Origin of the sequence: Halalkalibacterium halodurans (assembly GCF_004376175.1) — a bacterium.
GTDB lineage: Bacteria > Bacillota > Bacilli > Bacillales > Bacillaceae_D > Halalkalibacterium > Halalkalibacterium halodurans.
Window position 1 is genome coordinate 1 of record NZ_SNUY01000005.1, and the last position, 57,671, is coordinate 57,671.

A 57,671-nucleotide genomic window follows, 5' to 3' on the forward strand; every position below is an offset into this window, starting at 1 on the left:
GTATCAATTTGTGGTGTCATCGATTGATGGATACGAAGCGTTCTACCAGTTTTCGCGCCATTACAGCATTGAATATGCTGTTCATTCGAACAGGAAAGTCCTTCTTGCTTGTATTTTGGATCAAAGACTGGGCAAGTCCAAACATAGTGTTCTTTTGCTTCATCCAACCCTTTCAATTGTAACTTATGGCCACTAATACAATGAGGAACACCATACCTATCCAGCTTGGTCATGCCACAAGATTCAAGTGCTTTATCTTGAATTTTACGTGGATTTATGGGAGCCAATAGCTTTGCTTTAAGAATGGATTTTGTGTGTTGTTGATTGTCCGCTGATTGATAAATCCCATCTGCGCTCACGTATTGCACTGTTTTTAGGAACTCTTCAGGAAGATCTTCCGTTACCTTTTCCAAAGTGGGTTCTAGTGTTTTTGCATCATGTTCGTCTCCTTTAAACACACTTCTGGACAAAGGAAGTTCAGACTCTACACCACAGACCAAGGAGATTTTATGTGCAATGTACGTGACGGTATTGCTTTTTCTCATCACGCCTACGTTATCATCCGTAGGAATCTTTGGGCAATGACATGGCTCAGAATGGCTACATTTCTTCATTTTATGGACAGTGGCTTCCGCATCTACATGGGTGGTATCTACAGCGAGTTGTTCTTCTTTTCCTACGATACCGTGAAAAAGATTGTAGCTCACCATAAGTTGCCGAGCTTTCTCCCAAAGTCCGTTTTCAATCATGATCTGATCAAAACGTTCAAATGTTTTCAAGGATGGTCGTGTATCAAAACCACAGACCATCCGGAAGTCAGAGTTCCCAATAACTTGAAGGTGTACACTGGAAACCATTACTTCCACATAGAGGAGTGGAGCCAAGAGGAAAGCTTTTAATAAAGCATAAAAGTTCACTCCTTTTCGTCCTTTGGCAGATCTCGTAGGCAATGTGCTCAAGTCCTGTGGAATATCTGGAAATAATTCTGTTGAAGATGGGGCTGCATCCGTTGAAGTTCGTTTTTTAAAATGATATTCAAACCGTGCTTGGAGAAATTCTTGTTCAATGGGAGAGAACACCTCCTCCCAAGGAAACTCCAACCCTAATTTAACATAAGGAAGGTGACGTAAAGAAGAAAATGAATCTTCTGTAAATGAAAAAGAAGGTTGAAGATAGATTACATTTGAATAAGATTTTGGTATGATAGAGGTAGTCATAATGAACTCCTTTCGTGATAGTTGCTAGATACTTCTATTCTACCAAAGGAGCACCATTATGGCTTTTCTTTTTGCCTGAATGATCAAAGTTTCCGTTTTCCATAAAAATCCTGTAAATAACTAGAATGACGATATGGTGAAATGGCTGATTATGGCCAAAAATCGCTAAAATTGAGGTTTGACAAAACATAAAGAACTTGATCACGTAAAAAGGTATGGGAACACATCTATAGTAGCAAATTGAATGGAATCAGTAATATCAAGGGTTACAGAAATTTGTCCTGTGGCTCTTTGTTTTTTTCATTATTTTTTCTCTCCACTCCATTTTCTTGTTCAAAGATAAAAACTAGTCTACCACCGTTTTAAGGTGAAAGCCATCGTTTTCCCTTATACTAGAATTTAAAGGGTAAAAAAAGAAGCCCCCAAACGAAGGGCCTCTCTTAGTCTCCTCGTGCCATCAGTTGTTGTTCATAAGGTCCTACAGACTCGATTTCAACCCCTTGATAGTAATGGCTAATAATTTCTTGATACGTACTACCATTTAGAGCCATCCCATTGGCTCCGTATTGGCTCATCCCCACACCATGGCCCCAGCCTTTTGTTTCAATGACAATGTTGTCTCCTTGCCTTTTCCATTGAAAATCAGCCGAGTTGAGTTCAAGCTCTTCACGGACAACCCGCCCCGATATTTCTGTTCCGTTAATGTTCACTTTTGCTACCCGACCGCCTTCCGTTCTGGCCACGATCGACCCAATCGAGCCATCATCAGGCAATGTAACACCTAGACGCTCTTGAAATTCTTCGACAGATAGAACTTTTTCGCCAATGAAGCGCGGAGAATGTTGTTGATCCCAAGGGCTTTCCACACTTCGCAAATACGGGATCTCACTTTTCCAATAGTCCTCCGAGTTTTCCGTATATCCGTTACTTGTTGAAAAAAAAGCAGCTGTAATCGGGGTCCCGTCATACGTAAGAACTTGTCCCGCTGTTTCCGATACCGCTTGCTTAATGCGAGCAATTTTCCAATGGTAATCCTTTCCCCACCGCTCTTTTAACTCCGCTTCGCTTTGATAGACTTGATGCATTTCCGTATCTGTGATCATTGCACCTTCCGGAAGTTCGATATCATTCGGTTCAAGCAGCTGTTTCAGGAGGAATGTGCGGGCGGTTAGAGATTGGGCTTTTAATGCTTCTAGTTCAAATTCTGCTGGCATTTCGGATGCGACGACACCTACAACGTATTCTTCCAGTGGCACGGCTTCAACGGATTCAGTCTGACTGCGAAACACGTGTACGGCAAGTTCACTCTCAGGCAAATCTACCGCCTCAATCGGAGCCATTTGCGTCTCCTCAGTGACCATTTGGGGCTGACTCGGAAACATGACGAGGAGCGCAGGTAAAAGAAGAATGACGCTGCAAAGTACAATTCCTATGACTATGAGTCGTTTCAATCTCAAACCTCCCATCTAACAATGTTGGCATTCGTCTCTTCTCTACATTGTATGAAGGCTTGGGCTTGTCTAGAACCTTAATTTATTGAAATTAGTCACATTTAAAGAGCCAAATAAAAAAGCCCTCAGCAGAGGGGCTTCTTAGACTAAATTTGTGTTTAGCTTTAATGGTGCTGGAGCATCGAGATTTTCCAATTCACGCTCAGTCTCCACCACACGTTCAATATCAGCACCTAGACGCGCAAGCTTACCGGCTAGATCAACATATCCGCGGTCTACATGTTTTAATTCAACTACTCGCGTATGACCATCTGCGACAAGGCCAGCGAGTACGAGAGCAGCACCTGCTCGTAGATCGGTCGCGGTTACTTCAGCACCTTGAAGTTGGCACGGCCCAGAGATTATGGCTGAGCGTCCTTCGATTTTAATATTGCCGTTCATTCGACGGAACTCTTCAACGTGCATAAAGCGATTCTCAAACACCGTTTCTGTGATGACACTCGTTCCGTTCGCCCGAAGAAGCAATGCCATCATTTGCGATTGCATATCTGTTGGAAACCCTGGGTGCGGCATGGTTTTAATGTCTACTGGTTTTAATTCATCTGGGCCAATGACGCGAATGCCGTTATCCTCTTCAATCGTTTTTACTCCCATTTCATGCATTTTTGCAATTAATGGACGCAGATGTTCTGCAACGGCACCTTCGATGAAAACATCGCCGCCGGTAATGGCAGCAGCTACCATAAATGTACCAGCTTCAATACGATCCGAGATCACCGTGTGCTCCGCTCCTACTAGTTCATCAACACCTTCAATGCGGATAACACCTGTTCCTGCACCGCGTACTTTTGCTCCCATGGCATTTAAATAGTTAGCCAAACAAACGATCTCTGGCTCTTCAGCAGCGTTTTCAAGGATCGTCATTCCTTCTGCCATGGCTGCTGCCATCATAATGTTTTCAGTAGCCCCTACGCTTGGGAAGTCAAGATAAATCTTCGTTCCCTGGAGTCGACCTTCGACCTTCGCTTCAATAAAACCATTTCCAATCTCCACTGTCGCTCCCATGGCTTCAAACCCTTTTAAATGCTGGTCAATTGGACGCGAGCCGATCGCACACCCTCCTGGAAGTGCAATCCGTGCATGACCAACGCGGGCAAGAAGGGGACCCATGACTAAGAAAGAGGCGCGCATTTTTCGTACATATTCGAAAGGCGCTTCTGTCTTTAAGGGGTTTGTTGCATTCACAACGAACTCGCCATTTTCATATTCAACGTTTATATTAAGATTGCGTAAAACTTCTTTCATCGTGTATACATCGGCTAATTTTGGCACATCATATATTTTGCTCGTGCCGCGGCTAGCTAGAATTGATGCTGCGATAACAGGCAAGACGGCATTCTTTGCCCCTTCTACCTTAACAGATCCGCTAAGCTGCCTGCCACCTCGGACAATTATTTTTTCCAACGTATTCCCCTCCGCGTCTCGTTATTAGGTCTTTTCTATATCATTAATATTCAGTCGTAATTATAGGCGTGCCAAACGTAACGGTTGTTTGTTCGCCCAAACTCTTCTGTCTTAAGGCAATTTGCAGGTTCATGTCTTGGGTTCCTAGTTCAATGGATGGTTGCCACTTTGAATGAAAAGCGGAAATGGACAAAAAAGAATCTTCAACAAGAGCTTCCACCTTTTTTGCACCGAACGACTCGAGCATCTCCACTGCAAGCGTTTCTAATGGGCGATCGAGTGATGGGACAGTTCCACGCATGGAAATGAAGGTAGCCGCTTCCCCTAAGCCAATATCCTGTTGTCGTTCAGACACCATATCCATTTTCGAATTCAAATCATCCAGTGACTGGCTTTGAACGTGGTACATCATATGTACCTGATCACGATCCCCTTCTCCAGAGTATCGAAGGATGGTGATGGTTTCGGTTAGAGGCCATTGAGGGTCATTGCGTGAGGCTGTTATCTTCTGATGAGGATCGCCTTGCATTGCTTCCGTCACGTACCAACTTTCCCCTAATGAAGCAATAAAAGATTGGGCAAACTGTTGATACGCTGACTCTGTATCGACATCAGCAATTGTGTCTCGCGCTAAAAATGTCCACTCTTCTACCCCAACATCAAAGCCGTCCATCTGTTCTGCAAACGTTACGAGAAGATCTAGGTTTGACTTGTTTGTTTCCCCAAACGCCTGAAAATGTACCATCAAGAGTGCAAAAAGAATGAGCCCTCCAAACACCTTCTGCTTGTTCATTGTGATTTCCCCTCTCCGAATCAATGTGATTACTCACATTTTTTCCAAGAGGCAAAGTCGCATACATGGAAGTTGTAGTCAACCTTCGACATCTTCAGGTTGGTTATTGCCAAATGTAACGTAGCATAAGTGATGATTCTAAATACTGTAGAAAAAAACTGCTGACAAGATAAGCAAGAGCAATGGTGACAAAGATCATGAGTAACATCGCTTGGGGACTTTTCGGATTTTTGACAAATAAGTCAAACTTGAATGACTGCAAAGCCCACCACACGGCAGCGAGAAACATAACATGCACAACAATATGTATGAGTGCCTGTTGTCCAAAGTCTTGCATCATGTCCTCATTTCTCCTTCATAGCCTGTTCAATTACTTATCAACAAAGCTTTACCAACGTATGAAGATCATTGTTACCTTCGACTCTTACTCGTAAAGAGAAAAAGCCGACTTTTTTAATATAAGCTAGACTGTTTTCAAAAAAAAGGGTCTAAATCCCCATATCATTTAAAACAATCCATTCTACATAATACAAGAGATTACGTCATAAATCTACACCTTTTTTTAAAAAATTGTGAAGATGTACGAACATCGGGAAAAACGGACTCATTTCGCCAATACAACCTCCAATTACTCATACGTAAGCTACATGTTATCTTCCCTGTTTTCGTTTCATTAAACGTTGTCGACCAATGTAAAAATGTCTCTTATGATGAAAAAGTGAACGATCATGATGAAAAAAGTACGATTTTTTTGAAAAAATGGTTTCGTTTAATGGGGCGGAACAACTAAATGTTCCGATATTGGATAGGAAGGTATGTCTTTGCCCTAATCTGAACTTGTTTTTTCGCCAAGTGTTAGGGCATAGGAATGTTGTACATTCTTCAACTGCAAAAAAGAACCTCCCCATCGGAGAGATCCTTTTCTTTGTTTATCCCGTGAAGTTTCACGTTATCGCCCTGCAACATCCAGACGGTTGGTCGCACGACGAAGAGATAGCTCTGCTCGCTTAAAATCAATGTTCTCTTGCTTCGCTTGTTGCAATCGCTTTTCCGCCCGTTCTTTAGCAGAACGAGCACGCTCAACGTCGATATCTGAAGGCAGTTCCGCGGCTTCAGCCAATATCGTCACTTGATCGGGGCGTACTTCCACAAAGCCCCCACTTACTGCAACGAGATCAACAGTGGACCCCTTTTTTAAACGCACCGCACCAACTGTGAGCGGCGCGACGAGAGGGATGTGACGCGGAAGGATTCCAAGTTCCCCTTCCACTGTTTTCACACTCACCATATCCACATCGCCTTCGTATACTTTGCCATCAGGAGTGACAACGTTGACATGTAATGTTGGCATTGTACTCCCTCCTTGTCTAGCTCCAGGTCTTTCCTACTGTTAGTTACAATAGGTAAATCACTCATGCCCTTCCTCTGCGACCCGCTTCGGACAGCATTTGTATGAAACGACACCTGGGCTGTCATATTCCGCATTCCTAGTTCTTGCGAAAACGTAGGTCTTGTTCATTAAGAGAGGGCGAAGCGAGAGAGCTCCGCATTTCTCTAAACGCACTTAGACCATTTGTTTCGCTCTCTCAACAACCTCTTCAATCCGGCCAACGAGACGGAATGCATCCTCTGGAAGGTCATCATATTTACCTTCAAGGATCTCTTTAAATCCTTTAATGGTTTCTTTTACAGGTACATACGAACCTGGTTGTCCTGTAAACTGTTCAGCCACGTGGAAGTTTTGTGACAAGAAGAACTGAATCCGGCGTGCACGCGCGACAATTAACTTGTCTTCCTCAGAAAGCTCATCCATACCAAGGATGGCAATAATATCTTGTAATTCTTTATATTTTTGCAATGTTTGCTGCACTTGACGAGCGACATTGTAATGCTCTTCTCCAACAATCTCCGGCGAGAGGGCACGAGATGTAGACGCTAGTGGGTCTACGGCAGGGTAAATCCCCATCTCTGAAAGCTTACGCTCAAGGTTGGTCGTCGCATCTAAGTGGGCAAACGTAGTTGCTGGTGCTGGGTCAGTGTAGTCATCCGCTGGTACGTAAATCGCTTGGATAGAAGTAACCGAACCGACCTTCGTTGATGTGATCCGCTCTTGAAGCTGTCCCATCTCCGTTGCAAGTGTTGGCTGGTAACCTACCGCTGATGGCATGCGCCCAAGCAATGCGGATACCTCAGAACCTGCTTGTGTAAAGCGGAAAATATTATCGATAAACAGAAGAACGTCTTGTCCTTGTTTGTCACGGAAATATTCCGCCATTGTCAAACCAGAAAGGGCTACACGCATACGGGCACCAGGCGGCTCGTTCATTTGTCCAAACACCATCGCGGTCTTTTTGATAACGCCCGAGTCGGACATTTCGTGGTAGAGGTCATTTCCTTCACGTGTACGCTCACCTACTCCGGCAAATACAGAAATACCGCCGTGCTCTTGCGCGATGTTGTTAATTAATTCTTGAATTAAAACGGTTTTCCCTACGCCGGCACCACCGAAGAGACCGATTTTTCCACCTTTGATGTAAGGGGCAAGCAAGTCAACAACTTTAATTCCTGTCTCGAGAATTTCCGTTTTTGTTGAGAGCTCTTCAAACTTTGGTGCTTCACGGTGAATCGGCGAACGCTCAGCATCAGCTGGAATCGGCTCGTCAAGGTCAATGGATTCACCGAGTACGTTGAACACACGACCGAGCGTAACTTCCCCTACAGGGACAGAAATAGCTGCACCTGTGTCAACAACCTCAGTTCCGCGAACGAGACCATCCGTTGAGCCCATCGCGATTGTGCGTACCGTATCATCTCCTAAGTGCAAAGCCACTTCTAAGGTTACGTTCACATCAACCGCATTTTGATCCGCCCCTTTTTGTTCGACACGTAATGCGTTGTTTAGCTCGGGTAGTTGGCCGCTTTGAAAACGAACGTCAACAACTGGACCCATAACCTGAGTAATGTGACCTGTATTCATTGTATTTCCCTCCTAATGGCCTTTCTGCCACAGTTTTGTCTATCAAATCACCGCCACACTACTTATGGCGCTATGTGCATAGAAGAGAGACCATCCAAAATAGATGGCTCTCCATATTATTCTAAGGCTGCCGCTCCACCGACAATTTCGGTGATTTCCTGAGTGATGGCCGCTTGTCGTGCCCGGTTGTACGATAGCGTCAACTCATCAATTAGATTTGTGGCGTTATCAGTCGCTGCACTCATCGCTGTCATCCGCGCGGCAAACTCACTGGCTTTCGCATCGAGCAACGCCCCATAAACTAGGCTTTCCGCATATTGCGGTAAAAGCGCTTCTAAGATGACTTGCTCATTTGGCTCATACTCATACGTTGTCGACACTTTCGTATCCGACAAGTCCGTAAGAGGGAGCACCTTTTTTTCTGTTACATCTTGTTTGATCGGGCTTACAAAGTGGTTATACCAAATGTAAAGCTCATCGAACACCTCATCGGCAAACATGTCGACGGTTTGCTTGGCAATATTTTTAATATCATTAAAGGTTGGTTGATCAGACAACCCCGTCATTTCTGAGATGATCGGCAACTGGCGCTTTTTCAGTAAATCCCGGCCTGTTCGACCAATGGCAAAAATTCCATACTCGTCTTTCGACTTGTGTCGCTTATTAATTGTATAGAGCAACCCACGAATCAAATTACTGTTGTACGCTCCAGCCAGACCACGATCGGATGTAATGACAATATATCCTGTCTTTTTCACTGGGCGCTCTTCCAGCATGGGATGGGAAACGTCCGTATCGCTTGCAGCAATGCTTGCTACCACTTCCCGGATTTTATCAGTATATGGCAAGAACGATTGCGCCTTCTCCTGAGATCGGTTGAGCTTTGCTGCCGAAACCATCTCCATTGCCTTTGTGATTTGTTTCGTTTTTTTCGTTGAGTTAATTCGCTGCTTTATGTCCCGTAATGAAGCCATCCTATTCACCACCTTTTTCGCCAAAACTCATTCAGATAAGACTTATTTTGTCGTTACGAAACCTTGCTTAAACTCAGTAATTGCAGCTTTAAACTCGCTATCATCAGGCAGGTTTCCTGTTGTGCGAATATGATCAAGCAATTCTTTTTTGTTATGGTCAAGGAATGTGAATAGTTCTGACTCAAAACGGCGGACATCTCCAACTGGAATGTCATCAAGGAAGCCGTTAATAAGAGCGTAAATAATTGCCACTTGCTTCTCAACTGGAAGCGGCTCATGAAGTCCTTGCTTCAACACTTCAACCGTACGTTGACCACGATTTAGCTTCGCTTGTGTTGCTTTATCTAGATCTGAACCGAACTGGGCAAATGCTTCAAGCTCACGGTAAGCTGCTAAGTCAAGACGCAACGTACCAGATACCTTTTTCATCGCTTTGATTTGCGCTGAACCTCCGACGCGGGATACAGAGAGTCCGGCGTTTACCGCAGGGCGCACACCTGAGTAGAAAAGATCTGATTGCAAGAAGATTTGTCCATCCGTAATTGAGATTACGTTTGTTGGGATATAGGCAGACACGTCACCAGCTTGTGTTTCAATGAACGGTAAAGCCGTGATTGAACCGCCGCCTTTTGCATCACTAAGCTTCGCTGCGCGCTCTAGCAAGCGTGAATGCAAGTAGAAAACATCCCCAGGATACGCTTCACGGCCTGGAGGACGACGAAGCAAAAGTGATAATTCACGATAAGCTGCCGCTTGTTTCGTTAAATCATCGTAAACGACAAGAACGTGCTTCCCGTTATACATGAACTCTTCTCCCATTGATACCCCTGCATATGGCGCAAGGAACAAGAGAGGAGCTGGCTCAGACGCACTTGCTGAAACGACGATCGTGTAATCAAGGGCACCGTGTTGACGAAGCGTTTCCACAACGCCAGCTACCGTTGATTCTTTCTGACCGATCGCAACATAGATACAAATCATATCTTGGTCTTTTTGGTTAATGATTGTGTCAATGGCGATCGACGTTTTCCCTGTTTGACGGTCACCGATAATCAATTCACGCTGCCCTCGACCGACTGGAATCATCGAGTCAATCGACTTGATCCCTGTTTGAAGTGGCTCATGTACAGATTTACGATCCATAACCCCAGGAGCTGGGCTCTCGATTGGACGCGTTTTTGACGTTTCAATTGGACCTCTACCATCAATTGGTTGGCCTAGTGGGTTTACGACACGACCTAAAAGTTCCTCTCCTACAGGAACTTCCATGATCCGGCCTGTCCGCTTCACTTCGTCGCCTTCACGAATCTCGCTATATGGACCTAAAATAATAATCCCGACGTTGTTCTCTTCGAGGTTTTGAGCCATACCCATAACCCCGTTTGAGAATTCAAGTAGCTCACCGGCCATGACACTTTCAAGGCCATGAGCAAGGGCGATCCCGTCCCCGACACGGATAACGGTCCCTACATCTTGAACTTGAACATCAGACTGAAAATTTTCAATCTGCTGTTTAATGAGAGAGCTAATTTCCTCTGGTTTGATGCTCATATTTTTCACCCCTATCTTCTAATCTGTTCAGCTAATTTCCCGAGCTAAGCTGAACATCGTTCAATTCATTTATGAACGCGGACCGCTTACAAGCTCCCGATGAAGCACATCAAGCTGCCCTTTAATGCTACCATCATAGATCCGATCGCCAATGCGGATTTTCAAGCCGCCAATGACTGATGGATCCACAATATTTTCAATCAAAAGCTTGGCCTTTCCTACCTTTTTCGCAAAAAGTACAGACAGTTGATCCTTTTCTGCCTCCGATAGTGGTTTAGCAGAATAAACGAACGCCTCTGCGATCTTTTGCGCGTCATACGAAAGGGATTTAAATTTTTGAACGACTGGAATGATAATGTCGATCCGTTTACGCTCAACAAGTACGACTAACGTGTTGAAAATGGTATCGTTCACTTTTCCTTTAAACGTCTTTTCCAATAGTTCACGCTTCTGCGTTAGCTCTGTCTTCGGATGAGTCAAAAATTGCATGAGCTCAGGTGTATCTTGAAATACAGCCTTAATCAACTCTAACTCTGAAACAAACGATTCATGCAGTCCTTTTTCTTGAGCCAACTCAAAAAGAGCAACAGCATAACGATTCGCTACCGCATGGTTGCTCATAGCTCTTCGCCTACCTCTTTGAGATATTCTGCAATCAACTTCTCCTGCTCTTTTTCATCTAGCTCTTTCTCAATCACTTTTGTTGCGATTAGAACAGAAAGGGACGCAACTTGTTCACGAAGAGACGCAACAGCTTGCTCTTTTTCTCGTTGGATTTCGGCAAGAGCCGCTTCTTTCAAGCGCTCTCCTTCTGCACGTGCTGCTTCAACGATTTCCTGCCCTTGTTGCTCACTGAGCTTTTTCGCTTTTTGAACAATTTCCTGTGCTTCTTCCCTCGCTTTTTCAACAGCAAGGCGTTGTTGCTCTAAATATTCTTGTGCGTCTTTACGGTCTTTATCCGCCTGATCAATTTGGTCGTTGATCATTCGCTCCCGTTTCTCCATGACCCCCATTAATGGTTTAAGGGCGAACTTGCTTAAAAGGACAAGAAGCACGATGAAGGCAAATAATTGATAGGCAATCGAACCCCAGTTTATATCAAACACGAGCGCGCAACTCCTTTCTTTGACGATACATAAGGAATGGCGAAGGTTCCCCCAAAGGAACATCATCGCCATTTCCACTTACTAAAAGAAGACTGGTTGAAAAAGACGAAGTTAGACGTCTTTTCCAAACCTGAGGCTTGCTAAAGTGTGCAGTCCCCTGTAATGAACAGGCTTAGACAAAGCCCTTCTAGAGTTGTTCTATTAAGTAAATAAAAGGATGAATGATACGACAATCGCCATGATCGGAACCGCCTCGGCAAGGGGTACCCCGATGAACATAAGCGTTTGTAATGATCCGCGAAGTTCTGGTTGACGTGTGACTCCCTCAAGAGTTGCTTTTACGATAATGGCAACGGCGATCGCACCACCGATCGCTGCTAGACCTGCTGCAATACCAGCTGCTAATAAAGACATAATGTAGTCCTCCTTGTTTTTACTAAAGTTTTATTAAATATAGTTAAACGCTCAAATACGAGCATTCATTAATGATGACTTTCCACCTTATGAGCCATGTAAACCATTGCAAGCATGGCAAAGATGTACGCCTGAAGCGTCCCGATAAAAATTCCAAACGCTTGCCAGACCATCGTTGGTACGAAGGCAAAAACGCCCCATAAGACACCAGATGTCCCCAATCCAACAAGCAATACCATTAAAATTTCTTTCGCAAAGACGTTCCCGAATAAACGCATGCCTAGCGTTAATGTATTGGCAAATTCCTCAATAATTTTAAATGGGAATAACACCGGCACCGGACGGAAATAGTCCCTTGCATATTCGCCAAAACCTTTAATCCTTATACCATAAATGTGTGTAAGAATAATCACAAAGGCTGCCAATGAAAGCGTAAGCGCCGGATCAGATGTTGGCGACTTCCACCAAACCTCATAGGTTTCCTTATGATAGATTTCAAATGGAATCCCTAGCATGTTGGCAACGAATACGAAAAAGAGTAGGGTGAAGGCTAGTGCCGTAAAACGACCACCTGTCTTCCAGTCCATATTCGATTTAATGATGCCGCGAACGAAGTCAACGACCCATTCGAGGAAGTTTTGCAAACCGGATGGCCTCATCGATAGACGTCGTGTTCCGATAAAGCAAATGAGGAACACGATCACACATGTAACCGTCGTCATCAAGACTGTGGACATGTTGAACGTTAAGCCCCCGATTGTCCATATCGGCATATCGTGCATAGTCTCACCTCTTTCGCACAGTTTGTAAGATCAAATCGAGTAGAATAATGACATATATCAGGGAAAACCCTGCAATTACTGAGAACAGATGAATCGCTTTTGGAAAATGCAATGCCAAAGCGACAGCCGCTAAAGCAAACGCGATTCGAATGGCCATGCTAACCCCTGCGAGGGTATACGAAAGGAAGGATCGTTTCGTCGAAGTAGCGGGACGGATTTTCCCAATCACTAACGCTTTTTGATAGGTTGTCCAAAGATTTAGAAAACCGAAAAACAATCCGACGAAAAGACCAAGGAAATAAGATGGGTAGGGTGTTGCAAAGTAGCCGAGGAGAGACATAGTCGCCATGGATGCAGTAACCAGGCTATAGCCTTTCATTTTTTCATGCACCGTCATGAGTCATCGTCTCCTAAATACGGTTGAACCACCTTAAAAACACCGTAAAAGCCTGAGCCAAGCCCTAACAAAAGGAATGCAATCAAGAGTATTGGTTCGGTCCCTAGCATGTTGTCAAGAAATCTACCAATTAACATACCAGTAACAACTCCACCAACTATGTAAGAGGAAATGACCGAAACTAGTCCAATCGCTCGCCAAGGACTTTTGCTTCTTGGTGGCATCTGTCGCCACTCCTTCTTTAACTGGCTTTAAAGCGGTTTACTTAAGATGTTCAAAAAGTCGGAATTCAAAGCTAAACTTGTACCCATCTACACCTCGTACGATGACATAAGCATAAATGACTTCGCTTTGAATATCCTTGAAGGTTTCTTCATATTTAACGTGTAAACCCTCTCATTATACCCTTTGTAATCGTACAATAGGGTTATGTTCATGTCAATGTATTTTCCAAACAAAAATTGCCCAGCAACGTTTAATGTTCGTCTGTTCACAATTTAGACAAAAACTTTCCTTTAAGGATTTGGAAAGGTAAGGGGTACTTTCTAACCACCATTTGTAACCCCTTACCTTTAATTTTTTCGCTGTCATTTTTGGATATTATTTACTTTCTTCATCTTCTTGCGCTTTTGGTGGCAACAATTCTTCACCGATCATGATAAACGTTTCGATCGTATCTTGATGCCCATCTTGTATTGCGGTCACAAGAACGCGATAAATGCCATCTTTCAAGTCTAGCTCTTCAAACTCATTTTGTAGCATCCCGCGAGGCACCTCTGCTTTTTTATCGAGAGTCGCCACAAATTCGAACGTATCAGGATCGTAAAAATCAATCGATAGCTCTTCAGCACCACCTGGTAAGTATAGCTCGTAACGATAGGAATTAGGTTTATCACCGTGTTCAAAATGGAACGCCATCACACGTGGATAGTCCGGTTCCTCAATAAAGAACACGTAAGGTACAACGATGTCTTCTTTTCCTCCTTGGACAACGATTTCACCTTGATGGATTCCTGCTGCTAACACTGATGGCATCAAATCCATTTCAACCGTTACCTCTTTTGCCTCACCCGGTTTTAACGTAATTGCGAAGGGCACTCCCCATTCAACTCCATCAGGCACATCAAAAGGAGGGGAGATATGGTATGTTCGCTTAACCGTGTCATGATTTTCAATGGTCAGTGTAACCGGCCGTTTTTCTCGCAAATCTTCTTTCGACCATTTTCCGAACGATAGAGCGCCAGGATAAACAAGACTCGTTGCAGCAACAGCCTTATCCACTTGTATTCTTCCAGCTCCTTGTTCATGTATCTCATGGGGGACTCCCTCTTGATCAACGAGCTTTTTTGCCGTATTCATAAGCGCAGCTTTCACTTGTTCAGGTGTCCACTCTGGATGGGCTTGCTTTATTAGGGCCGCTGCCCCCGCAACATGTGGTGCTGCCATACTCGTTCCATTTAATCCTAAGTATCCATTGTTCGGAATGGTGCTATCGATGGATACACCTGGTGCAACCACATCAGGCTTCACATCCCACGTATGAGTGACAGGACCTCTTGAGCTAAAAAGAGCCACGAAGTCCTCTTCTTTTCGGTAGATCGTTCGAAGGGTGAGCTCTTTATTTTTTTGGAGTTCGAGCTGTTCCAGTAAAAACTCACCGTCCTCGCGTGTAATACTGACAACAGGGATGTTAACCCCTCCCTCAATCATACCGGTGAAAGGACCGGGGGTATTATTGTAAATAATCACGCCTCTTGCTTTGGCGGCTACGGCATGCATGACCTTTTCGGTAAATGGCACCATGCCTCGTTTAATGAGAACAACCTTGCCCTCCGCATCGACACCTTCCCACTCTTTTTCTGTACCGTATCCAACGTCAATCATCGGTAAATCTCGTTTAAACGCCCACGGAAGCCCGCCACTGAACGGGTATAAGCTAATTTCATTCTCTTCCCCAAAGGCCGTTAAATAAGGAGTATTTAATGGAGGCGCAGAAGCCCCAACAGATATCGCCTTTTTCGAAGTCCCTGGGGAACCTACAGTCCACATGTTTGGGCCACTATTGCCATTTGATGTTACCGCGACAACTCCTTCTTCTACTGCCGCATCTAACGCAAGGCTTGTCGGCCAATCTGGACCATTCACCGTATTCCCAAGCGACAAGTTAATCACATCGACGCCATCTTCCACGGCTTTCTCAATGGCCGCAATCACCTGTTCTGTCGTTCCTTGTCCACCAGGACCTAGAGCACGGTAAGCATATATTTCCGCTTCTGGCGCTACTCCTTTCACTTGTCCATTTGCGGCAATGATTCCGGATACATGGGTACCATGGAGGGTAGGAGGTCCTTGAGAGGCAATCGTCTCCATCGGATCATCATCGTAATCAACGAAATCGTAGCCTCCTTTGTAGCTGCTCTGTAAATCAGGGTGAGTGTAGTCGATGCCAGTATCAATAACCGCTACTTTCACCCCTTTACCTGTCAAATGAACACCTTCTTCATCAAGCATTCCGCGAACCTGTTCTGCACCAATAAAAGGAGCACTCTCGTTAATCGTTGCTTCATACGTCATGACATGGTCAACGCGTTCTACTCCACTTACTGTTGTTAACTTTTCCACTTCTTCTTCTGGCAGTTGAAAAGAAAAACCGTTAAGCAATCGAAACGTCATCCGTAATTCTCCCGACGGTATTGATCGCTCCACATCTTTGATCGTTGTTTCTAAATCACGATTTGTCAGTACAATAACAACTGTTTCATCTTCCGCTAGCTGCCTCGGCTTTTCCACTGCAAGCGCATATGGGTTCGGTAAGCATACGACAAACAAAACTAGGGTCATCCCTAAAAGAAAGGCAGTTCGTAAGCTATTCATGAAGGACACCCTTTCACAGAAAAAAAGTCTGTTTTTAGTATGGAGAAATTCCCTCATGATCATGTATGTAACTTGTAGATGATTACTTCCCTTACAGCGGATTTCATTAGAAAAGCTTCGATTGAGGAGGGCTTTAAAGGTCGAATGATGTCCACTTGCTTAAACGTCAACTTTCTGGATGTGAAAAAAGACAGCTCATAGTCCAGAGCCGCCTTTTACTTTCTTATTTATTTTGTTCCAAATAGTCGATCTCCTGCATCGCCTAAGCCAGGAACAATATACCCTTTTTCGTTTAGTTTCTCGTCGAGAGCTGCCAAATAAATGTCCACATCCGGATGAGCTTCTTTGACCACTTCCACCCCTTCTGGTGCGGCAATTAAGCACATGAGCTTAATGCTCGTAGCGCCTCGTTTCTTCAGGCAGTTGATCGCCTCCACTGCAGAACCACCTGTTGCAAGCATCGGGTCGATCACAATCAATTCACGTTCTTCCACATCGGTTGGGAGCTTCACATAATATTCGACCGGCTGCAATGTCTCTGGGTCGCGGTAAAGCCCCACATGCCCTACTTTGGCTGCTGGAATCATGCGCAAAATTCCATCGACCATGCCAAGCCCTGCTCGTAAAATCGGAACAAGTCCAAGTTTTTTTCCTGCAATCTTTTTCGAGGTTGCTGGCCCTACTGGAGTTTCAACCGTTACTTCTTGTAATGGGAGATCGCGGGTAATTTCAAACGCCATTAGCGCTGCTACTTCATCGACAAGCTCGCGAAACTCTTTTGTTCCAGTAGATTTATCACGTATGTACGTAAGCTTATGCTGAATTAAGGGATGATCGAACACATAAACTTTGCTCATCTTCCTTACTTCCTTTCCGTTAATATCGAGGGTGCGATCCTTCAAAGAATCATCTGACAAACATTGACCCTTTGAACGATTCTACTTGAAAATCAGATGAGGTTCAAGGTGAATCATGCAAAAGTTTTTACTAAAATAGCAATTCTCCCCCGCTTATACAGGCAGGAATTTAGATATAAAGATTAACGACGAGTGGAAATCGCTTACGCGGACACTTTCCACGGGCAACGTTTCAGCCTTTCCAAGCTTACACAGTACCTTTTCAGGTCTTCGGCTGTGCTTTTCCCGCAAGATTGATCGCCTGCCCACACACAATCAGATCTTAATTGAAAAAAGGGGTTTTTCCGTCATCACAAAGTGCACGAAAGAAGACAAACAACACACAAATCGGGTGAACCACCTTAACGGTTCACCCGATTATCTGCTTTAAAGATTTGGATACATTGGGAACTTCGCAGTTAAAGCGTCCACTCGCTCTCTCGCTTCATTCATCTTCTCTTCGTTATCAACATTTTTCAAGGTTAATGCGATAATCGCGCCAATTTCATCCATTGCTTCTTCATCAAGGCCACGAGATGTCACAGCAGCTGTTCCGATTCGAATCCCACTTGTCACAAATGGACTTTCAGGGTCGAATGGAATCGTGTTCTTGTTCGTTGTGATCCCCACATCGTCAAGAGCTTTCTCCGCTACTTTACCTGTTAGCCCAAGGCTGCGCAAGTCAAGGAGAAGAAGATGATTGTCTGTTCCACCAGACACAAGGTCAATACCTTCCGATGTCAGCTTTTCACCTAGGCGTTTGGCATTGCGAATGATCGCCTCACCGTAGCTTTTGAACTCAGGCTGAAGCGCCTCACCGAAGGCTACCGCCTTAGCTGCAATCACGTGCATGAGCGGTCCACCTTGAATACCAGGGAAAATCGATTTATCGATTTGCTTAGCAAATTCTTCGTTGCAAATAATCATACCACCACGTGGGCCACGTAAGGTTTTGTGTGTCGTTGTCGTCACGAAATGACTATGAGGCACTGGATTTTGATGAAGACCAGCTGCTACAAGGCCAGCGATGTGGGCCATGTCCACCATGAGGTAAGCGCCAACTTCATCGGCAATTTCACGAAACTTCGCAAAATCGATTTCGCGCGGATACGCACTGGCACCTGCTACGATCATTTTTGGTTGATGCTCCTTCGCCAAACGACGCACTTCTTCGTAATCGATACGTTGGGACTCCTTGTCCACACCGTACTCCACAAAGTTGTATTGAATACCACTGAAATTTACAGGGCTTCCATGGGTCAAATGACCACCATGGGACAAGTTCATACCAAGAACAGTATCACCATGCTCTAAAATGGTAAAATAGACAGCCATGTTCGCCTGTGCACCTGAGTGAGGCTGGACATTGACATGCTCGCCACCAAATATCTCTTTTGCTCGATCCCGTGCCAAATCTTCGACAATATCCACATATTCACAACCACCATAATAACGTCGACCCGGATAGCCTTCCGCATATTTGTTCGTTAAGACAGAGCCTTGTGCTTCCATAACGGCTTCGCTGACAAAGTTCTCGGATGCGATTAACTCAATTTTGTCGCGTTGGCGACCTAGCTCCTGCTGCACAGCTTCAAATACTTTTGGATCTTTAGACTGTAACGTACTCATCTCGTTCTCCTCTCCTCTGTATGAAATATTCGGCTTTTCACTCTCTCCCACCGATTCAACCACATCATAACATGAAAAAGTAGTTCATTTCCGCATAATTTTGAAATTAACAGCGAAAACTTTCATGTTCTTCTGTTCGTTCATAATTGGCGCGCACACCGCCAATCAGTTTCGGTCGAGAGTAAGCCATGGTTACATGGGCGTCTCCAATGGCTGAAATGGAGCTACGAACCGGAACGACAACCCGTTTTAAGTGCATGCCGATAAATGTATCACCAATATCAATGCCTGCATCCGCCCTGATTTGTTCCACAATGACAGGGTCACGGAATTGTGTGAAAGCATAAGTCGCCATCGCTCCCCCTGCTTTTCGAACAGGAATCACAGCCACTTCTTCATATCCGCGGGCCTCTGCTTCGTCACGCTCCATCACTAGCGCCCGGTTTAAATGCTCGCAACACTGAAACGCTAGGGCTACACCTGTTTTTTGTTGATATGAAAAGAGGGCTGCATACAGCGCTGCAGCCACATCTTTTGAGCTATTCGTTCCAATCTGCTTACCGGCTACTTCACTTGTACTCACACCGATGACAAGCAAATGTTTGCTAGACAATGGCTTCGCTTTCTGAAGGTCACCAAGCACGGTTTCAAGTTGTTGCTGGATCGTCATCAAGCTACCGCTCATATGCTGCGCCTCCTTTTAGCCTTCGTACTCTGCAATTTTTCCGATGCGCCGAGCATGCCGGCCACCTTCAAATTCCGTCGTTAGCCACGTTTGCGCAATTTCACGAGCAAGTCCAGGCCCAATGACTCGCTCCCCCATCGCAAGCACGTTGCTGTCATTATGTTCGCGAGTCGCCTTTGCACTGAACACATCATGACATAGGGCGCAGCGTATGCCTTTTACTTTGTTGGCAGCAATGGACATACCAATCCCTGTGCCACAAATTAAGATCCCCCGGTCGAATTCACCGGCTGCCACTTTCTCTGCAACAGGGATCGCATAATCCGAATAATCAACAGAAGTTGTGCAATCACAACCGAAATCCTCATATTGCATGCCGAGCTCTTCCATCAATTGAATGATTTCGTTTTTAATGTTGACGCCCCCATGATCGGAGCCAATCGCTACTTTCATCCACATTCCCTCACTTTCGTCTTTCCTGTTCCATCGCCATTTAACTGGCGCTAAGACTCCCTTTCAAGGCTTGAGAGATACAAGAAGTTACGCGCCAGTAACAATCCGGTTGGTCTCACTAACGTTCAGTGGAGATAACCCCCTGATTGAAGTTCCACTTTATCATACCATAGCTTGTCGTCCTGAAAAATCTGCTATTCCCTATTCGATAATAAATTTTTCGATTGTTTGCTTTAGCTTCTTTGCTTGTTTGGAAAGGATGTTGGCGGTAGTTGACATTTCTTGTACGGCGTTCGTTTGCTGGTCAGTCACTGCTGCAACTTGCTGTGCTCCAGCTGACGTTTCTTCTGCAATCGCGGCCACTTCTTGGGTCTGCTTTGCCGTTTCACGAATCGCCTTCGTTTGTGTTTTCATCATTTCTGATATTTCTTCAATCACATTCGCCACTTCACGTACAGACGTCTCCACTTCTTGAATCGCACGGTTAGTCGCGGTACCTTTTTCTGACTCGGTTTTAGCTTTTTCAACCTGGGTGCCGATTTGAGTGACGACATGCTTTACTTCCTCTTGAATGTTGCGAACTAAATTAGAAATGCCTTGAACCGCTTTGCCGCTTTCATCTGCTAGCTTCCGCACTTCATCGGCAACAACGGCAAAACCTTTACCGTGTTCTCCTGCTCGGGCCGCTTCAATCGATGCATTAAGCGCAAGTAGATTTGTTTGTTCAGCTATATCGCCGACAAGGGAAATGATCTCATCCACTTCCTTTGCCTGCTCTTCCAAACGCCCAACAGAATCTAACGACTTTTCATTATCTTCAGCTAACTGCTTAATCCCGAGGACAAGAGAGTCGATCACTTTTCGACTATCCGCCAATGTTTTCACCATTTCATTGGAGGATTGACGGGATTTTTCCATCCGTTCCTGCACTTGCTCCGCAATTTGGTTCACTTGATCCATCGCTTCGGCTGTCTGTTGAACCGATTCTGCTGAATTCTCTGCCCCTTTGGAAATTTCGCTCATCGTCATCGCAATTTGCTCTGCTCGATCGGAGGATTGCTGGGCAGCTATATTTATCTCCATCACTTTCGCATCCGTTTCAACAAAGTTGGCATTGATTTCATTTACCATGCTGCGAAGACTTGCAAGCATTTCATTGTAAGCAAGTCCAAGTGAGCGAATCTCATCATCCGATTTTGAAACAGCTACGTCGTTATGTATATCACCTTCAGCCGCCTTACGTGCAGATCGTTCTAATGCGGAAAGAGGTTTCGCAATAAAAAACGAGGAGGCGACATATCCTAGAATTCCGTTCCAGATGACTCCTAAAATAAGTACAATTGCAATATAAGCGCCTCCACTTACGCCCGTTAAATCTCCAAAAAATTCGTCAAACAGTAAAATGAGCAGTGCACTTATTCCAAACGTGATCATCGAAACCGATACTGTGCTAAGGGCAATCTTTTTTCCTATACTCATTCTGTACTTTTTAGTTGCCGTCATCCGCTTCATCTCCTCTTTGTTCTTCCCTTGTCTTTTCTAGCAATGCCTCCACACACATCTCTACTTCATGGGCCATTTGCCGATATTCCTCTAAAGAACCACCAAATGGGTCGATAATATCAAGGCTATCGGAATCTCCTAACGCAAATTCTTTCAAGGTAAACACCTTTTCTCCATTCGCTTCATCATCAAGAGCGATCACTTGTTGCTTATGGTTTTCTGTCATCGTTAGTACGAGATCAGCCCACTGAACCAGTTCTTTCGTCAGAGGCGTTGATGTATGCTCAAAGGAAATTCCCCGTTCCCTTAAGACGGCAGTCGTTCCTTCTGATGCTTTGCCTCCAGAAAAAGCAAACAGACCAGCCGATTTTACCTCAACGCTTCCCTTTGATTTTTGCCGAAAAAGGGCTTCAGCCATCGGGCTTCGGCACGTATTCCCAGTGCAAACGAACAGTACCTTATTCCATTCCATGAGTGAGTCTCCACCTCCTTCAGTCAACAAGGTCAAAAGTCTTAAAAAAATTCAAACAAAAAAGGGACGATCATCCCTATCCTTTTCTAACTATTTGTATTATAACGCACAAGTAAACCGGTATTCTATATTTGCGTGTGTAAAATGGAGATTTTTTTAGTAGGGGAGCAGCAATTTTACGCCAAATCCGCATAAAATGAAACCGCCAAGAAGCTCACTGTAAGGGCCCACATAACGTTGGAAGCGCATGCCGATAAAGAGGCCAAGCCATGAAAGTACAGTGCTCATAACTCCCATCGCCACAACTGCTAAAGCCATTTTCGCCCCTACCATGCCGAGGCTTAAGCCTGCTGATAAGCTATCAAGACTTACGCTTAACGCAAACACAAATAAGCCAATACCCGACGGATCGACAAAGGTTCGTTCCTTCTCTTGAAAAGGTGAGACAATCATCACGAGGCCGAGCCATAGTAATAGACCTGCCCCTAACCAGTTTGCAAATAACCCTAAATGGGCAGATAGTAGCTTCCCTGCCACCATACCCATGAGGGGCATAATCACATGAAACACACCAATCGTGAGCCCCACCTTAAACATTTGACTGAACCGGAGACCAAGCGTCCCCATACCTAGAGCAATGGAAAAGGCGTCCATCCCGAGGGCACTAGCCATGATCAATAACGCAATTAGCTCTTCAACCATTTCATCACTCCTCGTTCATGGCACTCGCACCTTCATGATTGAACGCATGGAGGCACTACTTTACCATATGCATGTCCGAGGAGAATTACGACAGCTTGTATGAAACGATTTTACCTTTGAATAATCCTTCCACCGGCAGCTTTTTCTAGCCGATTCATGATCGCCACCCCTATGCCTTCTCGAGGAAACGTTTCGCCTATTATGACATCCACCTTTTGTTCATCAAATTGGCGGAGCACGTGATATAAATTGTGCGCCACCTCTGCTAGATCGTTCCTACTACCGACCGAGAGGATGACATCGGCATCGTAATCTTGTTTGTGTTCATCCGTTGCCATAATCCCCACTTTGAATTGCTTTTCTCGCCACTTATCCACAAACGTTTGAATCGCCGCTTGATTTTCAACAAGGGTCAATTCCCCTTCTGGTGCATAATGGGTATATTTCATGCCTGGAGATTTTGGTTGCTCGTCCTTCCCTAAAAGGGCTGGATCGATTCGAATCGGCCCGAGTACCGCTTCTAGCTGCTCCCTAGTCACCCCGCCTGGGCGATACAATATCGGCGGTGTCGTCGTACAATCAATCACAGTCGATTCCACCCCTTCTGCTGTCGGTCCTCCATCGACAACACCCGCGATTTTGCCTCGTAAATCAGCAAGAACATGAGTGGCTGACGTCGGACTCGGCTTACCTGATCGGTTTGCACTCGGCGCAGCGATTGGTACATTTGCGGCTTCAATAAGCGCTTGTGCAACAGGATGACTCGGCATTCGAACTGCAACCGTGTCGAGTCCAGCTGTAACAACGGTTGATACTTCCTCTCCTTTCGGGAATATGATCGTCAGCGGACCCGGCCAAAAAGCATTAATCAACAGATTGGCCGAATCGGGGATATGCGAAACTAAACGTAGCAACTGTTCTTTCCTTGAAATGTGGACAATAAGTGGATTATCGCTCGGACGCCCTTTCGCTATGAAGATTTTCTGTACCGCTTCATCAGACAAAGCATTCGCCCCTAGTCCATAAACGGTCTCTGTTGGTAAAGCCACAAGCTCACCTTTTTTTATCCACAACGCTGCTTCCTTGATTTCGTTACTGTTTTTATTGATATGTTGATTATTATCCACAATCCAGTGGTTCGTCTGTTTATAACTCATCTTTTTTTCACTCCTATCCTTCCATTTTGCGTTTTCCCCTGCCCATTGTCAATGAAGAGAATTTCTGCAGCGATCACCTTGTTTTCATTCTATTTTTTTCACAACAAAAAGATAGTTATCCACCCTATGTGAACAAACTGTGGATAACTACCTCGATTTTACTTTCGTCTATTAGTTATAATTGGCATGAGAAGACAGCAATCTCTTTTGCAGCTGTTTGGCGGAAATGGCTTGAGGTTTTAATCGATTCAGGCAATTGATCTTGGTCCATTTGCTTAAATCCTAGGATCGCAAAGAGCTCACTTGCTTGCTTCGCGCAAAGATATACAGTCTCTACACCTTTTTCCTTCGCATGGGCAAGAGCAACTTGGAGAAATTCCAGACTCCTATAGCTTGTCCAATTGGGAGCGTCAATGACGAGCGATCGAAGCAGCCCTTCCTTTCCGAAACACTCCACCCCTACCGTGCCAATTACTTGGTGATTCTCGTTCTCTACGACGAGAAAATCCTTGAGATGATCTTCCATCGCCCCTTCTTGCAATCCTGCTTTTGCGAGCAGACGCTGAATCGGTAGCAAGTCTTTTTCCGATGCTTTGCGAATCACAAAACTCACCGGCAACACCCTTTCTCTAGCCTATTGCTACCATTCTATGTGATAAAGGGATAATTATGACGCTGTCCCAAAGATTCGTTCAATGATAGAAGAAAAGAGTTCAACGATAAAGAGCGAGACAACGACATCATCTTGTTCCTCTTCCACCTCTTCCTCTACTGTCTCTTCTTCATCAGATGCATCCACCGCGTCTCCGCTAGCCATATCAAGAAAACATAACGGCGGAAATAGTACACACCACCAGTTTTCACCGTTTCCTTCCCCTAACGTAATCAAAACAGTATCGTAAATACCTGCTTGATAAACAATATTACCATATAGTTTTGTCGGAAACTGCGCTTGCGTAAAGGATACTGTGTAATCTTGTTCTAGCCCGAGGGCCGCTAATTCAGACTCTACCATTCGATCAATTTTCGGTAGATTTTCTCGGATCATTTGTTTTGCGTCATCCAAATCATCTAGCCCTGTCACCCATTCTGTGATTTGCCCGTTCACAACATCACGGATATTTCGCTTTACCATTTGGTCTTTAATCGCATCGCTGTTGGCAAGAATCCGTAAGCGTATTGCTTCTTCTTCCCCTACTTCTTGATGGTGGGCCAAAGCGGCATGGTAGCTTTGCGACTCGTATGATAACACTAACACAAAAAGAGAGAATAATAGATAGATAACAACCTTTTGATTCATCTGAAAAACCACCTTTCGTCTTGTTCACAAGTCTCGACGAAGGTGGCTCTTTTTAAACGTGAATTGTTTCGACAAATTCGACTAGTATGATGTCTCGTTCCAATAGGCGAGGACGATTCGATCTTTGCCGTTTAGATCGTACAGAACGTCTACTGCCGCTTTCGGATAGGCTGTTTGCATAAGCTTTTTTACATCCATCCCTTGCCCAGTCCCAATTTCTAAAGCGACCATTCCTTTTTCCTCTTTCGTTAGGGCCGGAAGTTGACTCATGAGCCGCCTGTAAACATCAAGACCATCCACCCCACCAAACAAGGCTAAGGCTGGTTCGTGGTCTCGGACATGGACCGCTAGCGTGTCCTTCTCCACCGTTGGGATATAAGGTGGATTTGAAACGATGACATCAAAGCGCTCCCCTGTCTTTAGAAATGGCTCTCCTAAATCGCCATGAATCAATTGGACGTTGGCTCCGAGCCTGCGCGCGTTATCAGCGGCCACTTGCAATGCATCGCGAGAAATATCAACTGCTGTCACATTGGTCCGTTCTTCTTCCAATGCTAATGTTACCGCGATCGCACCGCTTCCTGTACCAATATCTAAAATAGTGATCTCTTCCTCTTTCTTGAACTGACGACGAATCTCCTTCAACACTGCAAGCACTAACTCTTCTGTTTCCGGCCGAGGAATGAGTACGTGCTGATCCACTTGAAACTGCCGCCCGTAAAAAGATTCCACCCCTATAAGATGCTGGACTGGAACGCCTGAGGCATGAGCAGCTAAGTCCTCTTCTAGACGGTGGAAAAGCTCACCGTCAAGCTCTTCATGGAAGCTCGCCAAAAAGCGGGCGCGATCCATTTGTAAATAGTGTCGAAGCAACATCTCAGCGACTGGTTCTTCTAATTGACGCTCCCGCAAAAAAGAAAAAGCCCAGTGGAGGGCTTCATGGACTCGCATCGCCTTAATCTTCCTGCTGTTTCATGAGCTCTGCTTGCTCATGAACGATAAGCGATTCAATGATTTCATCGAGCTTTCCTTGGAGGATTTGCTCTAGCTTTTGCAGCGTCAAACCGATGCGGTGGTCGGTTACGCGGCTTTGCGGGAAGTTATAAGTCCGAATCCGTTCTGAACGATCTCCGGTCCCAACGGCCGATTTTCGCGTTTGGTCGTATTCCGCTTGCGCCTCCTGTTGAAACTTATCGTAAATACGAGCGCGAAGAACTTTCATCGCTTTTTCTTTATTTTTGATTTGTGACTTCTCGTCTTGACATGAAACCACGATCCCTGTCGGTAAGTGGGTCAAGCGGACGGCAGACATTGTCGTATTAACACTTTGGCCTCCTGGACCACTGGAAGCGAATGTGTCCACACGAATGTCTTTTTCATGGATGTCTACTTCCACTTCCTCTGCCTCAGGTAACACGGCCACCGTCGCAGTCGATGTATGAATCCGGCCACCCGACTCCGTCTGTGGTACACGCTGAACGCGATGGGCTCCATTTTCATATTTTAATTTTGAATAAGCCCCTTTCCCATTGACAGAGAAGATAATCTCTTTGTAGCCACCGAGCTCAGTTGAAGAAGCTTCGATCACTTCGATTTTCCATCCTTGGGCTTCGGCATAGCGAGCGTACATTTTGTACAGGTCTGCCGCGAACAACTGGGCTTCATCGCCACCTGCTGCCCCGCGAATTTCGACGATTACGTTTTTATCATCGTTCGGATCTTTCGGAAGCAAGAGGACTTTTAATTTGGCTTCTAGGTCCTCTTTCCGTGTTGCAAGCTCATCAATTTCTTCTTTCACCATCGCGTACATCTCATCATCAAGCTTATCTTCGAGCATCTCTTTCGCATCTTGATATTGATCCATGACCGTTTTATACTCACGGTACACTTGGACCGTTTCTTCCATATCTGCTTGCTCTTTCGAATACTCACGTAGCTTATTCGAATCGCTAATGACCTCTGGGTCACTTAACAATTCATTTAATCGTTCATAACGCTCATCTAATGATTGCAAACGTTCAAACACGCCAATTCACCTCATTTTCATAACATTGTCATTATAGTATACGGGAAGTTCCCGGTCAATCAGGCGTTCCCCTCGTTTCTTCTCGGCTTCATTAGGGTATAGTACAAGTAATGTTCTGTAAACAAGAGGTGAAAGCGATGAAGTATGTTATCATTGGCGGCGATGCGGCAGGGATGAGTGCCGCGATGGAAATCGTTCGTAACGAGGAAGCAGCAAACATTACAACCTTGGAAATGGGCTCCATTTATTCATATGCCCAGTGCGGGTTACCTTATGTCGTTGGAGGGGTCATCCCTCAGACAGAAAAACTAATTGCCCGCACGATTGAAACATTTCGTAACAAATATGGAATCGATGCCAGAACCAATCATGAAGTGACAAAGATTGATCCTGATTCAAAGCATGTGTACGGAGCTAACTTCGAGATTCCTTATGATAAGCTGCTGATCGCCACAGGTGCCCGCCCCCTTGTTCCCAACTGGCCTGGTAGGACACTTGCCGGAATCCATACGATTAAAACGATCCCTGATACAGAAGTTTTACTCGCTGATTTAAAGGGAGAAATAAAAAATGTCGTCATCGTGGGCGGCGGGTATATCGGATTAGAAATGGCAGAGAATCTAGCCCTTACCGGTAAAAACGTAACCATAGTAGAAGCAAACGCTCAATTGGCGGCGATTTTTGACCAGGAAATGGGGGAAATCATCCATCAGGAAGCTGAAAGAAAAGGAGTAACGCTCCGCCTTAAGGAAGAGGTAAAAGGGTTTGAAGGGACAGATCGTGTACAAGCCGTTGTTACAAGTAGCGCAACCGTTCCAGCAGAGCTCGTCATCATTGCTATTGGCGTCGTACCCAATACAACGTTCCTTGAGGGCCAACCTTTCCATCGCCACGAAAACAGCGCCCTGAAAGTAAATGCCTACATGGAGACTAACCTCCCAGACATTTATGCAGCGGGAGACTGTGCGACCCAGTATCATCGCATTAAAAAGATGGATGACTACATACCATTAGGTACGCATGCGAATAAACAAGGACGGCTTGCTGGTTTAAATATGGTTGGGAAAAGGCGAGCCTTTGCCGGTGTAGTCGGAACCTCGATCATTAAATTTTTCGATTTATCCCTAGGGCGTACGGGACTTTCAGAGAAGGAGACGAGAGATGCTCGGCTTCCAGCATCGTCGATTACCTTTGACGGGCGTGACATCGCCGGATACTACCCAGGAGCCGAACCTTTAAAAATCAAGCTCGTTTACCATTCAGAAACGAACCAACTTCTAGGAGGCCAAGTGATTGGTACGAACGGTGTGGCCAAACGGGTCGATGTCCTCGCGACAGCCCTTTATCAACAGCTAACCTTAGAGGAGTTGCTCGACCTTGATCTTTCCTATGCCCCTCCTTTTAACGGCGTATGGGACCCGATCCAACAAGCAGCCCGTCGAGCGTAAAGAGAGCTTTTCTTCCTTAAACTAAGCAAAGGCGCCGACTCTTAAGAGTAAGCGGTCAATGAACACGAACATAGGCTACCATTCAGTGGGAGATGGGAGACAACACCTTACCGAATGGAGTTTCACTTTATTTGCAGGTCAAAAGAAGGATTTTCTCCTATCCATCGCGAACCTATGAACAGCTTACATAGAGGAGGACTACAAGTGTCAAAAGCATTGATTGTCATTGATTACACTAATGATTTTATTGCTGATGATGGAGCGCTCACGTGTGGTGAACCTGGTCAGGCAATCGAACCTTATATCGCTCAACTCATCCACACATTCGTTGCTGAACAGCATTATGTTGTATATGCCACTGACATCCATCATGCCGATGATGTCCACCACCCAGAAATGAAGCTGTTTCCGCCCCACAATTTGGAGGGCAGCGAAGGTCGCCACTTATACGGATCGTTACAAGAACAATTCGAGAGCATCCGAGAGCTACCATTTGTGAACTGGATCGATAAGACTCGGTACTCTGCGTTTGCCGGCACCGATCTAGAACTTCGTTTACGGGAACGAGGCATCCGTGAACTCCACCTCGTCGGTGTTTGTACCGACATTTGTGTCCTCCATACAGCTGTCGACGCATATAACAAAGGGTTTTCTCTTGTGATCCATGAAAGAGGGGTCGCTAGCTTTAACGAAGTAGGTCACAAGTGGGCTCTCGGTCACTTTAAGAGCTCGCTAGGTGCAGACGTTCGCTCATGAGGAACAAAGGGGATAACACCTGAACACATCTCTTCTAAAGAAGACTTCGTGAGAGTCCCGTTCCTTTTATACTCGATCGCTATAAAACCTTGACTTATCCGAAGTCTTCATGGCATCAATAAACAGTAACTCCCTAAACTTAAAAAGAGGATGACGCAAAAAAAGCGTCACCCACCTTTTTGAGATAAATGGACTTGGTACCGAGGAATCTGACGCTGCATGTCTTCGCGCAGGTCGTTCATGATTTTATTTCTTTGCTCTTTCTTCATGTTACGTGGAAATTCCACATTCACCCACGCGTGGCTCCCTGCTGTCATAACCATGCTCGAGCGCAAGCCGTGCTCGTCTTGGATAATGCTGCGAATCGTTTCAATATCCGTTGCAATCGTCGGCCTCGTTTCGTATGCCGTTCGGAAACTCGGACCCGAATTTTGCTCACGCGCATCTGGGGCAATGGACCGCTTATAAATGTTGTCGTAGTTAGCAGGCCCCGGCCCTAATAAGCCATACGTTACTTGACCGGCTGGGGGCTCGTTTAGCCCTTGCGCTTGTGGGCGTTCCATTTCTCTACAGCCTACAAGGCATGTAAGGGCCACCATGCAAGCAATCCATCCTTTTCTCATAAAAAGGGCACCTCCATTATGCAGAATGTAAAGCTCTGCATGCTTAGGGTACCCGTTGACAGCTATGATTGTGTTCGTTACTATTCGCCAGAAGAAGCGGTTTCTGGTAATTTGCTCGGCTTATTCGTTACTTGATGACAATGACGACAGCGCGGCTCATAGGCTTCTGCTGCTCCGACTAAAATGATTGGATCATGATAAGAAGCCGGCTTACCATCAATGAGCCGTTGTGTTCGGCTTGCTGGCGAGCCACATACTGGGCAAATGGCTTGAAGCTTGGTTACATACTCAGCCATAGCCATTAATGTACGCGTCGGCTCAAAAGGCTCTCCGCGAAAGTCCTGATCCAATCCAGCACAAATGACACGAACCCCGTGATCTGCTAAATAATCGACAACACCGATGACGTCTTCATCAAAAAACTGTACTTCATCAATGGCAACAATATCTGTATCTTCACTCCACTGCTCAAGAATGGACATCGCCCGTTCAACTGGTATGGCACACACTTTGTTTCCATTATGCGAAACGACTTCCTGTTCACTATACCGATTGTCAATCGCTGGCTTAAACACTTGCACTTTTAGTCGGCCGTAAGTCGCACGACGAACCCGACGGATAAGCTCTTCCGATTTCCCAGAAAACATGCTTCCACAGATGACCTCGATCCAGCCTTCTTTATGTATCATTTGCATCGTTGTCCCCACCTTACCGAAACAATTTTTTCTATTTGTGAAGGAAAAACGAGTGCATCGCCTCTCCCTATTCCTTATGTCATCATCAACCGATCCGTTCCTTTTTCCTTTCATGAAGAAAAAAACAGGCACCGAATTGCGCGTGCCTGTTGGTTGTACGGTTTACTTAAGGTTGTATTTTTTCTTAAAGCGGTCAACACGGCCACCAGCGTCAGCAAGTTTTTGCTTGCCAGTGTAGAATGGGTGAGAGTCAGAGCTAATCTCGACTTTGATTAATGGATAAGTGTTTCCATCTTCCCACTCAATGGTTTCGTTTGACGTTTTCGTCGAACCGCTTAGAAATTTAAAACCTGTGCTCGTATCCATAAATACAACTTTCTTGTAATCTGGATGGATTCCTGGTTTCATCCTTTTCAACTCCTTTATGCCCTGATTCTTTCGAAACAGAGTTTTCTCAATCACACATGACGAAATTATATCAAGCCTGCGAAGGGATTGCAACCGAATTTTTTAGGTAGCCTACTTTTTTCGAGTGCCATTCGTCATATCTTTTTCCATCGCTTCGAAAAATTCGTCGTTCGTTTTTGTTTCTTTCACACGGCGAATAAAATGATCGACAAATTCCGGTGAATCGTTCATTGTCTTTCTCACCGCCCAAAGCTTTTCTAAATGTTCTTTTGGCATGAGGAGTTCCTCTTTCCGCGTGCTTGAACGGCGAATATCGATTGCAGGGAAAATCCGACGCTCCGATAGCTTCCGATCTAAGTGAAGCTCCATATTCCCTGTACCTTTAAATTCTTCATAAATGACGTCATCCATCCGTGACCCTGTTTCCACAAGCGCGGTCGCCAAAATCGTTAAGCTTCCGCCTTCTTCAATGTTCCGCGCCGCTCCGAAAAATCGCTTCGGACGGTGGAATGCCGCTGGATCAATTCCTCCAGACAACGTTCGTCCACTCGGTGGAATGACTAAGTTGTAGGCACGGGCGAGTCGGGTAATGCTATCCATTAGGATGATGACATCCTTTTTGTGCTCTACAAGACGCATCGCTCGCTCTAACACGAGCTCGGCCACTTTAATATGATTCTCTGGTACCTCATCGAATGTCGAGCTGACCACGTCGGCATCTACGGAGCGCTCAATGTCTGTAACTTCTTCCGGACGCTCATCAATGAGGAGGACGATTAGTTCTACATCCGGGTGGTTGTGGACAATGCTGTTAGCAATCTCTTTCAACAAGGATGTCTTCCCTGCCTTTGGCGGCGCTACAATTAAGCCACGCTGACCAAATCCAACGGGTGAGATCATATCGATAATCCGCGAAGAAATTCGTCCAGGCGTTGTTTCTAAATTAAGCTTTCTCTCAGGGTATAATGGCGTAAGAGCTGGAAAGTGCGGCCGCTCTTTGGACGTATCGGGATCTTCTCCGTTAACCGCTTCCACATGCAAAAGGCCATGATAACGCTCATTTTCTTTAGGTGGCCTTACTTTACCTGATACCTTGTCTCCATTTCGCAAATCAAAACGGCGAATTTGTGAGGCAGAAATGTAAATGTCTTCAGAGCTTGGCATGTAATTAATTGGTCTTAAGAAACCAAACCCTTCCGACTGGATAATTTCGAGGACCCCTTCCATGAACATAAGTCCGTCTTCCTCTGCTTGTCCTTTTAAAATCGCAAAAATAAGTTCTTTTTTTGTCAGTTTACTATAGTAGGAAATTTTATATTTCCGTGCGAGTTCATAGAGTTCTCGCAATTTCATATTTTCCAGTTCAGATAAATGAACTCCCATGTTGACACCACTTTTCGTTTAAAATATGTATACGATTTAGCAGACAATGGTTCTTAAAAGTTATGAATGTATGATAGCTAACCTGTACAATTATGGTCAATTGCACACCTATGATAATCAAAAAAATGAATCACAGATACTTTTTCGGAATAAATGAGTGGGAAGCAATCAAAATAACGGAAGAAGTGGAGATGGTTGAAGAACATTTTTGTCTATCTTTACGTACACCCTCTATTTTAACCATAATTCATGGGATTATTCAATATGTCGTAAACTTCAATTTTTTCGAAGGAGCTTTATCTGAAAGAGTCTTAGGGGAAATTGGTAACCATAAAGTACAGGCGTCCGTTCTTGAAGAACAGGCGCCTGATCGTCTTTACTTAATGACAAGGTCCGGTTTTTTCTTCATGCTATGCTTTCCGTCAACAAAGCGCACCGTACCTGATTTTGCGCGCATGACAAGGGATTGAGTCGTTGCGGTTGAACCTTTATAATGAACGCCTTTCAACAATTCACCGTCGGTTACACCTGTTGCTGCAAAGATGCAGTCATCTCCTTTTACGAGCTCGTCGAGGGAGAAGACTTTGTTGACATCTTCAATTCCCATTGCCTTACAACGAGCCAATTCTTCATCTGTCTGTGGAAGGAGCTTTCCTTGAAGCTCACCACCTAGACACTTTAACCCGACTGCTGCGAGAACGCCTTCAGGAGCGCCACCTGACCCTAACAAAAGATCCACACCTGTATCGTCAAAAGCTGTGTTGATCGCCGCCGCCACGTCACCATCAGGAATTAACTTGATTCTAGCTCCCGCTTGGCGAATCTCATCAATTAATTTATCATGGCGCTTCCGATTTAACGTTACGACAACTAGATCTTCTACATCCTTATTTTTTGCTTTCGCTACGGCGCGTAAATTATCGATCACAGGAGCGTCGATGTCCACGGTCCCAACCGCTTCTGGACCGACAGCAATTTTCTCCATGTACATATCCGGTGCATGAAGGAGGTTACCATGGTCTGCAACCGCAATGACGGCTAACGCATTCCATAAGCCAGAGGCTACGATGTTCGTCCCTTCTAATGGATCAACAGCCACATCCACTCGTGGACCATACCCGTTTCCTAGCTTTTCGCCAATGTAAAGCATCGGCGCTTCATCCATTTCACCTTCGCCGATTACTACGGTTCCTTTCATCGGAATCGTATCAAATACATCACGCATGGCTTCCGTGGCCGCTCGATCGGCCTCTTCCTTGTTTCCGCGCCCCATCCAACGAGCAGCGGCAAGTGCTGCAGCTTCCGTCACACGTACAAGTTCCATGGAAAGGCTTCGTTCCATTGTCTCTCTCCTCCGTGTTTATTTAATTTCCAGTGCCGTCTCGTTATGAGCTTTTCACTTGCTCTTCTTCTTGATCCGACATTTGCTCTCGCCAAATTTTTGCACCAAGCCCGATCAGCTTTTGCTCTAAGTCTTCATAGCCACGATCAATGTGTTCGACACCTGAAAGCTCTGTAATTCCTTCTGCTGTCAAGCCAGCAATGACAAGGGAGGCTCCTGCTCGTAGGTCACTTGCACGTACCTTCGCGCCCTGTAGTTTTGTTTTTCCGTTAATGATGGCAGAACGTCCTTCTACCTTTATATCGGCCCCCATGCGTCGCAATTCATCGATATGCTTGAAACGAGCATTGTAAATCGTATCGGTAACAATGCTTGTTCCATGAGCCTGTGTTAAAAGAGTCGTAGCTGGCTGTTGGAGATCCGTAGGAAAACCGGGATAGACAAGCGTCTTAATATCAACGCCTTTCTTCTCCTGATGGTTACGTATACGAACTTGATCATCCAATACTTCAACATCGACGCCCATCTCCCGCAACTTAGCAATGAGAGACTCCACATGCAATGGAATAATGTTATCAATGAGCACATTTTGTCCGATCGCAGCAGCCAAAATCATATATGTACCGGCTTCAATCCGATCAGGAATAATCGAATGGCGACATCCGTGCAACGACTCCACACCGTCAATGCGAATGACATTTGTACCAGCACCTTTGATTCGAGCCCCCATGCTTGTTAACAATGTGGCCACATCAATAATTTCTGGCTCCTTCGCCGCATTTTCAATGATTGTGCGCCCTTTCGCAAGAACAGCTGCAAGCATAATGTTAATGGTCGCTCCTACGCTCACAACGTCTAAGTAAATCCGCGCACCTTTTAGTTCGTCTGCTCGAAGGTAAATCGCCCCTTGTTCGTTCGTCACCTTTGCCCCTAGTGCTTCAAAGCCTTTGATGTGCTGATCAATAGGACGCGGGCCAAGGTTGCACCCACCTGGTAAACCGATCACTGCTTTTTTGAATTTACCGAGCATGGCCCCCATTAAATAATAGGAAGCCCGCAATTTTTTGACATGTCCATTTGGCAGTGGCATCGCAAACATCTTGGACGGGTCAATCACCATTTTCTGATCTGCTAGCTCTACTTCACCGCCAATTTCTTTTAACAACTCTCCGAGGAGACGGACATCTGAAATATCAGGTAAGTTATCGATTGTGACCGTCGAATCTGCAAGAATGGCCGCAGGGATTAAAGCAACTGCACTGTTTTTCGCTCCACTGATTTGAACTGTCCCTTCAAGGGGAGTTCCACCTTCAATCATCAACTTTTCCATAATCTCTTCCCTTCCATCGATGCATTCGTGCATTCCGCTACCGTAGTTCCTTCCTATCCATTATAACCAAATTGAAGAGAATATAAAAAGGAGAAAAGCGGCACTTACAATTCGAACAAGCTAGAAAACAAGAGAAAAACGGTGAATGGTACCTTGTTGTTAGCGATTGTTCCAATCCTTTAGAAATTGCTCAATCCCTTTATCCGTCAGGGGATGTTTTGAGAGTTGACTAATCACTTTAAATGGGATGGTCGCAATGTGTGCTCCTCGTAATGCCGCTTCTGTAACATGTTGTGGATGACGAATCGAAGCCGCAATGATTTGTGTATCCAAGTCATGTACATGAAAAATTTCCGCGATTTGTGAGATCAAATCTAGTCCGTCATGACCAATATCATCCAGTCTCCCAAGGAATGGGGAAACGTAAGTAGCGCCGGCCCGTGCCGCAAGTAGTGCTTGAACAGCTGAAAAAACAAGCGTTACATTCGTCGTAATCCCTTCTTGATGGAAGGCATGAACAGCTTTAAGACCTTCGGTAGTCATCGGAACCTTTACTGTAATATTAGGCGCAATCGCTGCTAATTCCTTCCCTTCCTTAATCATTCCTTCCGCATCAAGGGCAACGACCTCAGCGCTTACTGAGCCTTTTACAAGCGAAGTGATTTCGCGAAGACGTTCGTGAAAATCGACACCCTCTTTTGCCACAAGTGATGGGTTCGTCGTGACACCAGCAAGAATCCCGAGATCATTAGCTTCACGAATTTCATTAATATTAGCTGTATCAATAAAAAATTTCATTCTCACTCACCTCATATGATTATTTATCCCGTTCCCTGACGCTAAGACGTCTACGCCAAGGCATTGGGATACTAGAAAAACTAGCTAAACGTTGAATGACCCTAAACTAAGAACGTCAGTCCTGTGACATCGCCGGCGTAACTCCAAGTCACGTAGGCATAGGCTAACATTCAAGGGTCATGAAAGAAACCTCCATTGAAATAAAATTTCTCTTTATTTGTGTTATAAGGAGTGCAGTTCGCCTAAAAATCACCCGAACGATAAAGCGGTTACTTGACAGAGTTGTCTGAAAAAAAACGAAAAAAAGAGAAGAGTTAAAGACGAATTGAGAACAATTCCAACCTCTAACTCTTTTTTTGATCAGTCAATCACTCGTCTTATGACTTACGCTTTATTTGAAGAGCCAAACTCACGCATTTTACCTTTTACTGTATCTTTAATGGCTTCACGTGCAGGGCCTAAATATTTTCGCGGATCATAAAGCTCAGGCTTTTCCTCTAACACTTGGCGCACTGCCTTAGCAGAAGAAATTTGGCTTTCTGTATTCACGTTAATCTTCGCATGTCCTAAAGAGATGGCTTTTTGAATATCCTTTGTCGGGATTCCAGTTCCACCATGAAGAACTAGTGGAATACCTACAAGCTCATTGATTTCCTTCATGCGGTCAAAACCGAGGTTTGGTTCACCTTTGTAAGGGCCATGAACAGATCCTAGAGCCGGCGCAAAGCAGTCAACACCTGTCGCTTCGACTAACTCTTTACACTCAGACGGAATCGCGTAAGCTGCTTCTGCTTCGTCAACGACCAAATCGTCTTCTTGTCCACCAATGCGACCTAGCTCTGCTTCAACAGAAACCCCAAGTGCGTGAGCAACATCAACGACACGTTTTGTCAAAGCAATGTTTTCCTCTAATGGATGGTGAGAGCCGTCAATCATAACCGATGTAAAACCAGCATGAATGGCCTCGACACATTTCTCAAAGCTAGAACCATGATCAAGGTGAATCGCAACTGGAACCGTCACATTGTACTCTTGCATGAGGTTTTTAACCATACCTACCACTGTTTTAAAGCCGCCCATGTAGCGAGCCGCCCCTTCAGAAACACCACAAATCACTGGGGACTTTTCCTCTTCCGCTGCTTGTAAAATCGCTTGCGTGAACTCTAGGTTATTCAAGTTGAACTGTCCAACTGCGTAACCTTCAGCCTTCGCTTTGTTCAACATCTCTGTCATAGAAACTAAAGGCATCCTGCTTCCTCCTTCTGTTAGCCAATCTAAAATTTTGAGCGCCTTTTGCATCAGAGCATTCTACTATTAGTTCAACATTCCCGAAATTCGCAATGAATATGTAGACTCGAGATATGGTCATAAAAAAATGCTCATAACAAAAACAATCCGCCCCAATCGTTTGAACGAATCTATTATAGCATACTCCAATTAGATTTCACCCTAGATTGGTGAGATCTTTTCAACATTTCAAGATGGAAGCGATAACATTTATGATCATATCCCTATCGGTCATGAGGACTTCATGTTTTCGGCAATGACTGCTCGAACGTCATCAATATCGAATGGTTTCGCGAAGTGAGTAACTGCGCCAAGCTGCATCGCCTCATTAATCATGTTTAACTCGCCATAGGCGGTCATCATAATTACTTCAATATTCGGGTTCATGTCCTTGATGCGACGTAAAATTTCCAACCCATCCATTCCTGGAATTTTCATATCGAGCAACACTAAATCAGGTGTTTCCTCTTCAACGATGGCAAGCGCTTGAATGCCGTTAGCTGCCTGAAACATTTGATAGCCATCCTTTTGTAAAATTTCATTTAACAATACACGTATTCCGTATTGATCATCTACTACGAGAATTTTATTCACCCTTTTCACTCCTTTTACGAACAAGCCATTGTCCTATGCTAGATTTTCTTTTGCTGCTTCCTTTGATCGCAACTTGCGGTAGGTGTTGCTGCGAATGTTTTTCCCGAATATCAAAAAACGATATAAACCCCTCCTCTAAAAGAGTTTCGAGAAGAAGCAAAAAATTCCTTCTTTTTCTGTCGAATCCATGGAAAAATGTTTTCACAGCTCGCCAAGTTGCCCATTTTCATAAAAAGAGGATATACTTCTGAGTACATAGATTAGACGTGTTGGAGGATAACGAGCTCATGATCCAAATTTTCACTACACAATTGACAGGCTTACTAAAGCAATTGAAAGAAAAGGAAGAGAGCTTCGAGGATGGGGGACGACTCCTAGCCCAAGCACTTATTGGTGAAGGGACGATTTACATTCATGGGTTTCATGAAATGACCGCCGTTCAATCAGAAGCGCTTCTTGGTGTAGAAACATTTTCTTCCGTTGCTCCCCTCGTTCTTTCTAACGGTAAGATAGCAGAGGTCACAGCAGCAGACCGTGTCATGTTGTTCACTCGATATAGTGACGACGCAGAGGCCGTAACGGTGGCGAAAACCCTCGCTGACCAAGGGGTAGAGATGGTCGGCATTTCAACCGTAAAAGAATGTGAAGGAACTTCTCTCACTTCCGTTGTTGATGTCCATATTGATTTAGGAGCTACGCTCAGCCTTGTACCAGGAGAAGATGGCAACCGCTACGGATATCCCGGAACCCTTCTCGCTTTATTTGCCTATCAATGCCTCTATTTATCCACACTCGATATTTTAACAGAGTACGATCTTTAGTAGAAGAAAGAGCGGGCCCCTCATTCTTTTATTGAGGAGCCCGTTCAGCGTTCTTCCGATCCATTCCCCTCTGCAAACCACTACATGTTTCGATTTCGATATAACAAGTAAATAAAGTACGGTGCGCCGATCGCGGCAGTAAATACACCGGCAGGGATATCGAAAGGTAAAAATGCAGTCCTCGCCACAATATCAGCCATGACGACAATGATTCCACCAATGAACGATGAAACAATTACTAAGCTGGTATACGAGCGACCAACGAGCATCCGACTAATATGGGGGGCAATGAGCCCGACAAATTGAATACCTCCTGCAAAGGCAACCGCAGACCCAGCGAGGGCAACGCTCGTAAATAATAGAGCGAACCTGTACATTTGTACTTTAACACCAAGTCCTTGGGCAATGTCATCTCCTAATTCTTTCACCCCTAAGGTTTGCGCCATGAGCATCGTGAGCGGAATGGATATCGCCACCCATGGGAGCATTGCATATACATCTTGCCAGTGCGCGCCATACAGACTCCCAGTTAACCACAAATACGCTTTCGTCGTCACCGCCATATCGCTAAGAACGAGCATCATCGTCACAAAAGCCTTCATGGCCGCCGTTACGCCTATTCCAATTAAGATAAGGCGAATCGGGGTGACTCCTTTATTCCAAGCTAACAAATAGATCACAATGGATACGAGACCTGCGCCTATTATGGCAGCAAAGGGAAGCCATGTAATGCTAACGACACCCATAAAGCAGACTATAAAGATCATCGCTCCGACCGAGCCACCGCTCGTAATCCCGATAATATCAGGGGCGGCTAACGGATTACGTACAATCCCTTGAAGAATGAGACCTGCCACCCCAAGGGCTGCCCCGACCATAAAGGCAAGTAACACACGGGGGAGCCTTAGCGTATTAATCGTAAAGTCATACTCTCCTGTCCCGTAACCGAATAATTGTTTGATCACATCGTGTGGAGGGATAAAGGTGCTCCCTACCGATAAGCTTCCGATAAAAAGAAGCAATGAAACGAGGAGAAGTAACCCGAAGACAACGACCGTCCTTCTTTCCACTTGAAAGGAGATTGACCCTGATTTAGTGCGTACGGTAAGTAGTTTACTCATTTTTTCGCCAACCCCCTACGCGCAATATAGATAAAGAATGGAACGCCCATAAAAGCTGTCATGACACCGATTGGCATATCTTGTGGCATAATGATGAACCGTGCACCAATGTCGGCAACGATCATGAGGGTAGCGCCAAGCAATGCACTGTAAGGAATGACCCAACGATAATCTGAGCCAACAAGCCCTCGGGCCATATGAGGGACAATTAACCCAATGAATCCAATAGAGCCAGTGACGGCTACTGAACCTCCTGCTAAAAAGACGACCATGATCCCCATTAGCACCTTGATGACGACCGTTTTCTGACCTAGTCCTTTCGCTACATCATCCCCGAGGAGAAGAATATTGATCCCCTTTCCTAAAAAGAGCGTTAGAACGATCGCCCCTGCGATAAACGGCAATACTGAAAGGAGCATGTCCATGTTTCGCCCGGCTACAGAGCCAGCCAACCAGAACAATACGGTTTGAATTTTTTGTTCATCAATGACGAGCAGCCCTTGTGCAAACGAAATAAAGAGTGCACTAATCGCCGCACCGGCGAGGACAATCTTAACTGGCGACAAGCCATCCTTTCCGAGAGACCCGAGAAAATAGACAAGCATTGCTGCCACCCCTGCACCTACAAAGGCGATCCACATATAACCGACCATGGAATTTACATTAAAAAAGGTGACAGCTACAACGATAAAAAATAACGCCCCAGCATTAATCCCAAAAATATCAGGAGCGGCGAGCGGATTTCGCGTTAACGCTTGCATCAGAGCTCCAGCAAGCGCAAGACTACAGCCAATAACCGCAGCAATGACCGTTCGAGTGAGTCGTGATGTTCTCACAATAACGTGCTCTGTCATAGACTCATCAAAATGGAAAAATGCATCATAGGTTGTTTGTAGCGATATCGCCGTTTTTCCGAGGGCAATGCTTGCAATAAAAAAACCGACGAAGAGAAGCATACTAAAAATAAGCCCGATTAGTTTCAACGACGTTCGTGAAAGCAAATATCTCATACAAATCCTCCAATAGAGAAGCTTGACTTACCGCCTTATCCCTTTTTACTGACACTAAGACTTAGACTGAGAGCATCATCTTTTGAACCATGTCTCGTGACCAGCAGCGCATGAATGTAAGCTATCATTTAGCGGCCAATAGAAAAAAAACGATTGAATGAAAAATAAGAGAGGGACCCAGTCCCCCTCCAATCCACTCATTGTAAGACTTATTTTTCTAACTCAAAACGATCGTAAATATCATCAAGCATTAAGTTGGCTGCGTTAATACCGCCACCCATGTTCCAAGCGATCTCATCAACCATGTACACTTGATCAGCTTTTACCGCATCGAGATTCTCCCACAACGGATGGGATGTCCACTCTTCATACGTTTTTTGTACCGTCTCGTCATCGCTCATGAACATATAAAACACATCTGCGTTCATTTCCGGAATGCTCTCCATATCGGTTAGCATGAAAATTTCATCGGAATTTTTCTGGTTCTCTGGAAACTCAAAGCCGAGATCCTCTAAAATAATCGCAGAAAAGCCTGTGGCATAAATACGAGCATGGTCTTCTCTAAAGTTCAAAACAGAAACTTCAACAGGCCATTCGTCACCCATTTTTTCGACGACCTTTGTTTTAAAGTCTTCCACGCGCTCGTCCCAAGCAGCAAGAATGTCAGCCGCTTTTTCTTCTTCATCCATCGCTTCACCCATTAGTTCAACGGTCTCTTTAAACTCAAATACCGTTTCATGGACTACCGTTGGAGCAATTTCTGATAACTGGTCATAGACCTCTTCATGACGCAGCTGTGAAGCAATGATTAGATCCGGCTGTAGCTTTGCAATCTCTTCTAAGTTCGGCTGCGTTTCTTGACCAACAAACTCAACGCCCTCTAAATCGTCTCGTAAATATTCATACATTGGTGGCTCTAACCAAGACTCCACGACTCCAACTGGTGTCATTCCGAAAGCAACTGCTGCATCTGTCGCCCCTTGATACAATGTCACGATTCGTTCAGGCTTTCCTTCAATTGTCGTTACACCCATTGCATGAGACACTTCACGAACGCCGCTCTCTTCAGTTGTTTCTGTAGCTTCGGGCTGCTCTTCTCCCTCACCTTCAGTTGCTTCACTTCCGCAAGCGGCTAAAAGGGCTAGTAGTAACGCTGAAAGTAACAGAACCGCCTTCGAGTTCACTCGCTGTCGCAAATATGTAGTAAATGCCATTGTTATTCCCCCTACTTGAAAATGATAATTATTATCAATACAAAAGAATTATATAGGAAAGTTTAACAAAAAAGCAATACAATTTTTGAAAATATTCAAGGACATTTTGTTATTTTATAAAAAAATGCTGCAAAAGCTTCTCGAATGCAAAAAGAAAGAGGCTAGGACACAACTAGCCAAAAGTAAAAAAAGTTCTGGGCACCAAAATAAATTGATCAGTATGCATGGAATCGTCTTGTTGTTTGATTGGCGTTTATGGCTCTTTATGATCGGTATTGTACTGAGTAGGGTGTGCGCTTTCTATTCTCAGTACGTCCTAGTCTTTTCCTCATTGTCATGCCATATCCAGCACTTGCGACAATGTCGTCTGGAAGTTCAAAGAATTGATGTTTAATCTTATCAAGGAATAGGCGCAACGTATCCTTTTTGTGTTTACGCATAACTAGACGGACGTTTTCAAGTTGATTGTCAAAATCACGAGACGCCTGCGGGAAAAGCAAGAGCTGAAGATCCATGGGGCGCTTTCCCCCGATTAGCTGAAGCCTTTCCCGCGGCAAGCGAATGGTTTTTGAAACAATCAACTCCCTATAAAATAAGAGTGGCACTCACCGGAGGTGAAAGTGCCACTCTTATTAACTGTGTTTTGTCCAGCCTCATTTTCGTAAGGAAGCTTGGATAAATTCTCGGAATAACGGCTGAGGCCGTGTTGGTCGTGAAACGAACTCCGGATGGAACTGAGAGGCGATAAAAAACGGATGATCACCTAGCTCAACAATTTCCACGAGCCGTCCATCAGGACTCGTCCCAGAGAACATAAAGCCTTTGGCTTCCATTTGCTCACGGTATTCATTATTAAATTCATATCGATGACGGTGACGCTCATAAATCACTTGGTCATTGTAAGCTGATTGGGCAAGTGTTCCGTTCTTCAGCTTGCAAGGATAAAGGCCTAAGCGGAGCGTTCCTCCCATATCTTCTACATCTTTTTGTTCTGGCAACAAATCGATAATTGGATGCGGCGTATCTGGATTAATTTCCGCAGAATGAGCGCCTTCCAACCCAAGGACATTGCGAGCAAACTCAATTGAAGCTAATTGCATCCCCAAGCAAATCCCTAAAAACGGTATTTTTTGCTCACGCGCATAGCGGATTGCTTCGATCTTGCCTTCGATTCCTCGATCACCAAAGCCTCCGGGAACGAGAATACCATCCACTCCCTGCAATTGTTCGGCAACGTTTTCTGCCGTTACATCTTCCGAATCAACCCATTTAATGTTAATATCTGCATCAAAAGCATAGCCGGCATGACGCAAAGCCTCGGCTACAGATAAGTAAGCATCTGGTAATGCCACATATTTGCCGACAAGGGCGATTTTCACAAGGCCTGATAGATTTTTCACCTTCTCGACGAGTGATTTCCACTCTGTCATATCCGCTTCTTGGCAAGAAAGGTTTAAATGATCACAAACGATTTGATCGAGATTTTGCGCTTGTAAGTCTAATGGCACTTCATAAAGCGTATCTGCATCGCGCGCCTCAATAACAGAGTCTACACGAATATCACAAAATAGCGCAATTTTTTCCTTCATTTCTTCAGGAACTGGCTTTTCTGTTCGTACGACAATGACGTTCGGCTGGATTCCAAGGCTACGGAGCTCTTTAACACTATGCTGGGTCGGCTTTGATTTCATCTCACCTGCTGCAGCTAAATAAGGAATAAGCGTACAGTGGATGTACATGACATTGTCAACACCGATGTCACTCTTAATTTGGCGAATCGCTTCTAAAAATGGCAAGCTTTCAATATCGCCAACTGTTCCACCAATCTCGGTAATGACCACATCCGCATTGGTCTCACGCCCTGCACGAAACACCCTCTCTTTAATCTCGTTCGTAACGTGGGGGATGACTTGGACTGTTCCGCCAAGGTAATCGCCACGACGCTCCTTCTTAAGTACAGAGGAGTAAATTTTCCCTGTCGTCACATTGCTGTTTTTATTCAAATTAATATCAATAAAACGTTCGTAGTGCCCGAGATCCAAATCGGTTTCAGCGCCATCATCTGTGACAAATACTTCCCCGTGCTGATAAGGACTCATCGTCCCAGGATCAACATTGATGTACGGATCGAACTTTTGGATCGTCACCTTCATCCCGCGATTCTTTAACAATCGACCGAGGGATGCCGCGGTAATTCCTTTTCCTAATGAGGATACAACCCCACCTGTCACAAAAATGTACTTTGTCGTCATCTAACCGTCTCCTTTTCAAAAATTGCCCAAGAGCTACGTACTTGCTGAAAATGGGAGGCTTTTCTTTACGAGACACGGTCAACGTTAGTCGTGTTTCATTCTCTTAGCATGAATCATTATTTCCGAACTAAAACAAAAAAACAAAAGTGACACTTTTCCCTGTTCAACAGGGGGCCACTTTTGCTCTTTATTTTTTTAGAAGTATTGATTTCTTTAGCCCAAAAATGATTCTACCGAGTTCTTTATGAGAAGTCAAGCGATGATTTACTTATAGATCATCGTCTGACTCTTCGAATTCGTCATCGAGTTCGTCAATGTCGTCCCCTTCATCGAACTCTTCATCTTCCTCATCCGCATCTTCGCTCTCTGCCAGTTCATCGAGCTCGTCTTCTAAATCCTCAAACTCATCATCGAACACTTCGATATTCTCATCAAGCTCATCTACTTCTTCTTCAGCCTTCGCCTTCGCTTTTTTCTTCGTCGGCCCCGTGATTTCTTCCTCTACTTGCTCTAATGGGTACCAGCTTCTTAAGCCCCAACGATTGTCACCTAAAGTAACAAAGCGACCGTCGATGTTTAGATCCGTATACAGATAACCGATGCGATCAAGCATTTGCTCTTCAGACATTCCTTTTAATTCTGCCACTTTTTTAAGTAAATCCTGATAGTTAAAAGGCTCTTTTGTTTCCTTCATCACTAAGTACGCAACTTCCACCATGGAAAGTTCTTGAATTTCTTCTTTCGATAGCTCTGCTAATTTCACGGCGAGCACTTCCTTTCATGAATCATCTATCATTCTTAAAGTTTACGCACGTATTTTATTTAGAAATCATACGTTTCATTATAAACACATTTCCCAAGTTTATGCTAGTTCGTTTAATCAGAACGATGGATTGATTACGTGTACACTTGCTAAACCTTGACCGTTACAGGGATTAGCTCCTGAATATAGAGGGGAGACATTCGTAAGTCAATATAGCTTGTCCCCTGTTTGACTATCGGACAAATAGGGTTTTCATACGGAATAAAGACGATCTCTACTCTTGAACCATCGTTTAAACGAGCTTTGCTTCCAATGCATTGTTCCATAAAGCGGCGGACAAAAAAATCAGTAATTCTCGGCTCTAGCTTTCCGAACCGATCTTGCCTCATTTGTAGCAAAACGTCATACAAGGCCATGCCCTTACGGTAGATGCGGTCGGATGTCATCGCATGGAATACATCGGCTACCGCTAGAATTTTTGATAGAAGATGAATCTCATTTCTCGTTTTTTGATAGGGGTACCCTGTACCATCCTCCCGCTCGTGATGTTCGAGAGCCATGAGCGCGACCGTATCTGAATAGATTCCTGATTCTTGAATAATGCGGTAGCCTTTCACCGTGTGATCTTGGATGATTCGATACTCATCCTTCGTCAATGCACCTGGTTTATTTAAAATAGCATCAGGAATCTCGACCTTCCCAATATCATGGAGAACCGCTCCTAGGGTAAGCTCTTTCAAAATGACTTCATCTAACTTCAGCCACGTTCCGATAAGCCTTGAAAGGATGGATACTCCCACGGTATGCCTGTATGTATAGTCATCCTTTGCTTTAATGACATGCAATAGCTTCGCCAAATCTTTTTCGGCCGTCATTTGCTCGACTTGTGGAACGATAGAGGTTTCAACCTCTTGGATAATTTGGTTGTTTGTATGAATTTGCGTGAATATTTTCTCAAGCTCTGCCATCGTCTCTTTCATCGCTCGCTCTCTTTGAACAAAAAGCCAGTCATCCTCATTGATACGTCCCAAGTCTAGATCGCTTTCAAGCAACCGTTTGATTAATTCTGGTGTAAGCAGTGTCCCTTCACGAACTAAAAGATCCCCTTGTTTGCTGAAAAGATCTTTCATCATTCTATCTCCGACTTTCCAATCCAAATCCATTGAGAAACCACCCTACGCAACATGTTCATATTCAGTTACATTTTACCACTGTTTTCATTATAATCTATTTTAAATGCGGAAAAACCTTCTAAATTGCAAAGGAAACGGTCTTCATTTCTAGAAGAGTCGTTATAAGTATTTTCGGTAAAAATAATAAGATTATGAAGGGCCTCATTCTCAAAGGATAGAAAAAGCCGCCTATAACAGGCGGTTTAGACTAAAGACATAACGTTGCAATGAGTCGAGACATGGAAATATCATTCCATTACATATTTCTCCGGTATTGCCCTCCAACTTGATACAATGCTCTCGTAATTTGTCCCAAGCTTGCAACTTTTACCGTTTCCATAAGCTCAGCGAAGATGTTCCCACCATTTACAGCAGTCTCTTGTAGCGCCTTCAATGCCTCTGGCGCTATCTCCTTATGCCGTTCTTGAAATGCCTTTAGATTAGCAATCTGTTGCTCTTTTTCTTCCTTTGTTGCCCGTGCCAGTTCCAAATCAAACGTTTCTTCATCCTGTTCGTTCGGATTTATATACGTGTTCACACCGATGATTGGAAGTTCCCCACTATGCTTCTTCATCTCATAGTGCATGGATTCCTCTTGAATTTTACTGCGCTGATATTGGGTCTCCATTGCCCCAAGCACACCGCCACGGTCATTGATTTGTTCGAGTTCGGCAAGGACCGCCTCTTCCACTAACTCGGTGAGCTCTTCGATAATAAACGAGCCTTGCAGCGAGTTTTCATTTTTGGCTAGCCCTAGCTCCTTCGTAATGATCATTTGGATCGCCATTGCCCGTCGAACCGATTGCTCCGTGGGCGTCGTGATGGCCTCGTCGTACGCATTCGTATGGAGCGAGTTGCAATGGTCATAAATGGCCATAAGCGCTTGAAGCGTCGTACGGATGTCATTGAAGTCGATTTCTTGGGCGTGGAGAGAGCGACCGGAAGTCTGGATATGATATTTTAGTTTTTGACTACGCTCATTTGCTCCGTACTTATGCTTCATCACGGTTGACCAAATGCGCCGAGCGACGCGGCCAATGACCGTATATTCTGGATCAAGCCCATTGCTAAAGAAGAACGACAGATTTGGAGCAAAGTCATTAATATCCATGCCACGGCTTAAATAGTATTCAACGTACGTAAAGCCATTGGCAAGCGTAAAAGCGAGCTGGCTGATCGGATTCGCTCCTGCCTCGGCAATGTGATACCCCGAAATGGAAACCGAGTAGTAGTTTCTTACGTGATGATCGATAAAATATTGTTGAATGTCTCCCATCATCCGCAAAGCAAATTCCGTCGAGAAAATACACGTGTTCTGCCCCTGATCCTCTTTTAAAATGTCGGCCTGAACGGTTCCCCTAACCGTTGCAAGCGTGCGCGCCTTAATATCAGCAAGCTCCTCTTCACTTGGTACTCGGTCATTCTCACGTTGAAATGCTTCCACCTGCTGATCAATCGCCGTATTCAAAAACATCGCCAATATGATTGGGGCAGGACCGTTGATCGTCATTGATACAGACGTGGATGGCGCACATAGGTCAAACCCTGCATAGAGTTTTTTCATGTCATCGAGCGTACAAATGCTGACGCCACTTTCGCCAACTTTGCCGTAAATATCTGGACGATAATCCGGATCCTCTCCGTATAGCGTAACCGAATCAAACGCTGTACTGAGGCGCTTCGCTTCATCGTCTTTCGATAAATAGTGAAAGCGACGGTTCGTCCGCTCAGGTGTCCCTTCTCCTGCAAATTGACGTTTCGGGTCCTCGCCTTTACGCTTGAACGGAAACACGCCTGCTGTAAATGGGAAGGACCCAGGCACATTTTCCAGCATAGACCAACGTAAGATTTCGCCCCAATCTGCAAATTTCGGTAGCGCCACTTTCGGAATTTTCAAACCCGCTAAGCTTTCCGTCGTCAATTCAGTCTCAATTTCCTTGCCGCGAATGTTCATCACGAACGTATCACCTGAATAGGCTGCTTTTTTCGCCTCCCATTGATCAAGGATTGCCTTGCATTCAGGATGAAGTTTTTGTTCGTACATGGCCTTTGTTGCTTCGAGCTGCTGTAAGGCTTCCTCTGTATCCTGACCATGTTCCTTTAAAGCAGCAATCGTTCCTTCGATTTGATAGAGCTTACGGGCAATCTGAACCTGCTCTTCTGTATGTTGTTTATATTGCTTAACGGTTTGCACGATATCACGCAAATATTGCGTTCGTTCTGGTGGAATGATGATATTTTGTTTCATGACTTCCTTACTTGTTTCGATTGATGTGTCCCAGCTTGTTTTGCATTTTTTATTTAAGATGTCGATAACCGCAGCAAATAACGTGTTCGTACCTATGTCGTTAAACTGACTTGCAATCGTCCCGTAAACCGGCATCGCCTCTAGCGGCTCGTCAAAGCGTTGGTGAGAGCGCTGATACTGTTTACGAACATGGCGCAACGCATCCTCCGAGCCTTTTCGGTCAAACTTGTTAATCGCGATCACATCGGCAAAGTCAATCATATCGATCTTCTCTAATTGGGAAGGTGCCCCGTACTCACTTGTCATCACATACATGGAGATATCGGCAATTTCGGTAATCTCCGCATCCCCTTGACCAATTCCGCTCGTCTCCACAATGACAAGGTCATAGGCTGCAGCTTTTACGACTGCGATCGCGTCACGAATGCTTTCGGAGATCTCTGTGCGGGAGCCCCGTGTGGCTAAGCTTCGCATAAAGACCCGCGGCGAGTGGATCGCATTCATTCGAATACGGTCACCTAGGAGCGCTCCTCCTGTTTTTTGCTTCGTCGGATCAATGGAAAGGATCGCCACTGTTTTATCGGTAAACTCATTTAAAAAACGGCGCACCAATTCGTCGGTTAGTGAGCTTTTCCCTGCTCCCCCCGTTCCCGTAATCCCCAGTACTGGAGGACTAGGTTGGTTCAGCTTCTTTAAGCTGACCAACTTATCGTCAAGCGTTACAGCCGCTTCTTTTGTTTTTGCTTGCTCTTCTGCCATCGTAATGAGCCGCGCAACCGCACGGACATTTTTTTCCTTTAGTTGTTCAAATTCATTTTCGATGTCTTTCACAGTTGGAAAATCACATTCTTCAAGCATTTGATTGATCATGCCTTGCAGGCCGTGCTTCCGGCCATCATCAGGGGAAAAAATGCGAGAAATTCCGTATTCATGTAGCTCGCGAATCTCAGGTGGCGTAATGACACCGCCTCCACCGCCATAGATGCGAATGTGACCGGCACCTTTTTCTTGAAGCAGGTCATAACAATATTTGAAAAACTCCACATGTCCCCCCTGATAGGATGAAATCGCAATTCCTTGCACGTCCTCTTGTATGGCAGCGCTTACAATTTCCTCAACGGAGCGGTTGTGGCCAAGGTGAATCACCTCAGCCCCGCTCGACTGGAGGATGCGCCGCATAATGTTAATGGAGGCATCATGACCATCAAATAAGCTGGACGCAGTAACAAAACGAACATGGTGCTTCGGTCGGTACGTCTCAACCGTTCCCATTCGTTAGACCTCCTTTATAGGCTCTGTAACTCCTTTTAACAACTGCTTGATTTGTAGATTCGTATACTCTTCAAGAGTGTACAATTTTTGAATGGCCCACCGTCTAAACGTCCACATATGAGCAGAGACGAGAATATTATGAGCGAGCAGCTTGATTTCCTGCTCTTCTAGTTCAAGACCTCCCCCATCGACACATTCTTGAATGATGCGCTCCATGAGTTCGGTCATATCCATTTCCTTTTGCAATACGTAAGGTAATGCTTCTTTAGGCAACGATTTTGCCTCTTGGTACATGACGAGTACCTCTTCCTGCATTTCGTCAATCACATGGAACAACGCAGCAATCGCTTTTTTCAACCGCTCGACTCCAGACCCCTTCGTGTCAAGCTGCTGCCTTAGTCGGTCGCTTACTTCTTCATAAATCGCGTCACATACTAAGTAAAGCACATCTTCTTTGGAGCCAATATATTCGTAAAGCGTACCAATACTAAAGCCTGATTGCTTCGCAATTTCACGGGTAGTCGTTCGATGAAATCCTTTTTCGATAAAAAGGGACACCGCTCCTTTAATCATTTGTTCACGACGTTTTTTAATAAGCTGTTGGTCTTTCACCATGGAAGGTACTTGTTTTTTCTTCACAGGGGACAACCTCTTTCTTGTACATTAGAATGGATTTTTGCTGGCCAGAGCCAACAAATCAACGTCAATCAAAACCGGTGACTCCACTAACTACTACTTGAGGGACGAGCCACAGGTTCCACATTACATCCATTGTACCGAATTTTTAGTCCGCCAACAGCATTTTTGAGATAACTAATCGTTGAATTTCGTTTGTTCCTTCGTAAATTTGTGTAATTTTCGCATCACGCATGTAGCGCTCCACCGGATATTCTTTCGTGTAGCCGTACCCGCCGAACACTTGAACCGCCTCCACCGTGACATCCATGGCCGTATCTCCAGCAAACAGCTTCGACATCGCTGACTCTTTACCGTAGGAAAGGCCTTCGCTTTCTCTCCATGCGGCTTGATAGGTGAGAAGCCGGCTCGCTTCTACCTTTGTCGCCATGTCTGCGAGTTTGAAAGCGATCCCTTGCTGCTGACCAATCGGCTTGCCAAACTGCTTTCGCTCATTCGCATAGGCAACTGCAGCATCGAGCGCCCCTTGAGCGATGCCGACCGCTTGTGCGGCGATCCCGTTACGCCCACCGTCCAAGGTCATCATCGCAATTTTGAAGCCGTCGCCTTCTTTCCCTAGCAAATTTTCCTTCGGCACCCGGCAATCTTCAAATATGATTTCCGTCGTCGGTGAGGAGCGAATCCCCAGTTTCTTTTCTTTTTTGCCGACGGAAAAGCCAGGTGTATCCGCTTCAACAATAAAGGCAGACACTCCTTTGTGACGCTTTTCTGGCTCGGTCACGGCAAACACGATATAAATATCGGCAATCCCGCCGTTTGTAATGAAAATTTTTGAGCCGTTTAAAATGTAGTCATCGCCTTCTAAAACAGCTGTCGTTTTCATGTTCGCCGCATCCGATCCTGATCCAGGCTCGGTTAACCCGTAGGCGCCAATTTTCTTTCCTTCTGCCATTGGCCGTAGAAATTTCTGCTTCTGCTCTTCTGTGCCAAATTTGTATACCGGCCAGCTCGCTAACGAAAGGTGGGCAGAAAGGGTCACACCGGTAGAGGCGCAGACTCTTGAGAGCTCTTCCACGGCAATGACATAGCTAACATAGTCAGCCCCGATCCCTCCGTACTCTTCAGGCCAAGGAATACCCGTGAGGCCGAGCTCCGCCATCTGATCAAAAATCTCACGGTCAAACCGCTCTTCTTCATCCCGTTCCTCGGCTGTGGGCGCAACTTCATTCTCTGCAAAATCTCGAACCATTTTTTTAATCATCTGCTGTTCATCTGTTAGCAAAAAGTTCATCTCCAGCCCTCCTTCTCCTATTCATTCGCTAATATGTTTGTGGATGACAATTCGCTGAATCTCACTCGTCCCTTCGTAGATCTCGCACACCTTTGCATCGCGGAAGTAGCGCTCGACTGGATATTCCTTCGTGTAGCCGTATCCTCCGAAAATTTGCACGGCTTCAATCGCCGCCTTCATCGCGGTTTTAGACGCAAATAGTTTAGCCATTGAAGACTCCTTCGCGCATGAAATACCTTGCTGTTTTAATTGTGCAGCACGATAGGTTAATAGTTTGGCAGCCTCTACTTGTGTCGCCAAATCAGCGAGTTTAAAAGCAATCGCTTGCTGCTGACCAATCGACTTGCCAAATTGCTTTCGTTCCTTCGCATATGACGTTGCTGCTTCTAAAGCAGCTTCGGCAATTCCTAAAGACTGTGCGGCTATCCCAATCCGTCCAGCCTCCAAGTTCGCCATCGCAATCTTGTATCCGTCCCCTTCTACACCTAAAAGATTTTCTTTCGGAACAAGGGCATCTTCAAAAATAAGCTCTGTCGTATTGGAGCCGTGGAGCCCCATTTTTTTCTCTTTTTTACCGACCGTAAAGCCTGGCGTCTCTTTCTCGACTATAAATGCGGAAATCCCTTTTCGACCAGCACTTGGATTGGTTGAGGCAAACACGACATACGTATCGGCTGCGCCCCCATTCGTAATAAACACTTTTGAGCCATTCAACCGATAATGGTCCCCTTTTTTAGAGGCCGTTGTTTTTAAATTGGCTGCATCCGACCCCGCGCTCGGTTCCGTAAGCCCGAAAGCCCCTAAATATTCGCCCTTAGCAAGCTTCGGAATAAATCGCGCTTTCTGTTCCTCTGTGCCAAAAAAAAGAATCGGATTCGTCCCTACCGAGGTATGAACGGAAAGGATCACCCCCACCGTAGCGCTAACCTTAGATAGCTCATGGATAGCGATAATGTACGAGATAAAATCCATCTCGGCACCGCCGTATGCTTCAGGAATCGGGATTCCCATTAACCCAAGCTCTCCCATTTCTTTCACGATGTGCATCGGGTATGTGTCGTTTGTTTCCATTTCTTCCACGAACGGTGCAATGCGTTCTTGAGCAAAATCCCGGACCATCTTCCGCATCATCTCTTGTTCGTCTGTCCATCGTAGATTCATCCCATCACCTTCTTCATGAAGCTTTTCCTCTCTCAACGATCAGTCGTGATAGACGTAAAACCCTCTACCTGTTTTCTTACCGAGCCAGCCAGCCTTTACATACTTTCTTAGCAGCGGGCACGGACGGTATTTGTCATCGCCAAACCCTTCATGGAGGGTCTCCATAATGAATAAGCATGTGTCCAGCCCGATAAAGTCTGCAAGTGTAAGGGGACCCATTGGATGGTTCATCCCTAGCTTCATCACCTCATCCACCGCTTCCGGAGTTGCAACCCCTTCGTATACAGTGTAGATGGCCTCGTTGATCATTGGCATGAACACGCGGTTGGAGACAAAACCTGGGAAATCATTGACTTCTACTGGTGTTTTGTTCAGCTTTTTCGTTAGTGCCTCTACGGTTTCGTACACGTCATCGGCTGTTGCTAGTCCGCGGATAATTTCCACGAGCTTCATAACAGGCACAGGGTTCATAAAGTGCATGCCAATGACTTTTTCTGGACGGCTGGTAGCAGCAGCGATTTCCGTGATCGGAAGTGATGACGTATTCGTAGCAAGAATCGTGTCAGCAGGAGCAAGGTCATCAAGCTTAGCAAAAAGGTTCGTTTTCACCTCCATATTCTCCACGACGGCCTCAACGATAAAGTCTGCTTTTTTGGCGTCCTGTAACTCGGTCGACCGATGAATACGGCTAAGAGTGATGTCCATTTCCCTCTCTGTCATACGCCCTTTCTCCACTTGGCGCTGCAATTGCTTCGTAATCGTTTGAATTCCTTTCTCCATTGAAGCCGGATCAAGGTCATACAACATAACCTCGAAGCCGGCCAAAGCGTGAACGTGAGCAATACCAGATCCCATTTGTCCTGCACCAATGACCATTACTTGCTTAATGTCCATCCTCGTTCTCCTCTCTTATTCATTTACGGTACGCGAATAAGTACAGCATCCCCTTGACCTCCGCCACTGCAGATTGCTGCAATGCCTAGTCCCCCGCCTCGACGGCGCAATTCGTAGGCAAGTGTAAGGATGATGCGTGCACCACTTGCACCAATCGGATGACCTAACGCAACGGCTCCACCGTTGACATTTACTTTTTCAGGGTCAATCTCGGCGATTTGCTGACTGGCAAGGGCAACGGCGGCAAAAGCCTCATTAATTTCGAACAAATCGATCTCAGCAGGCGTTTTCCCAGTGTCCTGTAATAGCTTTTGGATGACAAGGCCCGGTGTTTTCGGGAAATCCTTCGGCTCGGTCGCTAGCGCAGTATGCCCTTCAATGATGGCTAATGGGGCCATGCCAGCGCTCTTCGCCTCCTCCTCAGACATGAGCAACATCGCGGCAGCACCATCATTCACTCCAGGAGCATTTCCGGCTGTAATCGTCCCTTCTTTGCCAAACACCGGTCGAAGGTTTTTCAGTGACTCCATTGACGTATCCTTTCGCGGCGCTTCATCACATGCGACGAGCAATGGTTCCCCTTTTCGCTGCGGCACTTCCACCGGAACGATCTCTTCTTCGAGCCGCCCTGCTCCGATGGCCGCAATGGCACGCTGATGACTAAGGTACGCCCATTCATCCTGGGCTTCTCGGCTGATCGCTAACTCATGTGCGGTCCCATTTCCGTACGTTCCCATATGAACACCTGTGAAGGCACATGTTAGTCCGTCAAATACCATGCCATCGATCATTTCCACATGGCCCATTCTTGCACCCCAACGCGCCTTTGGCACATAGTAGGGCGCTTGACTCATCGATTCCATTCCTCCAGCTACAACGACTTTTGAGCTCCCCGAACGGATCAACTGGTCCGACAATGTCACGCTACGCATCCCGCTCGCGCACACTTTATTGATCGTCTCCGTACGCACGTCCCATGGTAAGTCGGCTTCTTTTAATGCTTGCCTTGACGGGAGCTGTCCTTGCCCCCCTTGCAACACATTCCCCATGATCAGATCGTCTACTCGTTCCCCACGCCAATTTGCCCTTTTTAACGTTTCACGAATTGCATGTCCCCCTAGCTGAGCAGCTGTTAGTGTCGATAGACTCCCGCCAAATTTCCCGAAAGGTGTTCTCACGCCGCTAATGATGGCTGTCTTCAAGTCTAATTCCCCCTCAGATTCTGAGCGAACGCTCAGTCGATAATCATATATTTAAGCGCTTACATTAAAAGAAGAGGGCAGGAAAGCGGTCGACCGCTTTCCACCTCAAATACCCATGATTTACTTCTAGCTTACTTCTGATGGCTCCTGTTTGACAAGAGATTTTTCTAAAATTTCAACAATATCAAGCGTTTGTACATCGTCCTCCACCTCTTTTGCTTTCGTTCCATCACTCAACATCGTTAAACAGTATGGACAGCCACTACCGATGACCGAAGGAGAAACTTCAAGCGCTTGCTCCGTACGAGCGACATTCACACGCTGGCCCGCATCCTCTTCCATCCACATCATGCCTCCGCCAGCACCACAGCACATACCATCCTGGCGATTTCGCTCCATCTCCACAAGCTCAACACCAGGAATCGCTTGCAAAATTTCACGTGGTGGGTCGTATACGTCGTTGTAACGACCTAAATAACAAGAATCGTGATAAACCACTTTTTCGTTTACCGGGTATTGTGGTTTGACTTTTCCTTCTTTGATTAACTTCGCCAGTAGCTCCGTGTGGTGGAACACTTCGACCCCTTCCAGTCCAAATTCAGGATACTCGTTCTTAAAGGTGTTGTAAGCATGAGGGTCGATCGTAACAATTTTCTTTACGTTATGCTTTTTGAATAATTCAATGTTGGCGGTCGCAAGCTCTTGGAACAAAAACTCATTCCCTAGACGGCGCGGGGTATCACCAGAGTTTTTCTCCTTGTTTCCAATGATCGCAAACGTCACCCCTGCTTCATTTAACACTTTCGCAAACGATTGAGCGATTTTTTGACTCCGTTTATCATATGAGCCCATCGAGCCAGCAAAGAACAAATACTCGAATTCTTCGCCCGCTTTTTCCATTTCCTTAACGGTCGGAACGTGAATATCGTCCCTGCCTTCACGCCATTTCTCCCGCTCTTTTCGGTTAATGCCCCAAGGGTTTCCTTGCCGCTCGATATTGGTTAACGCACGCTGAGCATCGGCATCCATCTTCCCTTCCGTCAGTACGAGGTACCGACGCATATCGATAATTTTGTCGACGTGTTCGTTCATGACCGGGCATTGATCCTCACAGTTCCGGCACGTCGTACAGGCCCAAATCTCTTCTTCTGTAATAACGTCCCCAATTAGGCTTACATCGTACGAAGCAGCAGCCTCTGCTCCTCCTGCTCCTTGCATCGCCAGTTGATTCGCTTTCGTATTAGAGAATGCATAACTTGGTAACCAAGCGGACTTGGACGTAACGGCCGCTCCTTTTTCCGTTAAATGATCGCGCATTTTTACGATTAAATCCATTGGCGATAGCATCTTGCCCGTTCCGGTAGCTGGACACATATTCGTACAACGCCCGCACTCCACACAGGCATATAAATCGAGCAATTGTTTTTGATTGAAATCTTCAATTTTGTTGACGCCAAACACTTCTTGCTCCTCGTCCTCAAAGTTTATCGAAGACAGCTGCCCTACTTTGTGGGTGCGACCTAAAAAGACATTCGCCGGACCTGCAATCAAATGTGCGTGCTTCGATTGTGGTACGTACACGAGGAATGTAAGTAAAAATAAGAGGTGCATCCACCAAAAGACAAAGAACAACGCCCCTGCTGCAGTTGGCCCGATCCAACTTGTCGCAGCGGCAATACCAGAGGCAACAGGTTCAAATCCAGTAAGTGGCTTCCCGAGCCAAATGATCTCCATTCCTTTTGCGATCATTTTTGATGTCATTAGTCCACCGATAAAGATTAAGACGAGTCCTGATTTCCAGCCCCGTTTAAGGCGAACCAATTTCTCAATGTAACGACGATGGAACGCCCATACGACCGCAATAATGATCATGAGCACGACAAACTCTTGGAAAAAAGTGAAATACGGATAGAGCGGTCCAAGCGGTATATGGGACCCAGGGGCTAGCCCTTTCCAAATCAGGTCAATCGCACCGATCTGCACGAGTAAAAATCCGTAGAAGAACATGAGGTGGATGATTCCACTTTTTTTGTCCTTCATGAGCTTCTTTTGCCCGAAAACATTGACCCAGATTTCGCGCAGACGCTCCTGCATTGAGTGGTCAAATTCGGCCTTTTTCCCAAGCTTAATGTAGGCAATTCTCGTCCGAACGAGCGTTGCAAACAGATAGACGGCATAACCCGTTACTAAAAGAAAGGCAATCCAGTTCACCCATGTTAACGCTTCCATAAATGTAACCTCCCCCTAACAGGCCGATACGATCACGGCCATGACAGACAAAAAGTTTGAAAATAGACAATTTTTGTTTGCTGTTATTATAACATACCTTTTTATGAATGAGTATTCACTCATAAAAGTTTTTTAAATTAATTTTTAGTAGGTCGGAAAAAGGGCAAGCTACAACTAACGTTGAATTCAAGAGGAGGTACGATATGATCGGAGTCGTACTCTTATTTCTTATCGTTGCGATTATTTTGTGGTTACGCTTTGATTACACCCAAGGGTTAAAGAAACAACGGGGGAAAGCCGTTAGACGAAACCAACCAATCCGCCACGGGACAGTTCGACTATTGCCAACTGGCGATGAGTTTATCGGTTCCCTCATTCATGACATAAAAGCTGCTGAACACCACATTCACATTTTATTTTATATCTTTCGTGACGATCACATCGGGAAAAAAATTCTTCAGCACCTTGAACAAAAAGCAAAGGAAGGGGTGGCTGTCCGGTTGCTCGTCGATCGATTCGGCGCCGATGTGAAAAATCGTTCCATTCAGAGCCTGAAGCAAGCAGGGGCGCAATTTGAGTACGCTCATCGGATCAGCTTTCCGTACTGGTTTTTCTCTTTAAATCGCCGTAATCATCGGAAAATCACTGTCATTGACGGAAAGGTGGGCTACATTGGTGGCTATAACATCGGGGATGAGTATTTAGGGCGTGATCCGAAGTTCGGTTTTTGGCGTGACTACCATCTTCGACTGACAGGGGATGGCGTTCAAGATTTACAGGATCAATTTATTCAAGACTGGGAGCGAGAGTCCCGACTCCCTGTCACAAGAGATCGCTGGCTGTATCCGCCATTGGCAAAAGGACCCCATGAACTACGGATCATTCCAACGAACGGCTC

The 57,671-nt window shown here is 45.3% G+C and carries 55 protein-coding genes (1 of these 55 running past the window's edge); 4 read left to right on the top strand and 51 right to left on the bottom strand.

Translation table 11 applies throughout. From position 1 onward, the window contains the following. The 28 genes from E2L07_RS02595 to prfA form a co-directional block, all read right to left on the bottom strand. On the bottom strand, positions 1-1,079 hold a 1,079-nt coding region (locus tag E2L07_RS02595; RefSeq protein WP_134228778.1), incomplete at its 3' end, for a transposase. Between the two features lie 578 nt (positions 1,080-1,657). Beyond that, positions 1,658-2,668: a stage II sporulation protein D gene (gene spoIID / locus E2L07_RS02600; protein ID WP_208401967.1), complete on the bottom strand. Its 1,011-nt coding sequence runs from the start codon at positions 2,666-2,668 to the stop codon at positions 1,658-1,660. A 141-nt stretch (positions 2,669-2,809) separates the two neighbouring features. Continuing rightward, positions 2,810-4,132 carry a UDP-N-acetylglucosamine 1-carboxyvinyltransferase gene (gene murA / locus E2L07_RS02605; RefSeq protein WP_053430166.1) on the bottom strand — a complete coding sequence of 441 codons (1,323 nt, stop codon included), beginning with the start codon at positions 4,130-4,132 and terminating at the stop codon, positions 2,810-2,812. 43 nt (positions 4,133-4,175) lie between these two features. Beyond that, positions 4,176-4,925: a YwmB family TATA-box binding protein gene (locus E2L07_RS02610; RefSeq protein WP_134228780.1), complete on the bottom strand. Its 750-nt coding sequence runs from the start codon at positions 4,923-4,925 to the stop codon at positions 4,176-4,178. A gap of 103 nt (positions 4,926-5,028) precedes the next feature. Further along, on the bottom strand, positions 5,029-5,265 hold the full coding sequence (locus E2L07_RS02615) for a DUF1146 family protein (RefSeq protein ID WP_050768998.1): 237 nt from the start codon (positions 5,263-5,265) through the stop codon (positions 5,029-5,031). Positions 5,266-5,874: 609 nt separating this feature from the next. Next, positions 5,875-6,276 carry a F0F1 ATP synthase subunit epsilon gene (locus E2L07_RS02620; protein WP_010899878.1) on the bottom strand — a complete coding sequence of 134 codons (402 nt, stop codon included), beginning with the start codon at positions 6,274-6,276 and terminating at the stop codon, positions 5,875-5,877. A 213-nt stretch (positions 6,277-6,489) separates the two neighbouring features. Further along, on the bottom strand, positions 6,490-7,902 hold the full coding sequence (gene atpD / locus E2L07_RS02625) for a F0F1 ATP synthase subunit beta (RefSeq protein ID WP_010899879.1): 1,413 nt from the start codon (positions 7,900-7,902) through the stop codon (positions 6,490-6,492). 116 nt (positions 7,903-8,018) lie between these two features. Then, positions 8,019-8,876, bottom strand: coding sequence for a F0F1 ATP synthase subunit gamma (locus E2L07_RS02630; protein WP_134228781.1), 858 nt, complete (start codon positions 8,874-8,876; stop codon positions 8,019-8,021). A 42-nt stretch (positions 8,877-8,918) separates the two neighbouring features. Continuing rightward, entirely contained in the window at positions 8,919-10,427 is a 1,509-nt protein-coding gene (gene atpA / locus E2L07_RS02635) for a F0F1 ATP synthase subunit alpha (protein WP_010899881.1), read from the bottom strand. 69 nt (positions 10,428-10,496) lie between these two features. Beyond that, positions 10,497-11,048, bottom strand: coding sequence for a F0F1 ATP synthase subunit delta (locus E2L07_RS02640; protein ID WP_134228782.1), 552 nt, complete (start codon positions 11,046-11,048; stop codon positions 10,497-10,499). After that, the gene (gene atpF / locus E2L07_RS02645; protein ID WP_134228783.1) at positions 11,045-11,533 is read right to left on the bottom strand and encodes a F0F1 ATP synthase subunit B; all 489 of its coding nucleotides are present in this window, start codon (positions 11,531-11,533) and stop codon (positions 11,045-11,047) included. The genes E2L07_RS02640 and atpF overlap by 4 nt, the downstream gene beginning before the upstream one ends. A gap of 201 nt (positions 11,534-11,734) precedes the next feature. Then, positions 11,735-11,947: a F0F1 ATP synthase subunit C gene (gene atpE, locus E2L07_RS02650; RefSeq protein WP_053430163.1), complete on the bottom strand. Its 213-nt coding sequence runs from the start codon at positions 11,945-11,947 to the stop codon at positions 11,735-11,737. 68 nt (positions 11,948-12,015) lie between these two features. Then, positions 12,016-12,729 (bottom strand): F0F1 ATP synthase subunit A, encoded by a 714-nt coding sequence (gene atpB, locus E2L07_RS02655; RefSeq protein ID WP_053430162.1) that lies wholly within the window; start codon positions 12,727-12,729, stop codon positions 12,016-12,018. 4 nt (positions 12,730-12,733) lie between these two features. Further along, a complete protein-coding gene (locus E2L07_RS02660) occupies positions 12,734-13,126 on the bottom strand; it encodes an ATP synthase subunit I (RefSeq protein ID WP_134228784.1) in 393 nt (130 codons plus the stop codon). Beyond that, entirely contained in the window at positions 13,123-13,350 is a 228-nt protein-coding gene (locus tag E2L07_RS02665; RefSeq protein ID WP_134228785.1) for an AtpZ/AtpI family protein, read from the bottom strand. The genes E2L07_RS02660 and E2L07_RS02665 overlap by 4 nt, the downstream gene beginning before the upstream one ends. A gap of 376 nt (positions 13,351-13,726) precedes the next feature. Then, positions 13,727-16,000: a S8 family serine peptidase gene (locus E2L07_RS21470; protein ID WP_134228786.1), complete on the bottom strand. Its 2,274-nt coding sequence runs from the start codon at positions 15,998-16,000 to the stop codon at positions 13,727-13,729. 227 nt (positions 16,001-16,227) lie between these two features. Continuing rightward, entirely contained in the window at positions 16,228-16,857 is a 630-nt protein-coding gene (upp, locus tag E2L07_RS02675; RefSeq protein ID WP_010899889.1) for a uracil phosphoribosyltransferase, read from the bottom strand. A gap of 426 nt (positions 16,858-17,283) precedes the next feature. Then, positions 17,284-18,525 (bottom strand): serine hydroxymethyltransferase, encoded by a 1,242-nt coding sequence (gene glyA, locus E2L07_RS02680; RefSeq protein WP_134228787.1) that lies wholly within the window; start codon positions 18,523-18,525, stop codon positions 17,284-17,286. 106 nt (positions 18,526-18,631) lie between these two features. Next, on the bottom strand, positions 18,632-19,210 hold the full coding sequence (locus E2L07_RS02685; RefSeq protein WP_134228788.1) for a TIGR01440 family protein: 579 nt from the start codon (positions 19,208-19,210) through the stop codon (positions 18,632-18,634). Between the two features lie 15 nt (positions 19,211-19,225). Further along, entirely contained in the window at positions 19,226-19,663 is a 438-nt protein-coding gene (gene rpiB / locus E2L07_RS02690) for a ribose 5-phosphate isomerase B (RefSeq protein WP_010899892.1), read from the bottom strand. 201 nt (positions 19,664-19,864) lie between these two features. Further along, positions 19,865-21,166: a methyl-accepting chemotaxis protein gene (locus E2L07_RS02695; RefSeq protein WP_134228789.1), complete on the bottom strand. Its 1,302-nt coding sequence runs from the start codon at positions 21,164-21,166 to the stop codon at positions 19,865-19,867. Further along, complete coding sequence (locus tag E2L07_RS02700; RefSeq protein ID WP_134228790.1) at positions 21,153-21,638, bottom strand: low molecular weight protein arginine phosphatase; 486 nt, start codon at positions 21,636-21,638, stop codon at positions 21,153-21,155. Before E2L07_RS02700 ends, E2L07_RS02695 begins: the two co-directional genes overlap by 14 nt. A 156-nt stretch (positions 21,639-21,794) precedes the next feature. Then, positions 21,795-22,340 (bottom strand): manganese efflux pump MntP, encoded by a 546-nt coding sequence (locus E2L07_RS02705; protein ID WP_010899895.1) that lies wholly within the window; start codon positions 22,338-22,340, stop codon positions 21,795-21,797. Between the two features lie 110 nt (positions 22,341-22,450). Beyond that, positions 22,451-23,497, bottom strand: coding sequence for an L-threonylcarbamoyladenylate synthase (locus E2L07_RS02710; protein WP_010899896.1), 1,047 nt, complete (start codon positions 23,495-23,497; stop codon positions 22,451-22,453). Between the two features lie 175 nt (positions 23,498-23,672). Next, on the bottom strand, positions 23,673-24,110 hold the full coding sequence (locus E2L07_RS02715) for a GNAT family N-acetyltransferase (RefSeq protein WP_010899897.1): 438 nt from the start codon (positions 24,108-24,110) through the stop codon (positions 23,673-23,675). A gap of 54 nt (positions 24,111-24,164) precedes the next feature. Next, positions 24,165-24,797 carry a stage II sporulation protein R gene (spoIIR, locus tag E2L07_RS02720; RefSeq protein ID WP_134228791.1) on the bottom strand — a complete coding sequence of 211 codons (633 nt, stop codon included), beginning with the start codon at positions 24,795-24,797 and terminating at the stop codon, positions 24,165-24,167. Positions 24,798-24,878: 81 nt separating this feature from the next. Next, positions 24,879-25,748, bottom strand: coding sequence for a peptide chain release factor N(5)-glutamine methyltransferase (prmC, locus tag E2L07_RS02725; RefSeq protein ID WP_134228792.1), 870 nt, complete (start codon positions 25,746-25,748; stop codon positions 24,879-24,881). Positions 25,749-25,752: 4 nt separating this feature from the next. Continuing rightward, complete coding sequence (gene prfA / locus E2L07_RS02730; RefSeq protein WP_134228793.1) at positions 25,753-26,823, bottom strand: peptide chain release factor 1; 1,071 nt, start codon at positions 26,821-26,823, stop codon at positions 25,753-25,755. A 137-nt stretch (positions 26,824-26,960) separates the two neighbouring features. On the opposite strand from prfA, the gene E2L07_RS02735 reads away from it, so the two are divergent. Both E2L07_RS02735 and E2L07_RS02740 read left to right on the top strand, forming a co-directional pair. Beyond that, positions 26,961-28,271: an FAD-dependent oxidoreductase gene (locus E2L07_RS02735; RefSeq protein ID WP_134228794.1), complete on the top strand. Its 1,311-nt coding sequence runs from the start codon at positions 26,961-26,963 to the stop codon at positions 28,269-28,271. A gap of 204 nt (positions 28,272-28,475) precedes the next feature. Continuing rightward, positions 28,476-29,027 (top strand): cysteine hydrolase family protein, encoded by a 552-nt coding sequence (locus E2L07_RS02740; RefSeq protein WP_053430153.1) that lies wholly within the window; start codon positions 28,476-28,478, stop codon positions 29,025-29,027. Positions 29,028-29,194: 167 nt separating this feature from the next. Here E2L07_RS02740 and E2L07_RS02745 read toward each other — a convergent pair whose 3' ends face one another. The 9 genes from E2L07_RS02745 to E2L07_RS02785 all read right to left on the bottom strand — a co-directional run bounded on the left by E2L07_RS02745 (position 29,195) and on the right by E2L07_RS02785 (position 37,487). Further along, on the bottom strand, positions 29,195-29,650 hold the full coding sequence (locus E2L07_RS02745; protein WP_134228795.1) for a hypothetical protein: 456 nt from the start codon (positions 29,648-29,650) through the stop codon (positions 29,195-29,197). An 80-nt stretch (positions 29,651-29,730) separates the two neighbouring features. Continuing rightward, a complete protein-coding gene (locus E2L07_RS02750) occupies positions 29,731-30,345 on the bottom strand; it encodes a thymidine kinase (protein ID WP_010899904.1) in 615 nt (204 codons plus the stop codon). A gap of 162 nt (positions 30,346-30,507) precedes the next feature. Beyond that, positions 30,508-30,753 (bottom strand): type B 50S ribosomal protein L31, encoded by a 246-nt coding sequence (locus E2L07_RS02755; protein ID WP_010899905.1) that lies wholly within the window; start codon positions 30,751-30,753, stop codon positions 30,508-30,510. Positions 30,754-30,864: 111 nt separating this feature from the next. Further along, positions 30,865-32,136: a transcription termination factor Rho gene (rho, locus tag E2L07_RS02760; RefSeq protein ID WP_010899906.1), complete on the bottom strand. Its 1,272-nt coding sequence runs from the start codon at positions 32,134-32,136 to the stop codon at positions 30,865-30,867. Positions 32,137-32,512: 376 nt separating this feature from the next. Then, a complete protein-coding gene (gene glpX, locus E2L07_RS02765; RefSeq protein ID WP_134228796.1) occupies positions 32,513-33,478 on the bottom strand; it encodes a class II fructose-bisphosphatase in 966 nt (321 codons plus the stop codon). A gap of 43 nt (positions 33,479-33,521) precedes the next feature. Next, the gene (locus E2L07_RS02770; RefSeq protein WP_134228797.1) at positions 33,522-34,808 is read right to left on the bottom strand and encodes a UDP-N-acetylglucosamine 1-carboxyvinyltransferase; all 1,287 of its coding nucleotides are present in this window, start codon (positions 34,806-34,808) and stop codon (positions 33,522-33,524) included. A 159-nt stretch (positions 34,809-34,967) separates the two neighbouring features. Further along, entirely contained in the window at positions 34,968-35,606 is a 639-nt protein-coding gene (gene fsa, locus E2L07_RS02775; RefSeq protein WP_053430150.1) for a fructose-6-phosphate aldolase, read from the bottom strand. A gap of 384 nt (positions 35,607-35,990) precedes the next feature. Continuing rightward, positions 35,991-36,854, bottom strand: a complete 864-nt coding sequence (locus E2L07_RS02780) for a class II fructose-bisphosphate aldolase (RefSeq protein WP_010899911.1) — start codon at positions 36,852-36,854, stop codon at positions 35,991-35,993. Positions 36,855-37,124: 270 nt separating this feature from the next. Then, positions 37,125-37,487 (bottom strand): response regulator, encoded by a 363-nt coding sequence (locus E2L07_RS02785; RefSeq protein WP_010899912.1) that lies wholly within the window; start codon positions 37,485-37,487, stop codon positions 37,125-37,127. Between the two features lie 287 nt (positions 37,488-37,774). Between E2L07_RS02785 and E2L07_RS02790 the strand changes: the two genes are divergently transcribed. Next, on the top strand, positions 37,775-38,308 hold the full coding sequence (locus tag E2L07_RS02790; protein ID WP_134228798.1) for a DUF2529 domain-containing protein: 534 nt from the start codon (positions 37,775-37,777) through the stop codon (positions 38,306-38,308). A gap of 80 nt (positions 38,309-38,388) precedes the next feature. Here the strand turns inward: E2L07_RS02790 and E2L07_RS02795 are convergent, their stop codons facing one another. From E2L07_RS02795 to E2L07_RS02860, 14 genes are all read right to left on the bottom strand, one after another. After that, positions 38,389-39,429, bottom strand: a complete 1,041-nt coding sequence (locus tag E2L07_RS02795) for a FecCD family ABC transporter permease (RefSeq protein WP_134228799.1) — start codon at positions 39,427-39,429, stop codon at positions 38,389-38,391. Further along, a complete protein-coding gene (locus E2L07_RS02800) occupies positions 39,426-40,439 on the bottom strand; it encodes a FecCD family ABC transporter permease (RefSeq protein WP_134228800.1) in 1,014 nt (337 codons plus the stop codon). Before E2L07_RS02800 ends, E2L07_RS02795 begins: the two co-directional genes overlap by 4 nt. 209 nt (positions 40,440-40,648) lie before the next feature. Next, entirely contained in the window at positions 40,649-41,653 is a 1,005-nt protein-coding gene (locus tag E2L07_RS02805; protein WP_053430146.1) for an ABC transporter substrate-binding protein, read from the bottom strand. 263 nt (positions 41,654-41,916) lie between these two features. Further along, positions 41,917-42,168 (bottom strand): hypothetical protein, encoded by a 252-nt coding sequence (locus E2L07_RS02810; RefSeq protein ID WP_053430145.1) that lies wholly within the window; start codon positions 42,166-42,168, stop codon positions 41,917-41,919. A 138-nt stretch (positions 42,169-42,306) separates the two neighbouring features. After that, complete coding sequence (locus E2L07_RS02815) at positions 42,307-43,905, bottom strand: CTP synthase (protein WP_053430144.1); 1,599 nt, start codon at positions 43,903-43,905, stop codon at positions 42,307-42,309. A 268-nt stretch (positions 43,906-44,173) separates the two neighbouring features. Beyond that, complete coding sequence (rpoE, locus tag E2L07_RS02820) at positions 44,174-44,668, bottom strand: DNA-directed RNA polymerase subunit delta (RefSeq protein ID WP_053430143.1); 495 nt, start codon at positions 44,666-44,668, stop codon at positions 44,174-44,176. Positions 44,669-44,817: 149 nt separating this feature from the next. After that, positions 44,818-45,831 (bottom strand): HD-GYP domain-containing protein, encoded by a 1,014-nt coding sequence (locus E2L07_RS02825; protein WP_134228801.1) that lies wholly within the window; start codon positions 45,829-45,831, stop codon positions 44,818-44,820. Between the two features lie 265 nt (positions 45,832-46,096). Continuing rightward, complete coding sequence (gene icmF / locus E2L07_RS02830) at positions 46,097-49,360, bottom strand: fused isobutyryl-CoA mutase/GTPase IcmF (RefSeq protein WP_053430141.1); 3,264 nt, start codon at positions 49,358-49,360, stop codon at positions 46,097-46,099. 3 nt (positions 49,361-49,363) lie between these two features. Then, positions 49,364-49,999, bottom strand: a complete 636-nt coding sequence (locus E2L07_RS02835) for a TetR/AcrR family transcriptional regulator (RefSeq protein ID WP_041820977.1) — start codon at positions 49,997-49,999, stop codon at positions 49,364-49,366. A 145-nt stretch (positions 50,000-50,144) separates the two neighbouring features. Then, a complete protein-coding gene (locus E2L07_RS02840; RefSeq protein WP_053430140.1) occupies positions 50,145-51,287 on the bottom strand; it encodes an acyl-CoA dehydrogenase in 1,143 nt (380 codons plus the stop codon). Between the two features lie 21 nt (positions 51,288-51,308). Continuing rightward, positions 51,309-52,448, bottom strand: coding sequence for an acyl-CoA dehydrogenase (locus tag E2L07_RS02845; RefSeq protein WP_134228802.1), 1,140 nt, complete (start codon positions 52,446-52,448; stop codon positions 51,309-51,311). A 39-nt stretch (positions 52,449-52,487) separates the two neighbouring features. Continuing rightward, on the bottom strand, positions 52,488-53,342 hold the full coding sequence (locus E2L07_RS02850) for a 3-hydroxybutyryl-CoA dehydrogenase (protein WP_134228803.1): 855 nt from the start codon (positions 53,340-53,342) through the stop codon (positions 52,488-52,490). Positions 53,343-53,365: 23 nt separating this feature from the next. Continuing rightward, on the bottom strand, positions 53,366-54,544 hold the full coding sequence (locus E2L07_RS02855) for an acetyl-CoA C-acetyltransferase (protein WP_134228804.1): 1,179 nt from the start codon (positions 54,542-54,544) through the stop codon (positions 53,366-53,368). A gap of 126 nt (positions 54,545-54,670) precedes the next feature. Next, the gene (locus E2L07_RS02860; protein ID WP_053430137.1) at positions 54,671-56,773 is read right to left on the bottom strand and encodes a (Fe-S)-binding protein; all 2,103 of its coding nucleotides are present in this window, start codon (positions 56,771-56,773) and stop codon (positions 54,671-54,673) included. A gap of 203 nt (positions 56,774-56,976) precedes the next feature. On the opposite strand from E2L07_RS02860, the gene cls reads away from it, so the two are divergent. Then, positions 56,977-57,671: the 5' portion of a cardiolipin synthase gene (cls, locus tag E2L07_RS02865; protein ID WP_134228805.1), read on the top strand. The gene runs 502 nt beyond the window's last position; only the first 695 of its 1,197 coding nucleotides appear in the window; the start codon lies at positions 56,977-56,979; its stop codon lies beyond the right edge, outside the window.

Excerpts from the sequence above, each read along its gene's own strand:
- E2L07_RS02800 (WP_134228800.1), bottom strand. The coding sequence starts at position 40,439 with ATGAGATATTTGCTTTCACGAACGTCGTTGAAACTAATCGGGCTTATT.
- E2L07_RS02610 (WP_134228780.1), bottom strand. The coding sequence starts at position 4,925 with ATGAACAAGCAGAAGGTGTTTGGAGGGCTCATTCTTTTTGCACTCTTG.
- E2L07_RS02660 (WP_134228784.1), bottom strand. The coding sequence starts at position 13,126 with ATGACGGTGCATGAAAAAATGAAAGGCTATAGCCTGGTTACTGCATCC.
- E2L07_RS02685 (WP_134228788.1), bottom strand. The coding sequence starts at position 19,210 with ATGAGCGGTAGCTTGATGACGATCCAGCAACAACTTGAAACCGTGCTT.
- E2L07_RS02795 (WP_134228799.1), bottom strand. The coding sequence starts at position 39,429 with ATGAGTAAACTACTTACCGTACGCACTAAATCAGGGTCAATCTCCTTT.
- E2L07_RS02630 (WP_134228781.1), bottom strand. The coding sequence starts at position 8,876 with ATGGCTTCATTACGGGACATAAAGCAGCGAATTAACTCAACGAAAAAA.
- E2L07_RS02665 (WP_134228785.1), bottom strand. The coding sequence starts at position 13,350 with ATGCCACCAAGAAGCAAAAGTCCTTGGCGAGCGATTGGACTAGTTTCG.
- rho (WP_010899906.1), bottom strand. The coding sequence starts at position 32,136 with ATGGGAGTTCATTTATCTGAACTGGAAAATATGAAATTGCGAGAACTC.
- E2L07_RS02750 (WP_010899904.1), bottom strand. The coding sequence starts at position 30,345 with ATGCAAATGATACATAAAGAAGGCTGGATCGAGGTCATCTGTGGAAGC.
- spoIIR (WP_134228791.1), bottom strand. The coding sequence starts at position 24,797 with ATGAATCAAAAGGTTGTTATCTATCTATTATTCTCTCTTTTTGTGTTA.
- glpX (WP_134228796.1), bottom strand. The coding sequence starts at position 33,478 with ATGGAACGAAGCCTTTCCATGGAACTTGTACGTGTGACGGAAGCTGCA.
- E2L07_RS02755 (WP_010899905.1), bottom strand. The coding sequence starts at position 30,753 with ATGAAACCAGGAATCCATCCAGATTACAAGAAAGTTGTATTTATGGAT.
- atpA (WP_010899881.1), bottom strand. The coding sequence starts at position 10,427 with ATGAGCATCAAACCAGAGGAAATTAGCTCTCTCATTAAACAGCAGATT.
- E2L07_RS02815 (WP_053430144.1), bottom strand. The coding sequence starts at position 43,905 with ATGACGACAAAGTACATTTTTGTGACAGGTGGGGTTGTATCCTCATTA.
- E2L07_RS02620 (WP_010899878.1), bottom strand. The coding sequence starts at position 6,276 with ATGCCAACATTACATGTCAACGTTGTCACTCCTGATGGCAAAGTATAC.
- atpB (WP_053430162.1), bottom strand. The coding sequence starts at position 12,729 with ATGCACGATATGCCGATATGGACAATCGGGGGCTTAACGTTCAACATG.
- glyA (WP_134228787.1), bottom strand. The coding sequence starts at position 18,525 with ATGAGTACGTTACAGTCTAAAGATCCAAAAGTATTTGAAGCTGTGCAG.
- E2L07_RS02850 (WP_134228803.1), bottom strand. The coding sequence starts at position 53,342 with ATGGACATTAAGCAAGTAATGGTCATTGGTGCAGGACAAATGGGATCT.
- atpD (WP_010899879.1), bottom strand. The coding sequence starts at position 7,902 with ATGAATACAGGTCACATTACTCAGGTTATGGGTCCAGTTGTTGACGTT.
- fsa (WP_053430150.1), bottom strand. The coding sequence starts at position 35,606 with ATGAAATTTTTTATTGATACAGCTAATATTAATGAAATTCGTGAAGCT.
- icmF (WP_053430141.1), bottom strand. The coding sequence starts at position 49,360 with ATGGGAACGGTTGAGACGTACCGACCGAAGCACCATGTTCGTTTTGTT.
- E2L07_RS21470 (WP_134228786.1), bottom strand. The coding sequence starts at position 16,000 with ATGAATAGCTTACGAACTGCCTTTCTTTTAGGGATGACCCTAGTTTTG.
- E2L07_RS02810 (WP_053430145.1), bottom strand. The coding sequence starts at position 42,168 with ATGGATCTTCAGCTCTTGCTTTTCCCGCAGGCGTCTCGTGATTTTGAC.
- E2L07_RS02695 (WP_134228789.1), bottom strand. The coding sequence starts at position 21,166 with ATGACGGCAACTAAAAAGTACAGAATGAGTATAGGAAAAAAGATTGCC.
- atpE (WP_053430163.1), bottom strand. The coding sequence starts at position 11,947 with ATGTCTTTATTAGCAGCTGGTATTGCAGCAGGTCTAGCAGCGATCGGT.
- upp (WP_010899889.1), bottom strand. The coding sequence starts at position 16,857 with ATGAGCAAAGTTTATGTGTTCGATCATCCCTTAATTCAGCATAAGCTT.
- rpiB (WP_010899892.1), bottom strand. The coding sequence starts at position 19,663 with ATGAAAGTAGCGATTGGCTCCGATCATGGGGGCGTCAACATTAAAAAC.
- E2L07_RS02845 (WP_134228802.1), bottom strand. The coding sequence starts at position 52,448 with ATGAATCTACGATGGACAGACGAACAAGAGATGATGCGGAAGATGGTC.
- E2L07_RS02615 (WP_050768998.1), bottom strand. The coding sequence starts at position 5,265 with ATGATGCAAGACTTTGGACAACAGGCACTCATACATATTGTTGTGCAT.
- E2L07_RS02710 (WP_010899896.1), bottom strand. The coding sequence starts at position 23,497 with ATGAGTTATAAACAGACGAACCACTGGATTGTGGATAATAATCAACAT.
- E2L07_RS02735 (WP_134228794.1), top strand. The coding sequence starts at position 26,961 with ATGAAGTATGTTATCATTGGCGGCGATGCGGCAGGGATGAGTGCCGCG.
- E2L07_RS02840 (WP_053430140.1), bottom strand. The coding sequence starts at position 51,287 with ATGAACTTTTTGCTAACAGATGAACAGCAGATGATTAAAAAAATGGTT.
- E2L07_RS02790 (WP_134228798.1), top strand. The coding sequence starts at position 37,775 with ATGATCCAAATTTTCACTACACAATTGACAGGCTTACTAAAGCAATTG.
- E2L07_RS02705 (WP_010899895.1), bottom strand. The coding sequence starts at position 22,340 with ATGGTTGAAGAGCTAATTGCGTTATTGATCATGGCTAGTGCCCTCGGG.
- E2L07_RS02860 (WP_053430137.1), bottom strand. The coding sequence starts at position 56,773 with ATGGAAGCGTTAACATGGGTGAACTGGATTGCCTTTCTTTTAGTAACG.
- E2L07_RS02825 (WP_134228801.1), bottom strand. The coding sequence starts at position 45,831 with ATGGATTTGGATTGGAAAGTCGGAGATAGAATGATGAAAGATCTTTTC.
- E2L07_RS02745 (WP_134228795.1), bottom strand. The coding sequence starts at position 29,650 with ATGAGAAAAGGATGGATTGCTTGCATGGTGGCCCTTACATGCCTTGTA.
- prmC (WP_134228792.1), bottom strand. The coding sequence starts at position 25,748 with ATGCGAGTCCATGAAGCCCTCCACTGGGCTTTTTCTTTTTTGCGGGAG.
- E2L07_RS02805 (WP_053430146.1), bottom strand. The coding sequence starts at position 41,653 with ATGGCATTTACTACATATTTGCGACAGCGAGTGAACTCGAAGGCGGTT.
- E2L07_RS02640 (WP_134228782.1), bottom strand. The coding sequence starts at position 11,048 with ATGAGCAACCATGCGGTAGCGAATCGTTATGCTGTTGCTCTTTTTGAG.
- E2L07_RS02780 (WP_010899911.1), bottom strand. The coding sequence starts at position 36,854 with ATGCCTTTAGTTTCTATGACAGAGATGTTGAACAAAGCGAAGGCTGAA.
- E2L07_RS02700 (WP_134228790.1), bottom strand. The coding sequence starts at position 21,638 with ATGGAATGGAATAAGGTACTGTTCGTTTGCACTGGGAATACGTGCCGA.
- E2L07_RS02770 (WP_134228797.1), bottom strand. The coding sequence starts at position 34,808 with ATGGAAAAGTTGATGATTGAAGGTGGAACTCCCCTTGAAGGGACAGTT.